The sequence below is a fragment of the Rhodothermales bacterium genome, from assembly GCA_040221055.1.
Classification (GTDB): domain Bacteria; phylum Bacteroidota; class Rhodothermia; order Rhodothermales; family UBA10348; genus 1-14-0-65-60-17.
Genome location: JAVJVN010000012.1, coordinates 169,492 through 227,162 on the forward strand (window position 1 = coordinate 169,492; position 57,671 = coordinate 227,162).

Consider the following 57,671-nt stretch of genomic DNA (forward strand, 5'->3'; position numbering starts at 1 on the left):
AGCCGAACTCGGACAGGGCGGCATGGGAGTGGTGTACAAAGCCCGCGATACCATGCTCGAGCGCACCGTCGCGCTGAAATTCCTGCCGCCCATGTTCAGCAAGGACGAGCAGGCGAAGGCCCGGTTCACGCATGAAGCCCGCGCGGTCTCCGCGCTGGACCACCCGAATGTGGCCGTGGTTCATGAAATCGGCTCGACCGAGAAGGGCGAGATGTTCATTGTCATGGCCTTCTACAATGGCCGGACGCTCGAAGACATCATTGCCGAAGGGCCCGTTTCCCTCGACGACACCGTATCCTGGTGCCTGGACATCGCTCGCGGCCTGGCCGCCGCCCACGACAAGGGCATCATCCACCGGGACATCAAGCCCGGGAATATCATGGTCACCGAGGCCGGATTCCTGAAAATCCTGGACTTCGGCCTGGCCAAGGTGCAGGACGTGACCATGACCATGGGAGCCATGTCGCTCGGGACCCTGGCCTACATGAGCCCGGAGCAGGCGCAGGGCGTGCCCGTGGACAACCGGACGGATCTGTGGGCGCTCGGCGTGGTCATGTATGAGATGCTTGCCGGCAAACGCCCGTTTGATGGTCCGTATGATGCGGCCATACTGTACGCCGCGGCCAATACCGATCATGAGCGGGTGTCCGTGTGGCGGGCCGATGCGCCCGCTCATCTGGCGGCCATCGTGGACAAATTGCTCCAGAAGATGCCGGAACAGCGGTATCAGGATGCCCACGAATTGATTGCCGATCTCGAACAGATGCGGGCGCCCATGCCCAGCGTCATGACGGCTGCTCCCGCTTCCGCCATTTCTGCCCCTGCCCACCTCTCAGCCGGTCCTGCTGGGCCGAGCGCTGTTTCAGGCTCGGGCCCAGCGTCTGTTGGGCCAGGGTTTTCTCCGTCCGCTCCCACCATTCCTTTATGGAAACGGCCGGTTGTCATTGGCGGTGCCGTGGTGCTGGGACTCGTGGGGGCCGGTGGTGTGTACTGGGCCGCGGTGGGAGGGGGCTCTGACGGGGGGAACACCGAAGTGGCGCAGCTGTCACCCCGGGTCATGGCCCAGTCCCGTTACGACAACGGAATTGAAAAATGGCGGCAGGGCGACCGGGCCATGGCTCTCCGGGACATCGAACGGGCCACGCAGGAGGATCCTACATTCGCTCCGGCCTGGATGTCGCTGTCGGCGTTCTATTACCAGACGGGTGACTACGGGAATTCCGTCCGAACGGCCCGCAGAGCCATAGAACTGAATCCCGCGGAATCAGAAACGGCATTTTACAATCTTGGACTCTCGCTGGCCGAGCAGAACGATAGCGCAGGCGCCATTGAGGCCCTGGAATCTGCCATCCGTGCAGATACGCTGATGGGTGCCGCCTACAGCGCACTGGGTGACATCCTGACGGAGAATGGGCAAGCTGAAGATGCGTTGATGGTGCTTCGCCAGGGCTCGGCGGTGGCATCGTCGGAAGTGTTGCCATTCATCTACAAGAATGAAGGCAAAGCACTGTTGGCCCTTGGCCGAACGGAGGACGCCATTACGCGACTCCGCGGATCGCTGAACCTCAACCCCGGCCTCGCCGAATCGGCCTTGCTGCTGGCGCGCGCGTACGATTCCATCGGTCAGCGCCGCCTGGCCCGCGAACAGTGGGAGACCTTCCTCCAACTGGAGCGCACGGACCTGGACGCCATCAGCGAGGCCGAAGCCCGCCTGCTCCAGAACCCCTGACCCGCCGCCGCATTCCAGAGGCCTCAGCAAGTCCTTGCCCAAAGAAAGAGGGGGGCGCGTGAAACGCGCCCCCCTCTATGCTTTCGTCCGGATTCCCGGGTTCAAGACCCGGATCCCGTTCGCGGTCCCGGGCCTTACTTCAGGATGGTCATCTGCTTGACCTGGATGAAGTTGCCGGCCTGGATCCGGTAGAGGTACATGCCGCTGGCCAGTCGACTGGCATCGAACCGGTACTGGTGCGTGCCGACGTCCAATGGTCCGTTTACCAGCGTCTGCACGTGGCGACCCAGGAGGTCGAACACCTCCAGACGTACGTTGACGGCCTCCTTGAGTCCGAATTCAATCGTGGTAGTCGGATTGAACGGGTTCGGGTAGTTCTGTGAGAGTGAGAACTCCACAGGAACGAGGTCCTCATCCGTATCCAATCCACCCTTGCCGTACGAACCGGTCGTCGCTTTGACGACGTCCACAGCGGATTGCCATGCTTTCCGGAGATCATCGACCGCCTTGTCCTGGTCGGACCGGTCGCGATCCGCCAGTTCATCGGCAGAGTCGATATCGAGCTCATCCAGCGCATCTTCCAGTGACGCATCGGCTTTCTGCAGATTCTTCCGGCATTTCTTGTCGGCCGAGCACGATGCCCGGGTTGCATCATCCAGCAACTCCGTTACGATCGCGAAGTCGTACGTCAGGATGCGGGTTGCCAGTTCATCGAGATCCTCGTCTGCACCCGTTGTCAGGTCGATGAGTTTCCCGATGGCCTTCAGGGCATTCTTGTCGTTGTTGAACACGACATTGCCGCGCTTCGCCGACGGGAACGTGGTATTCTCTTCCCACAGCTTGGCATCGAGGTTCGCTTCGATTTTCTCCACGAGGGTTTCGATGATGTCTTCAACGGAGTCTTCGTCCTCCTTCTCCGACTTGTTGGATTTGGATGATTTGCCACCCTTGTTGAAGGCGACGTCCGGTATGACCCGGCCCAGCATGGCGTTCAGATCAGCCAGGATGGTCTGCCGGATGTCCGGCCCATTCTTGCCGTCCGCATCGGGGTCCAGGTTGTCATCAAGGCCGTCACCGTCTGTGTCTGCCGACATCGGGTCCGTGTAAGGGCTTTGAACTTCTTCGAGGTCGGACAGGCCGTCACCGTCGGAGTCCCAAAAGAATGGGTCCGTGCCCAGCGCGATCTCCTCGATATCCGTTAAACCGTCGCCGTCAGAATCGAGATCGGTACCAGCAAGTGGTTCACCGAACGCAAGAATCGTAAGGTCGTCCGATCCGGAGTTGACCACGATGGCAACCTGCGCCGCAGCCGAGAACACCACGGCTTCCGGGTTGTCACCTACAGTCAACTGCTGTACCGGTGTAAGCGTCAGGGCAAATACGGTACCCGTTGCCGACGATGAGCTCGGCACGATCTGCGACGAGATGGCATAGACCTGTACGATGCCCAGATCAAAGCTGGTCACGTACAGCAGGCCGCCGTCCGGGCTGACTTCGACTTCACGGGAGTTCGACTCAACACCAATCCGCGCGACAGCCTGGTACGAGCCGTCCACCTCCAGCGGTACGCGGTAGCCTTCCAGTGCACCCGCCATGGTGGTCACCCACACGACGCCGCCATCCGGGGAGACTTCCACGTCACGCGTGGAGGATTCCTTGGTGATGCGAACGGTGCCCGCGTTCTCGTCGGCCGAGCCGTTCTCATCGAGTACGAGGTAGCGCAGGCCGAGATCTTCGGTCGTGAAGAACAGCGTACCGCCGTCCGGCGAGACTTCCACATCCCGCGGGCTGGACTCTGCAACAATCCGCGTGCCACCGTCCGGAGCGACTTCCGAGTCCCGTTCATTGCTTTCCACCCCGATCCGGGCGATGGCCCGGTCGGCCGTCCCGCTGTCCGGATCGAGGTCAATGATGGAGATCTTCTGGCTGGTGTATTCGGCTACGTAGAGTCGTCGACCATCGGGTGAGATGGCCATTCCGAACGGGTTGAGCCCCACCGGGATGGTCTTCTCGACGGTCAGCGTGGAGGTCAGGATAACCGAGACCGAATGCGACCCGAAGTTCGAAACGTACAGGCGTGCGCCATCGGGTGACATGACGACCTTGAGCGGTGAATCACCCACGTCAATGCTTTTCAGCACATCACCCGTCTCGACGTCAATCACACTGACCGATCCTGCGCCGGTATTCGTGACGTATGCCGTTCCACCGTCGGGCGTTACTTCCACGTCGCGAGGTGCGCTCTCGGTGGTGTACCGTGAAACGGCCGGGTCAACGAGGGGCAGGACGTCATAGAGCTCGATGTCGATGGAGGCGGACGAACCGCCCACCGTCACAGTCACCGGTCCGGCCACGGCGCCTTCCGGCACGATGACGGAGAGGGAGGTCAACGTGGAAGAATCGACAATTCCCTGAACCGTGCCACCGCCAGCTGCCGTGAAGGCAACCAGATTATTCGTCTTGGTCGTGCTGAACCCATCGCCCGACAGGGTAATGAGTGCACCCGGAATGGCAAACAACGGGGAGACCGATTCGAGTCGAACAACCGTTGGCGCATTTGCCGTCGTGAACGCGAAGGAAAACGGCCCAATTGGCAACGCCGGATTCGAGGCATCGGTCAGGCTCGAATGGAACGATGCAGTGTACGTGGTCATGTACGCAAGTGGCGCATCGGGACGGAACACCACGCGCTTTCCATCCTCCAGGAGTTCGGCCGTGCCGGCAACGTCCCCGCCGGGACCACTCAGCGTGACCGCTGCGGTCCCCGTCGGCAACGTCATCCGCTCATTGAAGTCGGCATAGACGGACGTGCGGACCGATATGCCCGTTCCGGTCGGGCCAGAGGCTACCACCTCAGGCGACACATTGGCCTGCGTGGTGTACGTGTAGGTGGCTGTCGTACCGAACGAGTTGCCGGTCAGGTCTGCAACTCCGGTGCCAACCGTCAACCGGTACGTCGCTCCCTCCAACAGGGTCGATGTCGGTTTGAACACGGCAACCCAACCCGGAAGGCCCTCAATCTGGCTTGATGTCGGGAAGGAGAACTCGCCAGCGACGGCGGCCGTCGTCGGGCATACTGTGGGAGCCGCATCCACGCAGGTCAGCGCGATATTCGCAGGAATGGACGTCTTGTCCATCGGCTCATCAAATGTAACCGCGAAGGTTACATTTGTCCCGATGCCTTCAGACCCGTTCGCTGGCGAGACCGAGACGATGACCGGAGCGATGTTGTCGGCTGGGCGGACGGTGAAGGCCTGCGTAAATGGCAGGGTCTGCACAACGCCTTTCTTGTCCGTAGCCCCTGAAATCCGGATTTCGTACGTCGTTTCGAACGCGAGGTCAACTCCGGTGTCCAGCGTGAACGTGGCAATCACACCGGTACCGCCGGGGACTTCAACGCGCCCAGGTACCGCGGTGCCAGTCGACTGTTCAACGACCTGGAAGTCGAGGTTGGCCGTGGTAATCGGCTCGGAGAACGACGCCGTGATTTCCGGTCGCGTGCGGACGCGGTCGCCACGGGGCGATGCTCCGTTCACGGTCGGCGGCGTGGTATCCAGGTTGGTCGTGAAGTCGATGCCTGCCGTGTTCTGTCCGGCCAGCACGAGGATGGCTTCAGCAACGTCTTCCGCTTCGTTTCCGGACTCGCCCGTGCCCGACCACGTCTCCGGGGTGAACGTGGCGTTGTTTGCGATGGAGCGGAGGTAGGGGCTGACCGTACCCGGCGTCATGCCCGGAACATTGTCTACGAGTCCGGCCAGCGGCTGAATGCGCAATGTGTAGGTAGCCGGGGGAAGGCCTGGGATGGTGAACGTGCCGTCCGCGTCGGAATACGCATGAACGCGGGCGCCATCGGCGTTACGAGCGACGACGAGCGCGCCGGCGACGGGCGTGGGCGAGAGAGACTCGCCATCCATAATCGTACCCGACATGCTGCCGAATGTCCCGGCGGCGGAAGGAGAGGGGTAACGATGCGACACCCAAGCCACGTCGTCCACCTCCAGCGACCGGTACGATGTGCCGGACGGGATGGAGAAGAACATGGTGGCAGTCGATACGCCCGAGTGGCGAAGACCCAGCGCGTGTCCGAACTCGTGCGTGGCTACCGCCTGCGCATCCCAGATTTCCTTCTGGAGATCGGTACCAATTCCACCCGGTTGACCGATCAAGTCGGCGTTGAAGATGATGTCGGCCTCAATGATCTCGGCTTCCTGTCCGTTCTGTGGGGCAGCGAGCAACTTCGAGGCCACGGCCAACGTGTTGCTGGACAGCGGAAACTGGGGTGTGGACTTGGTGACCACATTCTGCAGGTCATTGATGGTCGGGGGGAGCACAGACGTGCTCGCGCCCCCGAAGGCAATCTTGGCCGTCGTATTGGCCGTCGGAACGTCGTTCCATGCCTGGATGGCGGCTGCAATCGCGTCAGTCATGCCCGGAATGGCGGCCAGATCGCTGCTGAGCAGGAATGAGAGTTGCGCATCGGCATCCACGATCTGGTCGGGAATGAACTGCAGTTCGGAACCCAGTGCAACCGACTGCGCCAGCGAGAACTCCGAGGTACCCTCGGGCCCGGTGACGGTCGCCGTAATCAGATCCGTCGCTTGAACGCTGCCCGCCGGAACGGTCATCAACAAGCGGTTGCTGGCCGTGGCCGTCGCCGTGCCCAGGTACGTCTGTCCTTCCGCACCATCGGCGTCGGCCGCGAAGACCTCGACCGTGGCCGGCAGGGCAGTATCCAGGAAGACCTCCAGATCGATGTTCGTGCCGTTGAGCGTCGCCCAGTTGAATACCGGCGCGTTGGTCAGGCCGTTCGGTCCGGAGTCGGCGTCGCCCGCATCGTTGTCGTTGCGGCCGTCACCTTGATCATCGTCTGCGGTATCCGGATCGTCAAGCAGCAGGTCAATGCCCAGGCCGCCGTTGGAGAATATGCTGTTCTGGGTGATCACTGCAGCCGGCGCCGCATCGCCCGGGGAATCCTCCTTCACGAACACCCCGTTGTATCCGTTATGGGCGATGATGTTGTTTTCAATGAGGGTTTCGCCATAGCCACCCGTCAGGATTCCGTGCCCGACGTTGCCGAAGGCGCCAGTGCCCGCAGGACCCGTGCCAATGAAGTTGCCACGCAGCACGTTGTCGTTACCCGAAGCCCATAGCACAACGCCGTCGAGCATGTTGCCCGAGAGAATATTGCCCTCAGCCCGGTTGCCCCACGCGTTGTCGGTGATGGCGAGGCCCTGACGCACGTTGCCAATGGCGGCCGTCTTCGGCACATTGAGGCCCACGTTGTTGTCCGTGACAACGTTCAGGTTGGCACCGGAGGTGAGCACAATACCCGTGTCCACGTTGCCCGACACTACGTTGTCTGAAATGGTGTTGGCGGACGAACCGCGTTCCACCCAGATTCCGGCATACCCATTCGCGAGGGCCGCCGTGCCATTGAGATTCAGGCCAATCACATTGTGGGATACAGTGTTGCGCTCATTGACGAGTGATGTCGTGATCTGGTTTTCGGCCGCGATGGCGACGCCGTGCGTACCGTTGCCGGAGATGTAATTCCGTCCGTCAAGCGAGCCACCGACCACGTTGTCGGTAGCGCCGAACGTGATCCGGACGCCGTCAGAGCCGTTGCCCACGCTGTTGAAGCCTGACACGTCCGTTCCGATCAGGTTGCCCTGGATCGTGTTGCCCGTCGAGCCGGTGCCTTCCAGCACGATGCCTGCATCGACGTTTCCGGAGATCACGTTGGGGTCATTTCCGTTTACGCCAATCCGATTGTCCACGGACTCCAAAATGAGCACGCCGTGGATGCCGTTCGCGGCTGCTGCATCGCCGGACTGCGTAAGACCGATGGTGTTGCCCCACAACTGGACGAGATCGGATCCGTCCCGGATTTCCACTCCCATATCGGTATTGCCCGAAATGGTGTTCTGGGAGACGGTGATGTCGCCCGAATTCGAGATGGAGATGCCGCTGCGTCCGTTTTCTACGGCGACATCGCCGGTGGCGTCTACACCTATGCGGTTACCCGAAATGGTGATGAAACGCGCCACATCCTGCAGGCGGATACCATGACCGCCATTGCCCGAAATGGTGTTCAACCGGTACGTACCCGAGTCGGCGTTACTCACAAGAATGCCGTCGCCGGAGTTGTCGGAAATAGTGTTCAGCTCAACCAGGGCCGCATTGCCATATAACGCGAACTGGAGGCCGGTGCCGTTGCTGGAGATATCGTTGGAGCGGATAATGCTGTTCTTTGCATCCGTCATTTGCAGGCCAATACCATTGAACCGGATGGTATTTCCGTCCACGAGCTCCGTCCCGATGCCAGCACCGAACAGGGACACGCCGCTGTTGTTTGCCAGGTTCGTTGTACCATCGCGAGCCACGCCAATATGGTTGGCAAGAAGCTGGTTTGTGCCGCCCCAATTCCGGTTGCCATCATTCTGGCTGACCAGCTGGATACCTTCGTTGAATCCACCGACCACGTTCTCGCGGATGATATTGCTGGCTCCCTGGTTGTTTCCAATGCCGACTGCGTTGGAAAAATTGTCCAGGTCCGGCGTGCTGAAATAACCGCCCGGCGCCTGGAGCACGGACGTGCCGGTGGATTCGGTTCCAATCAGGTTGTGCTGGACGGTATTTGCGTCTGCGCCAGGCTCGAAATGGATTTCATCGCCCGCATTGGCGGTAATGAGGTTGCCATCCGTGGCGTTCGGACCACCGATCATGTTGCCCGATGAAACGGCACTGTAACCAACCACGAAGACGCCGGAACCGAAATTGCCCTTCGCTACCGTACCGGTCTCGTCCGTACCGATATAGTTGCATCGGATGACGCTGTCGGCATTGCCTTCATCGATCCGGATACCACCACCAGGGAAGGAGTGAATGACCAAGCCCTGAATGGTTACGTCGTTTGTGTTCGGAGCAATATCGAGACCGAACGGATTGATGAACGTCTGGTCGTCGTACGCCAGGTTCGATCCGTCGAGCACGATCTTAAGCGCCCGGTCCGTGAAGTCGGTCGTGCCACACGTGGCGTTTGCCTGGCTGAGGCCGTTGATGACGAGCGGCGACGTAATGGTCGGCAGCCCACTCAGCGGCGCGATGGTATACACATCCGTTGTGCCACCCGAAAGGTCGAAGGTGATGGTTGGGGTTCCACCGGCACCATTCGCCGCAATGATGGCGTTGCGCAGCGAGCCAACGCCGGAATCGTCCGTGTTGGTGACGATCAACGGATCCGCAAATTCGGTCGTAACCGTTGCCGCCGGCGAAAATTCTGATGTATTGCCATCGGCATCGATCGCGATAGCCACGATTTTGTCGCCATCGGCAACACCCAGGTTCACGGCGAAGTCCATGAAGAGCGTCGTACTGGCAAAAGGTCCGATTTGCGACGTAGCGACAAACCGATCTCCTTCCTGACCGTCCGCGTCGGCTTCATAGAATTCGAGCGTGATGGGGCCGTTGGCCGCCATCTCGGTCGAATAATCGAATTCCAGGTTACCGGACGGACTAATGCGCGCGACCAGGCCGTCGGGATAATTCAGGAGGTTGTTGGGGCCGGAATCGACATCCGCAGCGTCGTTGCCCGTGAATCCGTCGCCCGCGAGGTCCACGCCCAGGCCGCCGTTATTACGGATCGCATTGTCCGTGATCTTGACGCGCTGAGCCGACCCGATGACGTTGATACCATTGCCGAGGTTGTTGGCAATGACGTTGTTTGAGACCTCAGAGTTGACGGTTCCATCGAGGGAAATCCCGTGCGTGCCGTTCGGCGCAGCCGTGCCGTTGCCAAGCAGACCAATCCGGTTGTTCGAAATCGTAGCGCCTGTCGTGGCATTCGCACGCGCCGTAATGCCTTCATTTACCGAATTGACGACGACGTTTCCGTCGACAATCGCCCCGCTGGAGACGTTCGTGGCACCATTGTACGACAGCTGAATGCCGGAACGGTTCGGAACGGCAGTAGTCCCATCCGCACCCGCACCAATGATGTTGTTGCGGACCTCATTCTCAAAGCCGCCCACATTGATGGCCGGACCGCTCAGCACACCGGACGCGACGTTGTTCCGGAAAATATTGCCGGTTGTCGTCGCGTCCATACTGATCGCGGCTCCGGCATTTCCTCCGACAACAGAGGTCGTCGGGGCAATGGAGGTCACGCCGTCCGCATCGACACCGATGTAGTTGTACTCAATGATGTTACCGGTCAGGTTCGATCCCTGAATGGTAATCTGGTTGCCACTGTATCCGCCAATCACGTTGAGGTCGGCTGCAGCCGGCGAGCCGATCCTGTTGTTGGACGAACTCATCCAGATACCCCAGCTATCGGCGCTGGATGCGGGGGTGACGATGTAGTTGCCCATGACCTGGTGTCCGCCATTGCCACGTAGATTCACGGTGCGGGTCAAGAATCCGGTGATGCTCAAGCCACGGATGGTTGATGGCGTCGCCGTTGACACGTCAAAGCCGTTGTTCACCGCATGCTGTCCGTTGACAACAACCGCATGCACGGCATTCGATCCCTGATCGAACGTGCTCGTGTTCGGCGACGAGCCTTCCTGCGTGAAACCGTCAATGATAACGGGTTGAGAAATGGTGGGCAGATCCCCACTTGTTACCAGGATCTCATGAGGGCCGGTTCCCGGGATTGCGAACGTGATCGTGTTCACATCCGCGTTTGCGTTGGCGTTCAGGATGGCCTGACGCAGCGAGCCGGGACCACTGTCGTTGGCGTTGTTGACCGTATAGGGACCAATGACCGTGAACACAGGCGAGAATTCCGATGTGTTGCCGTCCGGGAATATTTCCGAGTGGCTGGCCACCAGTCTGTCGCCCACAGCAATGCCTTGTGCGGCCGCCGACGCATAGGTCCTGGAAGGTGTAGCCGTCGACTGTCCAGAGTCGTTCAGAATCCGGGTCTGGGCTCCCGTTCCGTTATTATCCACAAAGAAGAACTCTGTCGCATAGGGGCCATTGACCGGGGTTCCTGGCGTCCATTGCGTTTCAAGCTGACCACTCACACCAACCTGGAAAACGATGTTTTCAGGGTGGTTGAGCAGGCTGTTGGGACCCGAGTCAACATCTCCGGCATCGTTCGGGGTCACTCCGTCGGCGCCAAGGTCTATGGCGAGCCCACCATTCAAATAAATACTGTTGTTCATCAGGTTGTTGCGCACCGAGGCAGTGCCGACAACCTCAATCGCGTTCCCGGTGCTGCCGGTGACGTCGTTGAGCAGGATGGTTGCGTCGGTGGTACCTATCGGGGGATTGACCGTGTCATTGATCTCGACCAGGCGGATTCCCGTACCGTTTGGATACGTCCCGCTCCGGTTGACATTTGTGCCGATGAAATTGAAGCTGATGTTCGGCGAAGCACTACCCTCCGCCTGAACCGCCACACCTGTGAACCCGCCGATCTCGTTACTCACGATCGAGGTGTTCGGGCTTTGAACAATGTTGATACCGGTCGCGCCGCCGTTGTTGGGGGGAAGTGCAGCCGTGGCCGTCTTGTTCAGACCAATGATGTTGTGCTCGACAGTCGTGCCGGAACCCCCTGAAATCCAGAGTGCGGCGTCGACAGCGCCCGTTATCACGTTGCCATCGGCATTGGATACGCCACCGATCATGTTGCCGGTTGCAGCCGAAATCTGAAGCCCGACATCGCGGATTTCGGCCAGCGTCGTGCCATTGGCCTCCGTTCCGATGAAGTTACAGGCTACCGTCGTGCTGCCGGCGCCGTCCAGGATGAGCCCGAATCCAAGTGACCGTCCGAAGACCAGTCCACGAATCGTGGAACCGCTCGCTGTCGGCATCAGCCGCATGGTTGACGTTCCATTCGGAGCAGCCGGTGCGGATTCCAGCACGATGCGCAACACGCGATCCGCCGGACTGGTGCCACAGGTCGCATCGCCTTGAGTAATGCCGTCCAGGACCACAGGATCGGAGATGGTGAGTTCGGTCAGGAGAGCGATCGTGTGGGGTCCGTTTCCGGGAATGTCAAAGACGATGGTCTCTGGTTCAATTCCGTTTGAGGAAGCGTTGGCGTATTCAATCGCTGCACGCAGCGAACCTTGACCGCTGTCGGCCACATTGGTCACAAGCAACGGATTGACGACTTCGAGAGGAGCCGAGAATTCTGAGGTATTGTTGTTTCCGTCCGTGATGGTCCCCACCACAAAATCACCGATGGACATGGACAAGCCAGCAGCATTTCCCAATACCGTGGACATTGTTCCAGGAGCCGTGTAGTTGACAGCACCGGCGATCTCCACCTGCCCCTCACCACTGGCCCCTGAATCGGCCTTGTGGAACGTGACCGTACCGGATGCCGGGGCTGAAAAGGACACGGCGAGGTTTCCACTGGCGTCGATCACGGCCGAGGTGAATGTTGGTGCAACGACACCGTCGTTTGCTCCCGGCTCAAGTAAAATGCCCTTGGCTCCGTTTCCGAAAATGCTGTTTCCGAAAATACTGTTGCCCGAATTGGCCGTTTGGATGTAGATCCCCGTACCGTTGTTGCTGATGGTGTTGTTTTGTCCGATCTGCGTGTCGTTTCCAAAGGAGTACAGACCATACGTATTGGGTATGGACTGCGCCGATGGGCCAATGCCGACCAGATTGTCCCGGATGATGTTCGAGGACCCGAACGCAATGCCCTGAAAAAAGCCACCGATAACATTCCCCGACACACCATCATTGGTGCCGGTCGTGATCCCGATGCGTTCGCGGTTACCTGGATTGATTGCAGTGTCTGTGGACGGCAGGAGGTCAGCGTTGCGATTGATGCCGACGAAGTTGTCCGTAACCTGATTGAATCCGCCCGATTCGGTCCGGATTTCATCGTATGTGTTTGCAGCGACCACGTTGGACGTGACCGTCGTGGATCCAGCCTGGATAAAAACGCCAGCACCCGTAGCCAAACGGCCGTTGCCGGCTGCAGTCAACCCGTCCGCATCCGTACCGATATAGTTGCAACGAATCGTGTTGCCGTTGGACGTCACGTTGATGGCGTGCTGCGGCATGCGCTGAATCACAAAGCCCTGGATCGTCGAATTTCCGTCAGCCAGAGTGAATCCGACGTCCGACGGGGTTGTCATGAGACTGCCATCGAGGACGATACGCAGGAGCCTGTCGTTGAATCCTGGGCTTCCACACGTGGCGTCACCCTGCGTCGTGGCATCAAGAATGACGGGATCGCTCAGGGACGGAAGGGCTGAAAGCAGCTGGATGGTATGAACGTCCGACGGTTGCCCCGGAATATCGAATACTATGGTATCGGAGCCCGGAGTGGCATTGGCGTATTCAACGGCAGCCCTCAAGGACCCAGCACCAGAGTCGTTGGTGTTTATCACATCGAGGGGGCCAACATATTGATTCTCGAGGACCCGTCCGTTGAGCGAATAGATAATATCCAGGTCGGAATCGCCATCCATATCAGCAAATTCGATGGCAAATTGTGATCCTGAAAGTGGCTCGATCGAAAACAGTCCATCACCGTTCCCTGTATACAGATAGGTGAAGGGAGGGACGCCAGAACTGGAATAACCGGCTACGCCAATATCGAGGAAGCCGTCCTTGTTGACATCTCCAATTGCCGTGTCAAAACGGATGTCATCGGGAGTCGAGACCGCGGCAGTGGCGGTAAACGCACCTGTACCATCGTTGAGGAACGACTGCAAATTGCCCCTGTTCGAGATGAAAACGATGTCCTGGTAGGTGTCGTTGTTCAAGTCTCCGCTTTCAATGTTGCCATTTCCACCAGCCAGAACAGTCGTCGAGCGAACAAATCCTGGAGTAAAACCAGGCCCGGGGCCGGGATTTGAAAAGATGATATCGCCAGATTCAAATGCGATATCGTCAATGGCATCGTCATTGAATTTGCCGACCGTTACGCCATCTGTTCGGATATGCGAAATAAGCGGGTTGGCGGAAGGCAACAGGTAGGCGGTAAAACTGACTGATCCTTCAGGCAAGCCGTCATTGATAAATACTTTGGCCCCACCTGGATTATCGTTTGCGACTACAAAGTCAATCCAGCCGTCACCGTTGAAATCGCCAACAGCGACATCAATGCTTCCATCGGCCAACCCGTCGCTCCAACTTGCTGTAGCGGCAAAGTCGGTACCACTGTCTGTAGCCAGGAACACCTGATTGGGATCACAAACAACCGTTCCGCAACTATCATTATTCGGGTAAGCATTGGCAAAAACGACATCCAGATAGCCATCTTTATCAAAGTCAGCGAGCGCAGCGTCCATGGTTGCGTGATTATACGCGGGCCACGAACCGCCAAAGGACAGATTCCCATTCCCGTCGTTGGTATACCACGTGTTTACTCCTTCCGCTCCACTATCTGTCCGTCGACTTGAATAAATCAGGTCATTATCTCCGTCCTTGTCAAAGTCACCGGCTACCATGCCGTAACTGACGGCAGTGCTGAAATCGCTACCCAATTGGGTGAACTGTGCGTGAGCCACCACCGGCAACAGCGAGAAAGAAAGAATGAATGCGAAAAAAGTAAAGCGCTTCATAACTGGGTGCGGACTGAGAGAGAGGAAGAGGAGGGGTAGGGTGGCCACAAAGGGGCCGGGGCGGCCGTCAGGGGAGTTGGGCGTCGAAACCTATCGCTGCAACAGGCGCCGTTTGAACTCGTCCAGCGACAGGGACTTGGCGGACCGGACCGGTCCTTCGACGTGCGTATCGGCTTCTGAGGCGTCCGTCTCGCTGGCTTCGAGTTGATCGAACAGCGCGGCTCCACCGACAACCTCCCGGGCGCGGGACACGGCATCGGTTTTGACCTCCAGTTTGCCGCGTGCGCCACCGTTCACGACGGTCAGGCCACTCGAGTGCCGTTCCAGGAATACAACGGCATCTTCTCCCGTCACGAATTCCGGCATGTCCGATACTTCGTGGATGTACGGCCCGATCTGTCCGCCCGGCACGATGACCACCGTTTCTCCGGCGGCACTTCCCGACAGGGATTCCTCAACCTGCAGGGTGACGCGGGTCAGGATGGCCGATCGGTCATCATTCCAGAAGGATTCCGTTTTCACGGTCCGGGCCAGGACGACCGATTCGGATGTGTCCTTGAGTTGCTTGACGGATAGTCGGATGTCGCTCGACTGCGCCTGTGCGTCCAGAGGGAGCAACACGACCAGGCAAAGGCCGAGGGCCCGGAAGAGGTTGCGGTACATGTGCTTGCTTGAGAGGTGGTACAAGAAATAATACGTGAAAAAAGCCGGATATGTCGTTGTGTGAAGCGTTATTCGTGCGCACCGAAGTGCACGAATGGCGCCCAGTAGAAGGGGTGGGCCGTGGTCTCGTCGGCCAACATGGTACGTTTCGATGCACGAAGCGCGTCGGCCACAGGCTCGCCGTCCGTGATCATGCCCGCATAAAGATGCGTCATGAGCTCGGCGGTGGTGGCATCGGCCACACTCCAGAGACTGGCGACGACCGATGCGGCACCGGCGTACATGAACGCCCGCGTCAAGCCCACCATGCCTTCGCCCTGGATGAGTTGTCCGAGGCCCGTCTCGCACGCCGACAGGACGACCACGTCGGATGGAATCCGCAGATTGAATATTTCGGATGCCTGCAGCAGGCCCTCGCCCCTCGATGCGCCGCGGGTAAGCGCGAGCGCCGAGAAATCCGGGCGGTCATCATCTATCAGCCCGTGCGTGGCAAAATGGACGAATCGGTAGGAATCGCCGGCCACGCGCTCCCGGACGGCGGCTTCCGTAGCGTCATCGCCCGTCAGGACATCCACGCTGCCGACATCGAATACGCCGGAAATGGCACGCACTTCATCGCCCGTGAAGGGCAGGGGCGCCAGGGATGCCCCACGCAGCGCGGCGAACGTATTCGTACCGCCGAAATCAGGGTTTCCGATGGCCAGCAACTGTTTGGAAGGGGCTCGGGCCACGCGCCCGGAAAGCTGCTGAAGCACACTGGCCGACTGCACGTACGACACGGCTGCGTCATTCACGAGGTAGCGGTGCGTCGCCCAGGACGTTCCGGGTTCCACCACGAGCGCATCGAACGGCACATAGTGCAGTGCATCATCCGCAATGATCGTGACGTGGGAAGCCGCCGCGACCAGGTCGGAAGCCGGACCGATCAGGATGTCATGAAGCTGGCCGGCGGTCTCTGCGTACTGGGCGGGACTGACGCGGGCCGGATCCTGCAGCGCGAACCGCAGCACGTCAATCCGGGTGGAGAGGTCGCTGCGGACGGGCAGCAGGTGGATGTCCGCCTGGTCCGGGGAGATGGCCCACAGTGTGGAGCTTGAGTCGCCGACCGCATAGGCAAGCACGACTTGTCCGGGACGGAGCGTGCCCTGCAGACCCGCGAGGTCGATCGGATCCGGGTAGCGCAGATCTGCATAAGCCGGATTCTGTTCACGGAGGGCCCGTTCCACGCGGTCGAATTCCTGTTCCTGTTCCCGGATCTGGGCCTTCAACGCGGCACGCGCAGCGGCATCGGGCGCGTCCAGCAGCTCCTGGCGCAAGTACACCAGATTGTCGGTCAGGATCTGCTGATCGGAGAGCAGTTCGGCGTCGACGCCTACGTCAATCCGGGCAATGGACTCGGCCAGTTGATCCGAGAAGGCCCGCGCGCGCGCCATCTCCGATACGTTGAAGGCCGCTTCGGTCCAACGGGAATCGCCCGTGTGAATGGCTTCCTGGGTCAGGAAGTCCACGACGTCCTCAAACAAGTAGCGACTCTGGGCCAACCAGCCCGCCTTGTCCTCGGAAGCCCGTAGCAACCCCCGGGTGGATTCCATGGCGCCAAAGCCCTGCTCGTACCAGGCGTAGGCCTGGTCGGCCTGTCCGGACTGTTCGGCCACATCGCCCAACCCGAACAACGCTCCGATTTCCAACTCGGGAAGAGACCACTCGCGGGCAATATCCAGTGCCTCCATGTACTGTTCGGTGGCCGCGTCCGGGCGGCCCGAACGGAGGAGGGCGTTTCCGAGACCGGTATGGATGGTGCCCAGGGTCGGGACGCTGGAGAGCGTATCGGCCAGGGTCCGGGCCTGGTCCAGGAAGTCCAGGGATTGCTGGTATTCACGCGACTCGAAGTGAGCGCTGCCCAGATTGACCATGGCGTTCAATTCGCCCTCCGGATCGTCCTGCTCCCGGGACAACCCCAGCGAGCGCTCGAACCACGGCACCGCCCGATCCGGCCGGCCGGTCCAGATGAAGACCACGCCGATGTTGTTCTGGGCACTGGCCAGAAGGTCGGGCAGGTCATGCTCCTCGGCCAGGCGGATGACCTCCTGGTAGTGCTGGATGGCGGATTCGAAGTCCCCGAGGCGCCGGTAGACAATACCCATGGAGTTGGACACGAGGGCTTCTGCACGTGCATCGTTGATGGCGCGCAGATCGGACTTCAGTCGGAGCAGCTCCACGAGCGCGTCCGAATGCATCTCCATGTAATCGGTCAGCAGTCCGATGGCATTGTTGCGCTGGCCGATGGACCGGGCCGTGTCACCCACGGCAATGTAGAGTTCGGCACCTTTCTGGAAGTATGTCGTCGCCGCATCGTAATCGCCGAGGGCCTCATAGGAGAGGGCAATGTTCGGGATCATCCGGCTCTGGGCAAGGGAATCGCCTATGTTCCACCGGATGCCCTCGGCCTCGAGGTAGTACGCCAGAGCCCGTTCCGGCTCACGTGAAATGACGCGATGGTACACCCCAAGGTCATTCAGGCTGTTGCCGACGAGTTGCAGGTCGCCAAGTTCGCGCCGCTTTTCAAGCGCCTGTTCGTTCCATGACCGGTATAGTGCCCGCTCGGGGTCCAGCCACCAGTTCACGTATCCGAGCTGACCGAGGGTCTCGGCTTCGCCAGCCAGGTCGCCGATTCCGCGGTAGAGTTCCAGCGCCTGGAGGTACAGGGCGTGCGCTTCTCCCCGGGTTTCGGCGTCGCTCCGACGGGCAAACGCCTCGTCATACAGGCTGTCGGCGTGCAGTTTAACGGCCCGCTGCTCCGCGGACCAGGTTCGTGCCGCCTCCACCCGCACCATGAGGGAGGACTCGCCATAGGTATCCTGGAAGGCGCGGGCCAGGGCCCCGGCTCGGATCGTCCATGCGTCCCGCTCGGACGCAGTGCTCGCCCGCATGGCCTGTTCCAACCATGCTTCCACGACCGGCTTCACCGTCAATCGCTGCTCCAGATTCACCGAGTCCGGCAGCGCGGCAGCGTCTTGCGGCGCATCCTGTGCTCGGGCCACCCCGGGAATCAACATGGACAGGAGGATGAGGGTATGGAGGAGGCGCATGGTAATCAGGTCCAGGTCAGGTCAACGCAGGTGGTCGACCAATGTCGGGTCAATACAAAACAGAACGGGCCGGCCGTCAGTCTTTCTGCGAAAGACTTACGGCTTTCTGGAGAGCCTGGATTGCGGCGTCTTTCTGGCCCGTCTGGCTGTACAGACGGCCGAGGATCCGGTGAACGGAAGCAGACTGGGGATGCTGCGTGGCGATCCGGTTGAACGCGATGACGGCATCGCCGAGGAGGTCCTGTCCCGCGTAATACGTCCCGAGCACGTACCAGAATTCGCTGGACTCGGTCTGTCCGTGAAACATGGACTGGATGCGGGCCCGGTTGGCCTCGACAGACGCGGCCGTTTCGTCATCCGCCACTTCAAACGAGTAGAGTGGAGAAGAGACCACGTCGAGCATGTCCTCGGCTTCGACCTGCCAGTAGTAGCTCACGCCGGAAACCAGCGCAGGGGCCGTGGCAGGGTACTGGAGTTCCGAGGCATCCGTTGCTCCGGACCAGATGGTGGTACCTGCGGATTGCACCTTGATGGTGTACAGGTCGAAACCGTCCACGGCCGTCCATGAAAACGTGGGTACCGCGTTCGGTATGAGCGTATTCACGGGGTAGGCTGCTTGCAAGGCCTCCGAAGAGGGCGCGTTCCTGAGGCCGCCCAGGACGGCAATCTCACCTTCCCCGGCCCGGTGCAACATGACGTCGGACGCTACGGCCAGCAGCTCGCCATCGAGTTCGCGGACGGGTCCCGACAAGGCCGGGGATGCTATGGAAGATGCGCTGACCGTCATGCTGGCATTCCCCTCGAGGGACAGCATGTTGCCGTTGGCGAAGAGGAGGGCGGTCCGGGCGTTCTCGGCCGTGCGGATTCGATCGCCTTCGAAGAGTTGGGTGCCCCATTCGGCAGGAGCGAAGGATTGCGAGCCCGCGCGGGCCACTTCGACGGTACCGTTGATGTCCGTCAGGAGGGCGACACGGTTCTGGGCACTGGAGGACGCAGGTAATGCGAGGAGGACCACCAGAAAGGTGGCAAAGAGGAAGTGTCGCATGGAGGTAGTGGGTTGTAAAAGGACAATTTACCCCAACTACTCCCGGATGCAAACGGGGTTGGAAAAGGTTACAGGAAACCGAGTTCCAATTTGGCTTCGTCGGACATCATGTCCGGCGTGAACGGGGGATCGAACGTGATTTCGACACGGGCATCCCGGACGTGCCGCAAGTGCCGCACGCGCTGCTCCACCTGACCTGGAAGGAACCCGGCAGCCGGGCAGTTCGGGGTGGTCAGCGTCATGGTGATCAGCACCGTCCGGTCGGGATTGATGTCGACCCCGTAAATGAGGCCCAGATCGTATACGTTGACCGGGATCTCGGGGTCATACACCGTCTTGATGGCCTCGACGATCTTGGCCTCGAGCTCCTCATCGGTGGGCTCGTCCGAGAGATCGATTTCGACCGATGCGTCATCGCTCTTCGGCGCATTCAATGCGGAACTGGCATCCACGACATGTCCCGAAGGCGTCTTGCCGTCTTTGGTCGTTTCGGGCTTGGGATCGGTCATTCGGATTGGGAGGCTGCAATCGCGGCTGCATAGAGCCGGATCTGTTTGATCATGCTGTCGAGTCCGTTCTTCCGCGTCGGCGAAAGGTGCTCCTTCATTCCGATCTCATCCAGGAAGGACAGGTCGGCCGCAGCAACGGATTCTGCGGGCTGGTCATTGAGGACGCGGAGCAGGGCGGCAATGAGGCCGCGGGTAATCTGGGCGTCGGAATCGGCTGTGAAATGGATGCGTTGGCCGTGGGGCTCGGCGTGCAACCACACCTGGGCCTGACATCCCTGGATCCGGTAGGTGTCTGTCCGGAAGGCGTCTTCGATGGCCGGTACTGACGCCCCCAGGTCTATCAGGTACTGGTATTTGTCCATCCAGTCATCAAACATCGCAAATTCGTCCACGAGCGCACGTGCACGGTCCTGGATCTCGGTCATGACAGCATCTTGTGGGCCTTGCGGAGGCCATCGACCAATCGGTCGATTTCGTCCGTCGTATTGTAGAACGCGAAGGATGCTCGGACCGTCCCGGGAATGCCGAAGCGCTTCATGAGGGGTTGGGTGCAGTGGTGGCCCGTACGGACCGCAATGCCCAGCCGGTCCAGGATGGTGCCGACATCATACGGATGGGCATCACCCAGAAGGAATGAGACCACCGACACTTTGTCGCGGGCTGTTCCCACAATCCTGAGTCCCGGCAACTCGGTCAGAGCGCGGGTGGCCCGGGCCAGGAGATCCTGTTCCTGGGTCCGGATCCAGGCATGACCCACGGATTCCACGTAGTCCAGGGCGGCGGCGAATCCGATGGCGCCTGCAATATGGGGCGTGCCCGCCTCGAACTTGTGGGGCAGTTCATTGAACGTCGTCCCGCTGAAATCCACCTCTTCGATCATGTCACCGCCACCTTGGTACGGGGGCATGTCGTCCAGCAGGGCCTCCTTGCCGTACAGTACGCCGAAGCCGGTGGGTCCGAACGCCTTGTGGCTGGAGAAGCAGTAGAAATCGCAGTCCAGGTCCTGGACGTTGACGGGACCATGCGGCAGGGCCTGGGCACCGTCCAGGAGTACCGGTACCCCGAAGGCGTGTGCATCCGCAATCATCCGCTTCACGGGATTCACGGTACCCAACGTGTTCGATGCGTGCACCACACCTACGATGGCGACATCGTCTTCCATGAGTGCGCGCTGGTAGTCTTCGTAATCCAACTCCCCGTTCTCCAGTACGTGCACGGCGCGGACGCGGGCGCCGGTTTCGGCACAGATGAGTTGCCAGGGGACAATGTTGGAGTGGTGCTCCATGGCCGTGAGCAGCACCGTCTTTCCGGGACCCAGATTCGTGCGACCCCACGATGATGCCACCAGGTTGATGGCGTCCGTCGTCCCCCGGGTGAATACGATTTCCGAACGGTTGGCGGCCCCGATGTACGACTGGATGCGATCCCGGGCGGCTTCGAACGCCGTCGTGGCCAACTGACTGAGGGTATGCACACCCCGGTGTACGTTGGCATTCTCCTCCCGGTAATAGTGCGCCATCCGGTCCAGGACGGCCTGGGGCTTCTGGGCCGTCGCCGCATTGTCCAGGTAGGCCACGGGGTAGCCGTGAACGTGGGTGGCGAGTGCTGGAAAGTCCCGGCGGATATCGGGAGGGGATGCGATCACAAGGACAGCTGTTCTGTTATGCGTGTGTTCAGGTAGTCGCGCAAGGGCTCGATGGTGACGAGTTCAATCACGTCACGGGCAAAGGCTTCAATGAGCATGGTGCGGGCGCGCTTCGCCGGAATTCCGCGGCTTTGCAGGTAAAAGAGGGCTTCTTTGTCCAGTTCGCCCGTGGTCGCTCCGTGACTGCACTTCACATCGTCCGCGTAGATTTCCAATTCCGGCTTCGCGAAAATCCGGGCGGACCGGTCCAGGAGGATGCTCTTGGAAGACTGGTAGGCATTGATCTTCTGGGCATCCTGTCGAACCAGGACCTTGCCGTTGAAAACACCGGTGGAGCCGTCGGCAATGATGCCCTTGAACAACTCGTTCGAGAAGCAATTGGGCTTGGCGTGATCCACCATCGTGTGATTGTCGATATGGGAACCGTTCCGCGCAATGTAGAGACCGTTCAAATGGGTCTCGCAGTGCTCGGCGTCCGGAAGGAAATGCAGGTTGTGCCGGACGAGATCGCCACCGAGCGTAATGTGATTGGTGGAGAATACGCTGGACTCGGCCTGATGCACATGCAACGTGTTGACGAAACGGGCTTGCGGCTCCCGTTCGAAAATGACCAGGTGCCGGACATTGGCTTCTGCACCCACGAACATCTCCACGACGCGATTTTCGAACGACGTACCGGCACCGGCCGGACCGAAGTGCTCAACCACGTGGGCATGCGCGTTGCGGGCGGCCACCAGCAGCACGCGTGGCTGGATGAACCCGTTGGTCGATAGCCGGGAGTGGTGTATGTACAGCGGTTTGTCCAGGTGCACGCCTTCGGCAACATGGATGAACACGCCATCGTCCGCAAAAGCCGTGGCAAGCGATGCGAATGGATCGGCATTCCCGGCTACTGCCTTCGACAGGTACTCCTGGACGAGGGCGGTGTGCGTTTCATACGCCTCCCGGAGGCTCGAGACCGTGACCCCGTCGGGCAGCCCTTGGAGGTTCGCGTTCATCGGGCGCCCATCCAGCGTGTGGATGTGCCATCCTTCGAAATCCTGAAGGGGGGACGTCGGAGACGTTTCCGGACGATTCAGTTCGAGGGATGACCCATCGCCGAGCCACTTGGAGACGGGTGTGTACTTGTACGCTTCCGACTTGGCCGCGGGGAAACCGGCCTCGGCGAACTGCTTGATGGCGCGTCGCCGGTCTACCAGCCAAGGGTCGGTCGTACCGTTTCCGAGCAGTCCGACTTTCTGATCGAAGGACTCGATCAGCGTCGTTTCCAATGATTTTTCCGTGGTCATGATTATTGAGCGATCATTCCGGTTTCTTCACGGATCCAGTCGTAGCCCCGTTCTTCGAGCTCCAGTGCCAATTCCTTGCCACCCGAGCGCACAATGCGGCCACCCACCAGGACGTGGACATGGTCGGGTACGATGTAGTCGAGCAGGCGCTGGTAGTGGGTAATGACCACGAACGAGCGGTTGGCATTGCGCAACGAGTTGACGCCATCGGCAACGACACGCAGGGCGTCGATGTCCAGTCCCGAATCCGTTTCATCCAGCACGGCCAACGAGGGATCCAGCATGGCCAACTGGAAGATCTCGTTGCGCTTCTTTTCACCGCCCGAGAACCCTTCGTTGACTGCACGGGCCTTGAGGGACGGATCCAAGTTGACCAATGCGGCCTTTTCACGCATGAGCGCGAGGAACTCGCTGGCCGACAGATCGGGCAGACCACGGTATTCGCGGACCGAAGAAACGGCCTGTTTCAGGAAGTTGGACATCGAGACACCCGGCAGTTCAACCGGATACTGGAACGCCAGGAAAAGCCCCTTGCGCGCCCGCTCGTCCGCTTCCAACTCCAGGAGGTCGTCCCCCTGGAATGAAATGGTACCCTCTGTGACTTCGTAGCCGTCACGGCCGGCAAGCACCGATGCGAGCGTACTCTTGCCCGATCCGTTCGGGCCCATGATGGCATGTACTTCACCGGGGCCCACCTTCAGGTCCAGGCCTTTCAGGATTTCCGTACCGTCTTCCTCTATGGAGACGTGGAGGTTTTTGATATCCAGCATCGTCAACTGATTTGGTTCGAATGGGGGGGGGGACAGGTCAGGGCAGGGCAGGGCAGGCTCAGCCTACACTGCCTTCGAGTTCAATGGCCAACAGATTGCGCGCTTCGACAGCAAATTCCATGGGCAACTTGGCCAGGATTTCCTTGCAGAATCCGTTCACGATGAGCTTTATGGCATCCGTCTCCGAGATGCCGCGCTGCTGGCAGTAGAAAATCTGGTCTTCTCCGACCTTCGACGTCGTGGCCTCGTGTTCGACCTTGGCCGTAGGGTTGTTGATTTCCAGATACGGGAAGGTGTGTGCGCCACAACGGTCGCCCAGCAACATCGAGTCGCACTGGGAGAAGTTGCGGGCATTCTCGGCACCCCGGTTGATCTTGACCAGTCCCCGGTAGGAGTTCTGGCTCTGTCCGCCTGAGATGCCCTTTGAAATGATGGTGGACGTGGTGTTCTTGCCGATGTGGATCATCTTGGTCCCCGTATCGGCCTGTTGATGTCCCTTCGTGAAGGCCACGCTGTAGAATTCGCCCACGGAGTTGTCACCCTTCAGGATGACCGACGGATACTTCCACGTGATGGCGCTGCCGGTTTCGAGCTGGGTCCAGGAAATCTTCGACCCGCTGCCTTCGCAGATGCCGCGCTTGGTCACGAAGTTGTATACACCACCTTTGCCCTCCTTGCTGCCGGGATACCAGTTCTGGATGGTCGAGTACTTCACTTCGGCGTCCTTGTGGGCAATGATCTCCACAACCGCGGCATGCAACTGGTTTTCGTCCCGGGACGGTGCCGTGCACCCCTCCAGATAACTCACATAGGAACCTTCGTCGGCCACGATGAGCGTGCGCTCGAATTGTCCCGTTCCCGCCTCATTTATCCGGAAGTACGTGGACAATTCCATGGGGCAACGGACGCCCTTCGGGATATAGCAGAACGATCCGTCGGAGAATACCGCGGAGTTGAGGGCGGCATACAGGTTGTCGGTTCGGGGAACGACGCTTCCCAGGTACTTGCGGACGAGTTCGGGATGCTCCTGGACGGCTTCGCCGAATGAGCAGAAAATGACACCTTTCTCCGCCAGTTCCTTCTTGAAGGTCGTCGTCACGGATACGGAGTCCATGACCACGTCAACCGCGACCCCGGCCAAACGCTTCTGCTCCATCAACGGAATGCCCAGCCGATTGAAGGTGTCAATGAGCTGTGGATCAACCTCGTCCAGGCTGGAGAGGGTGGGCTTCTTCTTCGGAGACGACCAGTAGGAAATGGACTGGAAGTCGATTTCAGCGATCTTGAGGTGCGCCCAGGTCGGAATCTTGTTGTCCTCGAGCAGGGACATGAAATGGTCCAACGCCTTGAGCCGCCATTCCAGCAACCACTCCGGTTCGTTTTTCCGGGCGGAGATGTACCGGACCGTTTCTTCGCTCAGCCCATTGGCGGCCTTGTCCGACTCGATGTCGGTTACGAATCCGTATTTGTACTCGGAATCTGCAACTTCTTGAAGGAACTCTGTGCTCATCTGCTGATTGATATGGTGGACGGCGCACTTTGGAACGGGTCTAAATAAACAGTGCAGCCGGCTTTAGTTTCCCCGCAGGGGAGAACTTTCGCACTCTTCACAGGATGTAAACGTCATGACGCACACAGAAACGATCATTGAACTGAGTGGTCCGGCAAAAGCCAAGATCCTGCAGACCGCGGCGGCGGAAAATGTGGATATGGATGCGTCTCGGTTGCGGATTGCCGTCGTCCCCGGCGGATGTTCCGGCCTGACCTACGACCTGGGATGGGATACCACCGTGACGGAGAAAGACACGACGGATGTGATCGACGGAATCCCCGTGGTGATCGATGCCCGCAGCGCAGCGTACCTCAACGGATCCCGTCTCGATTTCTCGGATGGCCTGGAGGGCAAGGGGTTCCATTTCCACAACCCACAGGCGGTCCGGAACTGTGCCTGCGGCGAGAGCTTCGGTCTTTGAGAGCCTTTTAAAGCCATTTGAGCCAGGGCCTGCCCTGGATCAGGGGTTGCGCTCCCAGCGCAGACGGTCTCCTTCAATCACGCCGATGGTATCGCTGTAACCAGCCGGGACTTCGAGCACGAACCGGGCCGGTCCGTTCGATGTCACGGGGTCGGGCGACATGGGCTGAACGTACTTCGCAATCCGCAGCACGGTTGAATCGGCGCGGATGAAGATGAGGTCGAGGGCCAGTGGCGTGTTGGCCATCCAGAAGGATTGCTCTTCCTCCCGGTCGAACAGGAACAACATGCCCGAATCGGTCGGGAGGGAGGTCCGCTGCATGAGACCGCGGGTCCGCGTGGAGTCGGTATCGGCAATCTCAATCCGGATATCCTTGAAGACCTCTCCGTCGCGAATGAACGAGAGCGACCCGTCATCCCGGAACGGGATGGACACGGTGGATTCTGCGGAGGGCTTGTTATCGGAGCCGGAATCCGAATCCGGGGAGCCACATGCGGCCAGGGATGCGGAAAGCGAAAAGGAAACGGCCAGTATCAGGACAAATCGCATAGTTGACGTGGGTCGATTCAGGGATTCGCGGTACTGAAGTCCCGCCGCTCCCAGGTGACGTAGGCCGTGCTGTCGACGCCCCATCGGTCACTCATGCCGGCGCGGACCTCCAGTACGTATTGGGCTGGCGCCGTGGACAGAATGTGTTCTTCCGAATAGGGGGTCGTTCGTTTGACGATGTTGACGACACGAAGCGAATCGTCAAGGAAAATGATGTCGAGAGGCAGGGGCGTATTTCGCATCCAGAAGGACCGCATGGACGGTTCGGGGCTGACGAACAACATCCCGCCGCGTTCCGGAAGGGACCGCCGGTACATCAATCCCTGGGCCTGCTCCTGATCGCTCTCCGCCAGCTCGATCACCAGACGCGTCACCAGCGAACTGTCCGCCCGCCAGATGTCCAGGACGCCTTCGGGCGTGAACGGGATTTCGCGATTCACGTCGGACGCTTCGTCGGCCTTGCCGCCACATCCGCTGGTCACCAGCGCGGCCGCGAAAAGGATGTTCAGGAATCGGGCAGCAACGTGGCCGTCACGGAGTCGCATACGGTTTTGCCAAGATCAGTAAGACGGACGCGGTTGTTTCGGATGGGCAGGATGAGACCCGATCCTTCAAGATCGGCAAGCTCCTGTACTTTTTCGACGAGCAGATCAACGCCATACCGGGATTCGAGTTCGCCGAGGTCCAGACCGTCGCCCGTTCGCAGCCGGAGCATGACGTGTTCGTCCGCGAGGGCGTCGAGGCCGAGCTGTTCCCTCTGGTCGAGCGGGGCGACATGTTGCATGAGCAGGGCTTCATATTGCTTCACGTTCCGCACATTCGACCACCGCAGGGCCGGTAACCCTTTCCACCAGAAGGAGTGGGCAGAGGGGCCGCACCCTATGTAATTGGCGTGATCCCAATAGCGGTGGTTGTGGACGGCCCGATGGCCGTCCCGGGCGAAGGACGATATCTCATAGTGTTCATATCCACGATCCTTGAGGAATTCCATCGCGAACAGGTACCGGTCGTTGTATACCGCTTCCGGACTTTCACTCACCAGTCCACGGGCCATCTGTTTGTGGAGGGGCGTGCCCTTCTCGATCGTAAGACTGTACGTGGACAGGTGGGGGATGTCCAGGCCGGCAGCGATCTCGAGGTTGGCTGACCAGTATTCCACCGGCTGATCCGGCAGTCCGAATATCAGATCGGCGCTGAAGGTGCCGAATCCCGCTTTTTGGACGCTGTGGATGACCTCCTTGGCGGCCGCGGCATTGTGCGCACGGTTCATGAACGTGAGATCCGCATCGAAAAAGGATTGGACCCCGATGGACAACCGGTTGACCCCCGCCGAAAGGATGCCCTCCAGGTACTCCGGGGTGCCATCTTCCGGGTTCAGTTCGAGCGTGATTTCCTGAACGTTGGACGTGTCGAATGACGCATGGATGGTCTTGAGGATCCGCACGATATCGTCCACCGGGAGCAACGATGGCGTGCCGCCCCCGAAATAGATGGTTTCAAGGGGTTCCTGGTCGGCATACTGGTGGCCATACAGCCGGATCTCCTGCTCAAGTGCGCGGACGAACGGTGCGGTCGATCGCGCCGTGGTGACGAAATAGAAATCGCAGTACACGCATCGTTGCGTGCAGAATGGGATATGCAGGTAGAGTCCGGCCAATCAGAAAATGATTCCGATCCGGAACGGGATGGACACCGACACACTGCTTTCACCGACGACGAGGGCCGGGATGATCTCGTAGAACAGGGTGCTTTCGCGAAGCAGTTTCACCCAACCGACCCCGGCGTGGATAGCGGGACCGCCTTCGGTTCCGTTGTCTTCACCGACTGGAATGTAGCCGCCAACACCCGTCAGCAGGTACGGTGCTTTTTCCTGGCCTTCGAGCGTGACGATCAGCGAAACCTGGGGGTCGATGATCCACGTGGCATTGCGTCGACCGTCGAACACGAATCCGGTCAGGCCGGCATCGAAGGCGAAAGACAAGTCCGAATTGATGGGCGCCGCCATCCGTCCGCGAAACCCTATCCCCAATCCATCATCGCTGCTGAGCATGGTGTTCAAGCCGATGCCCAGGCGGGCGTTGGCCAGTTGGGCATGGGTCGGGTCGAGCACGACCAGTCCCCAGATCAAGCAGGATAGCAACAGCAACGCGGGCGGGCGCAGCGGATGTGCCGCCTGCTTGAAGACGCGTCGGAAAGAAGCGTGAAGGGTCATTCGGGCAGGTTCGAAGGTTGGTTGGCCGTTGGTCGTGTTGTACCTTTCAGTATAGCAAAAAAGTCGCTCGCTACATGAAATTTTGTGTTTGCATCAAACAGGTCCCGGACGTGCAGGCGAACGTCCAGACCGGCCGGATGGTCCTGAATGCGTATGACGCATCGGCGGTCGAAGCGGCCCTCGTCCTGACGGAAAAATACGGAGGCGAGGTGGACGTGGTGCTCATAGGGCCGGACAGTGCGAAGGAAACCATCCGCAAGGCGTTGGCCATGGGCGCAGCGTCCGCCACGCACTATGTCACGTCAGAGAACCTGGACTCCTGGGCGCTGTCTGCTCTGTTGGCCGACCACGTCCGGTCCGGCAGCTGGGATGTGGTTCTTGCAGGAAAGCAGTCCCAGGACACGGACTCCGGGTTGACGGGTTCCATGCTGGCCGAACGGCTCGGTTGGGTGTATGCCACCAACGCCGTTGGACTGGACATGGAGGACACCCATCTTCTGGTCACCCGGCAGGGGGATTCAGGCCAGGAAATCCTGTCCATGCCCAGCCCGTGCCTGGTTACGTGCTCGAACGACATGAACAACCCGCGGATACCTTCACTCAAAGGGATCATGGCGGCCAAGAAGAAAAGCATTCACGAGCGTGTGCCCGCGTCCCTTCCGGAGTCCCGCGTCAAGACGGGCGCGGTCCGTCCGCCGGAACCCCGGGAACCCGGACGCCTGTTGGAAGGGGAACCCGCCGACATGGTCGCGGAACTGGTGACGCGTCTGCGGAACGAAGCCGGTGTGCTGCAATAATCTCAACGAGTAGGATCCATGAACGGTATTCTGGTGGTGGCCGCGGTGCAGGACGGCCGAATCAAACGGTCCAGTCTGGAAGTCCTGTCGCGAGCCCGTGTGGTGGCCGCTGACTTGGGCGTAGCCTGCGACGCGGTCGTGTTGCATCCGGATGCAGCCGGTTTTGCCGCTGAATTGCACGAGTATGGTGCGTCCACGGTATTTGCCGTGTCGAACCCGATATTCTCGACCCATGTCAATACGCCCGTATTGGCGGGACTTGAGGCCGCAATTGCCCGGGTATCCCCTCGTGTCGTGGCCGCAGCCAGTACAGAGGCGGTGAAAGATGTCCTGGGGGCGCTCGCCGTCCGTGTGGACGCCGCGGTCCTGCCCGACGTGGCGTCCTTCTCCGCTTCGGCCGACGCTGTCACGGGCGAGCGCCCCGTAATGGCCGCAAAGATGATGGCAGAAACGTCCACTACGCATCCGCGGGTCCTCGTGACCGTGCGATCCGGATCGTACGAGGCCACCAAGGCCCCCGTGCAAGGCACCGTGCAGGAGGTGGACTTCGCGTTCAATGACGACAGTCTGGTCCAGACGCTGAAGGAGGTGGTTCGCTCGGCGACCGATACGGTCGACCTGTCGGAGGCCTCCGTCGTGGTGGCCGCCGGACGGGGCGTGCGTGACGAGACCGGTCGGCAGTTGGTCCAGGATCTGGCATCTACGCTGGGTGCCGCCATCGGCGCATCGCGTGCCGTGGTGGAGACCGGGCTGTTCCCGGCGACGGCACAGATCGGTCAAACGGGCAAAGTCGTATCTCCCGATCTGTATTTTGCCATCGGAATATCCGGCGCCATCCAGCACGCGGCCGGCATGCTGAACAGCCGGGTGATCGTGGCCGTCAACAAGGATCCCGATGCCGCCATCTTCCAGTATGCCGCGTACGGTCTGGTGGGAGACCTGTTCAAGATCCTGCCGCTGCTTGATGCCGAGCTCAAGTCCGTCGTGGGATCGTGATGGACGAGAAATTCGACTGCATCATTGTTGGAGGAGGTATTGCGGGCCTCAGCGCCGCCATGACCCTGGCTCGGGGCGGGGCCAAATTCCTGCTCATCGAGCGGGGGGCATTCTGTGGCTCAAAGAACGTATCCGGGGGCGTACTATGGGGGACGGACCTCGCACGGCTGGTCCCTGATTACTGGGAAGAGGAAGATGCCGGATTCGAGCGGTTCGTGAATCACCGCCGACTGTCCTTCCTTGACCAGACGTCGGCGTTCAGCCTGGATTTCAAGTCGACCGCCTTCAACGCCGCGCCCTATGGCGGGGTGACCGTCCTCCGTGCGGTGTTCGATGCGTGGCTCGCCGGCAAGGTCCAGGAGGCCATTGACGCCGGGCCGCATCCGGATGAGTGCATCCTGGCCACGGACGTATTGGTGGAGGAGGTGATCATGGAGGAGGGGAGAGCGGTGGGCATCCGGGCTGGCGGCGAAGCCTTCCATGCGGATTGTGTCATCCTGGCCGAAGGCGTCAACAACCTGTTGACACGGCAGATCGGGTTGGATGCGGAATACGTTCCGGCCGACTACATGGCCGTGGGGGTCAAGGAAGTATTGAAGCTGGACGAGAAGCGCTTGGCGGACCGGTTCCAGCTGGACGGGAGAAGCGGCCTCACGAACGAATTCGTGGGTGCCGGGACGGACGGCGTGGAAGGCGGGGGTTTCCTGTACACGAACAGGGATTCCCTGTCGGTCGGTTTGGTGGTCGGTATGAAGGATCTCCGGGAGAAGAAGCGTACGCCGTACGACCTCCTGAACCACTTCAAGGCGCATCCAGCGGTCGCCGACATGATCCGCGATGCCGAGCCTGTGGAATATTCAGCCCATGTGGTATCGACCGGCGACATCCGGGCGTTGCCCCGTGAGGTATACGCAGACGGCGTACTCATTGCTGGCGAAGCGGCGCATTTGCTCCTGAATGCCGGCAAGGCCATCCAGGGCATGGACTATGCCATGCGCAGCGGCATGCTGGCGGCGGAGACCGTGCTCGAGGCCCGTGCGGCCGGCGATTGGTCGAGTGCCATGATGTCCAATTACCGGAAAGCACTGGATGCCAGTTACATCATGCAGGACATGAAGTCGTTCCAGGACGCCGTGCACTTGCTGCACGGCGAACAGATGTTCACGGACGTTCCCAATCTGGTCTGTGATTTCGGGCGGCAGTTCTTCAGCGTGACCAATGACACGACACCGAAGGCTTCGGCCATGCTGCGGGCCGCCATCAAGCGGCATTCGTCCTATTGGGATCTCGTAAAACTCGGATTGAAAGCAGGGAGGGCGTTGTGATATGAGTGCTTCAAACGACGCGAACGGCAAGCCCAAGGGGACACCTGCCGGTCTGTCCGTAGCGCAACGGCTGGGTCTGGTGGCCTACCGGAACCAGGGACGGACGGAGGCGCGGGCCCACATCGATGTGGACACGTCCATCTGCAACACGACGTGTCCACACAAGTGCACGACCTATGTCTGCCCGGCCAAGTGTTACACGCTGGACGAAATCGGCGACGTGCACTTCCAGTTCGAGGACTGCATTGAGTGCGGCACGTGCATGTATGCCTGCGACCAGGGCGCGGTCACGTGGCGATACCCGGACCCGGAAGAGGGTCGCGGCGTGGACTGGGTACTCGGCTAGGGCCTCAGCCTCAGGTCCTAATTGCCTTTCGCGTCGGCTCCGGTTTCTTCCTTTGGTGCGTCTGGCGTAGCATCGTCGTCCGGCGGCGTATCCGCTTCTTCCGCGTCTTTTGCCTTGGCCTTCGCCGCCTTTTTCTTTTTGGTCGCTTTCTTGCGGAAGCTCAGTTCGCCGGTGTCTTTCTTCTCGTCGTAGGTAATGACAAGCGTATCGTCCTCGCCCAGGTCGTGTCCCAGGATGGCCTCGGCCATCGGATCTTCCACGTACTTCTGGATGGCACGCCGGAGCGGACGGGCGCCGAACTTCGGATCGTAGCCCTTTTCCACGAGGAATGCCTTGGCCGACTCCTCGAGTTCCACGGAAATACCCACTTCGAACGCGCGGCCAAAGAGCTCGGCCGCCATCAGTTCGATGATGTCGTGGATGTGCTTCTTCTCGAGCGGATGGAACACGATGACGTCGTCAATCCGGTTCAGGAATTCCGGGTTGAAGACGCGCTTGAGCGCATCCTCGACCGTGGACTTCATGGTCTGGTAATTGAAATCCTGTTCGGACTGCGAGAAACCGATACCCTTTCCGAGGTTCTTGATGTCCCGGGCACCGATGTTGGAGGTCATGATGATGATGGTGTTCCGGAAATCCACACGCCGGCCCAGACCGTCGGTCAACAAGCCGTCATCAAGGACCTGCAGCAGGATGTTGAACACGTCCGGATGCGCCTTCTCGATCTCGTCCAGCAATACGACCGAATAGGGCTTGCGACGAACCTTCTCGGTCAGCTGGCCACCCTCTTCGTATCCCACATAGCCGGGAGGTGCACCCACCAACCGGGACACGGAGAACTTCTCCATGTACTCGCTCATGTCAATGCGGATGAGCGCATCCTGTGAGTCGAACAGGTACTGGGTGAGGCGCTTGGCCAACTCGGTCTTGCCGACGCCCGTCGGACCCAGGAAAATGAACGATCCGATGGGACGCTTCGGATCCTTGAGTCCCGCGCGCGTGCGCCGGATGCTCTTCGAAAGCTTCTTGATGGCCTCTTCCTGGCCAATCACGGAGCCCTGCAGTTCCTCCTCCATATGGAGCAGACGACGCGTTTCGGGCTCGGAAATCTTGTCGACCGGCACGCCGGTCATCATGGCTACGACTTCTGAAATGTCGTCCACGGTGACGTCGTAGACCTCGGACTCGGCCTTTTCTTCCCACTGGGACTTCGCTTCCTCGAGCTCGTCCTGGAGCTTTTTCTCGGAATCCCGCAGCCGGGCGGCTTCCTCGAATTTCTGGCTCTTCACGACGCGCGTTTTTTCCTCACGTACGTCTTCAATGGCCTTCTCGAGCTTCAGGATGTTCTCGGGTACCTTGATGTTCTTCAGGTGGACGCGGGCACCGGCCTCGTCCAGGACATCAATGGCCTTGTCGGGCAGGAATCGGTCGGTGATGTACCGCTCCGACAATTTGACCGTCAGGTCTATGGCCTCATCGGAGTACAGGACATTGTGATGGTCCTCGTACCGGTCCTTTATGTTCTTGAGGATTTCGCGGGTTTCCTCCGGCGTCGCCGGGTCGACCATGATCTTCTGGAAACGACGGTCGAGTGCGCCGTCCTTCTCGATATGCTGACGATACTCGTCGAGGGTGGTCGCGCCAATGCACTGGATTTCACCCCGGGCGAGGGCCGGCTTGAACATGTTCGATGCGTCGAGCGAACCCGATGCGCCCCCGGCGCCCACAATGGTGTGCAGCTCGTCGATGAACAGGATGACATCCGGGCTCTTTTCGAGCTCGTTCATGACGGCCTTCATGCGCTCCTCGAACTGGCCCCGGTACTTGGTGCCGGCCACGAGGGCGGCAAGGTCGAGCGTAACGACACGCTTGTCGAACAGCACCCGGCTGACCTTGCGCTGGATGATGCGCATGGCCAAACCTTCGGCAATGGCCGTCTTGCCTACACCGGGTTCGCCGATCAATACCGGATTGTTCTTCTTGCGGCGGGAAAGGACCTGGGCTACGCGTTCTATTTCGGATTCCCGACCGACCACCGGGTCAAGCTTGTCTTCTTCGGCGAGGGTCGTCAGGTCCCGGCCGAAATTGTCCAGAACAGGGGTTTTGCTCTTTTCCATTTTTCCTCGCTCTTTCGGACTCTGGCTCCGGCTCCCGCTCGGGCCCTTGGCCGAACCGACCATTCCGGTCGACGGGCTGCTGGATCGTTCCGATGGGGGTTTGCCGGAAATAATGGTATCCAATTCAGCGCGTACGGAGTCATAGGTGATCGAGAAGCCCTGCTGCAGGATCTGGGCAGCCAGGTTCTCATCATCCCGGAGCAGGCTCAACAGCAGGTGTTCGGTCCCGATGACATCGCTCTTGTAGAGCTTGGCTTCGAGATAGGTGATCTTGAGCACCTTTTCGGCCTGCTTCGTCAGCGGAATGTTTCCGACGGTGAGTGTGCCCCCGGTACTGCGGACCGTATCCTCGATGGACTTCTTGAGCTTGAACAGATCACAGCCCAGGTTGCGGAGGATTTTAACCGCTATGCCTTCGCCCTCGCGGATGATGCCGAGGAGCAGATGCTCGGTTCCGATGTAGTCGTGGCCCAGCCGGATGGCTTCCTCACGACTGTAGGAGATGACGTCGCGAACGCGATTTGAAAAATTTCCTTCCATGATGGGGAGGTCGTGGCCGGTTCAGGCCGAGAAACTGGAACCGCAGCCGCAGGTGGCGGAGGCGTTGGGATTGTCGAACGTGAATCCACGGGCGCTCAGCCCGTCCTGGTAATCGACCCGGGTACCCATGAGGTACAAGCCGTGTCGTTTGTCCATGAATACCTTGATGCCGTCGACTTCGAATTCGATATCGTGATCGCGCATGCGATCGAAGCCCAGGATATAGCTCATTCCCGAACAGCCGCCCCCTTTGACACCCACACGGAGGCTGTAGCCCTCCGGGATGTTCTTGGTCTCCATGATCGTGCGGATTTCGGTCGATGCACGTTCCGTCAGGACGATGGGCGCGGTCAACGTTTCTGTGGACATGGCTCGTTTCGGGCTTCAAAATTGATGTGCCTTCTGCAACGATGCGCCATGGGGGCTGTTCCGTGCTGCCGTCAGCGGCGAAGAACCGCGACTGGCAATGGCTGACGCCACGTGGGGGCGTCCAAGAGGCTGACGAGAACGAAGTGGATGCCCGCCGGGACGATGGTCCCCCGGTCGTCCAGGCCATCCCATCGGATGGCTGTGGTTCCGGACAGGGGGCGGGCCGCCGTGACGTGCCGAACCGGGTGCCCGTACGCATTGTAAACCGTGATTGTGGCCATTCTCGGGCCCATGTCCTCGGGGATCCGGACCACGATGTGCGTGGATGCACCCAGGTCAGGATGATCAGGATAGAACGACCGGGGCTCCAGGTGGGCGCTTATGCCACCGTCGGGCACCGCCGGGGCGGCTCCAGTCGGAGGGAGCCCCGCCACACGGCCGGGTGTGGCGCCGTCCACGTGGGTGCTGGTCTCCAGCTGGCTCCATCCGGATTGCAGGCGGCGCCGTTCGAGGGACCGCCCCAGCGTGACCGCCACCATCGGGTGGTGGTCTTCCGGTCCATAACGGTCGCTGGACAGAACACGACCGTCCCTGTCCACCAGGATCAATGCCCGACCGTCATTCCGGAGACCCAGGGATGCACGGACCGGAACGAGGAAGTCCGTGGCCGGCGTTTCCGGCCAGATCCGCGCCAGATAATCACGGACGTTCCCGTGGTTGACGATCTCTTGGTCGGTCACGTGTCCGGGGATTCCGACAATGAGCAGGGTGCTGTCCGGAGGCAACCGGAGGGGTTGGTACCCGAGCCGCACCGAATCCCGATCGCCCCGTTCGTCGGGGGCATCCAGCAGCACCATGCCGAGTATATCCACCGGCTCCCGGCTTTGGTTGACCCACTCCAGGAAGGCGGTCTGATCCGTCCGGTTGTCATGGGCGTCAATGAGGGGGTGGTACATCACTTCGGTCAGCACCAACGGGGGCGGGTCGGTGCTTGGCGTGGGGGGCGCGGCGCGGCGTCTCAGGTCCCGGTCCGCATCCGTGCCGGGCGTGGCGGGTGGCACCAGCGAGGAGGCCCAGTCCCGCGCCGCGCCCCCCACGCGTCGGAGCGAACGGTCGGTGTGGCTCCGGAAACGCCCATCTTCCAGATCGGGATGGATCACCACGGAGTCGATGACGATCGTGGCATCCCGGAGCACCAGGGTTTCCCCGGTTGCCAGCAGATCCACATCCACAACGTGCACCGCTCCCGGCGGAAGCAGGAGGGGGGCCTCTTCCGATGCCAGCCGCGTGTCCGATCGTACCGTCGACAATGCGGTCTGTCGCAATGTGAGGGGCCATTCCGCATCCACGACCAACTCCACGAACTCCACCGCTCCCCTGGACTGGACCTCGGAGATCATGAGGTCACCCGGCGAGGGAGGAATGTGCATTGGGGCGCGGACGGTGCCGGCACGGTTTCCGGACAGGTCCACCAAGCCGGTGATGTCCACCTGGTCTGGCGCCCGGTTGGGTGCGGGTTGTTGTCCCGGCCACCATCCGGATGGAGCCAGGGCCACCAGCGTGGAGCAGACGGTCTCATCGGGCACCGCGCAGGACAGCGGCAAAGGGTCCACTGCCGGGATGTCCGGAACGGGGGTGAGGGCGGGGGGCTCCGGGGCCGACGGGGCAATCGGCTCATCCACGTGGACCAGGATGCGATCGGGCGGCACCCACTCCACACCCAGGATGCGGGGAGCCGTACGGTCGTCAACATAGGTCGCATTGCGAAGGCCGGGCGTACCCGGCGGAGCGGTGGATGTGGCCCAGGAAGATGCGAGCGTTCCCGGCAGGACCGGGGAAATCCGCTCCCGACTCGTACCCCGTACGACATCGGCTGCCGTCCATCCGGCGCGATCCACGACATGGCCGTCGACCGCGACGAACAGGGAGTCTCCTCCATTGTTGAGTGTCGGCCACGGCCGGAGTTGAATCAACAGCGCCTGGGCAGGCAGGGGACCGTGGCGTCGCACGAAGGCCAGCGTATCGGGCGTCACCACGACATATTGCCCCGGTATCATGTAGCCCGCTTCGTCCGGAAACACGCGCCAGGCGGCGGTCCCGTCGCGGATGGCCAACCGGTTTCCAACCAGCGGGGCCGATCCCCCCACGAGCAGTTCAATGAATTCCACGCCGTCCGTATCCGGAATGGCCAGGTATTCATTCAGCGTGACGCGAGCGACGGGTGGAGAAGCTGGATGGAGCGCCGTCAGCCACCCGCCGATATGCACGGCGAGCACGATCGCCAGCAGGGTGGGCATGATCGACAGGGACGGGAGCAGCGACATGGCAGGGCAGCGCCCGGTGATGTCCGGACGCGTTTACCCTAAGGAGTCACTCAGGCGCCAACTGCAACCCGTTCCAGTACGGTTTTCAGTGTCCCTGCCAACATGTCGGCGGCCAGCGGCAGGGCCGCCTCATCCAGGTCGAATGCCGAATCATGCAACGGACGCGCCGTTGCCGGACCATTGCAGGTACCGACGCGGAGCAGCATGCAGGGTGCATGCTGCACATAATGGGCAAAATCCTCGCCACCCATGCTGGGTCGGGGAATCTCGAAAATGGCGTCGGGCCCGAACCGGTCCAGGATGACAGTTCGGATGATGGAAACCAGGGCCGGATCGTTGATGACGGGCGGGGAGCCCATGTCGAAATCCACATCCACGCGGGCCCCGTACGTTTCACCGATCGCGTGGGATATCTGCTCCATCCGTTCCCGGATGAGCGCCCGCTCCTCGTTCGAAATGCATCGGACCGTCCCACCCATTTCGACCGATGCCGGGATGACATTGAAGGCCTCACCGCCGTGGATCCGACAGATAGAGATGACGGCTGTGTTGCGCGCATCGGAAAGGCGGCCAACAAGTTGGTATAACGTGCTCATAATCTGCGTGAGGACCCATACCGTATCAACTGACTGATGCGGGCGAGCCGAGTGCCCCGTCGAACTGCCGCTGACCGTTATACGGAAGCGATCGGCCGATGCCGTAGCCGGTCCCGTGATGAGGCCGAAGACGCCGGTGGACAAGGTCGGGTCCACGTGGCTGGCAAAGACCGCCCGCACGCCGTCCATGATGCCGTCCCGGATCATCATGGGGGCGCCACTTGGAATGCCTTCCTCGTTGGGCTGGAAGAACACGCGAACGGTTCCGTGGAGTTCTTCCCGACACTCGTTCAGGAGCAGGATGAGACCGATGGCAATGGCTGTATGGCCGTCATGTCCGCAAAGATGGGCAACGCCATCCACCTGACTGCGGTAGGGGGCGGATTTGTCATCGGTGGTGGGTAGCGCATCGATATCGGCCCTGTACGCGACGATGGGACCGTCGGGTTGACCCACGATGTCAACGTAGAGTCCCGTCCCGGCCACCGGACCCTTCACCTCGAGGCCGTGGGATTCCAGGACATTCCGGATGTAGGCGGACGTCTCGAACTCCTGGAGTCCGATTTCAGGATGCTGGTGGAGATGCCGGCGGATGCCGGTAAGGAGCGTGGCCAGATCTTCTTTTATGACGACCGTGCCGTTCGTTGACGTGTTCTGTTGGGACATCCAGTTAGTACCTTACACCAATCCAAATCGTTTCCTGAAAAACCACTCCACGGTAAGCAGCAGCACAACGAGAATCAAAAACGGAATGCGTTGCCAGAGTCGGATCTGCGCCGTTTGCACGCGCTCGCTGAGCTGCCACGATGCCAATTCCGAAAGGACCGATCCAATGGATGCCGTCTGGTCCGACGTCAGGAATTGTCCGCCCGACCGTGCGGCCACTTGCCGCATGAGCGTATGGTCGGCACGAGTCTGCCGGAACTCGATCGACCGGTCACCCACCACGAACTCGCCCTCATCCGAACCCATGAGAGCGCCGTTGAATTCGGCCTCCGCGGAATACGTATAGCTTCCGGCAGGCAGGACACCGAAGTCCCCCTCATACCGGCCATTGCCGAGGGGCCGCATCCCTACCGGCAGCTCCGTTCCGTCCGGGGCGCGCAAGCGGACGGTTACGCGCGCATCGTCAAGGGGAGCCAGTGTTTCATCATAGACTTCGCCCCGCAACTGGACCGGCTCATCCTCCGAGAACACCATCCGCGACGGTTCCACACGGACCAGGCGCTGATCGTCGGCCGTGTACAGCCACTGGAGCAGGTTGGAGCGAACCTCGCTCCAGGCCGATGCCTCGTCGGCCAGGTCTTCGGGCACATTCTTCCATCGCCAGAACCCATGGGCCAGGAGTACAGCCGCACGAGCCCTTCCCGTGCGACCGGTAACGAACAGGGGATCCTCCAGGACGACCGATCGGATACGGCTGCTTGCCAGGAGATCGGCTCCTGGACGCGTGGCCCATGTGGTCGCGCTCGTCCGCAATGGGGGCAATCGCTGCCATATTCCGGCATCCCGCGTGCTTCCGGTCTCGAAAATGGCATGACTCAGCGCCAGCGGAGTCGGAGCGAATGCCACCTGTTGCCAGGTGGACCGGATGGTTTCGGGAACGGCTGGAAGGATGTTTGCCCAGTCCCGTTGCAGCATCCGGAAATCCGTCGCATGATCCAGGGCAAAAAGTACGGGCAGTCCGTCCTGCACGGCATCCACCAGGGTGCGGGAGTCGACCGGATCCGTTGCCGTGCCCGGGAAGCCGACCAGGATGAGCAAGTCGAACGCGTTGACCGTATCCGGAAGCGCACCGCCGAAATACCGCCCGGGGCCGGACTGCACCCGGACTACCAGATCCACGTCGGGGTCGGCATCCAGGACCTGGGTCCAGGCAGACACGTCCGGGGAGGGCGCGCTGGCCACGAGCAGGACCTGCTTCCGCTGATCGAGCACCTGGACGGCCATGGATTCCGTGTTGTTTCTCCAGGTGGCCTCGCCGTCCAATCGGGTGATATCCACCTGGAGCCGCGCCAATCCGGGAGTGTCCGCACGGAAACGCAAGTCTACCACGACTTCTCCCGAACCCTCAGGGATCCGGACCGATGTGCGGTCCACGCTCGCGCCGCCTGTACTCAGTGAGATTTCCACCGTCTGTTCGGAAAAGCCGTCATTCCGCAACCGGACCCGGACGGGCACTTCCGTTCCTGCATACGCCAATTCGTTGGTCACGAGTTGGACAATCCGGAGGTCCCGCCGGATGGTGGAATCGCCGTGGGCCACGGCAATGATGGGCACGCGATACCGTTCCGCGACCCGGGCGGGGTTGGCCCCGGCATTGTGGATGCCGTCGGACAGCAACACGATGGCTCCCAGCGGCTCACCATCAAGCGCATCCTCCATTTCCTGAAGGGCATCGGCCAGGTTGGATGCACGGCCCTCGAAGGAGACCGCATCCAGTGAATCGGTGGCGGCAATTTGCTCATCGAACACGAACACCCGGCGTTGTCGTCCCTGCGTGTCGGCATCGAGGGCACGGAGCGCATCTGAAGCAGAAAGGTGACCGTCCAGGGAGTCGGCAAACGTCATGCTCTGCGAGCGGTCCACCAGGAGGCCCAGGACCGGTTCTTCAACCACGCTCGATTCAGACGTGAACAGGGGCTCGAACAGCAGGAACAGCACCAGTGCAAGTGCGAGGAAGCGGAGCGAACCGAGGCTGGTCCGACGGGCCACGGACAGGGCGGGCGTGGTTGTCCGGTAGGTCCACCATCCAAACGCACCGGCCAGCAGGACGCAGGCCAGCAGCAACCACGGGGACGAACTGAAGGACAAGTGCATATTCACTGGATGTAGGGATGAATCAGGTAGCCCATGTAGGCCAGGAAGGCTGTCAGCAGCAGAACGCCGCCGGCCCGTGACAACACGTACCCGGAACGGGCAAGAGGATACAGCAGCAGGCTGACCCCCAACATGACCGGGAAGTGGATCCGGACCGACGACGATTCAACCTCGACCGGTTGGACCAGGCTGACGACGCCCACTACGAACAGGATGTTCAGCATGTTGCTTCCCACGATGTTGCCCACCGACATCTCGGACTCCTTCTTGAAGGCACAGACCATGGATGCCGCCAGCTCAGGGAGACTTGTTCCAATGGCCACGATGGTCAATCCGATCACGACGGGTTGGATTTCCAGGAGATGCGCAATGGACACGGCCGCGTCGACCATGAGCCGGGCGCCTACAGCCAGGGCCGCGATTCCACCGGTCAACAGGAGGATGCGCGCTGCAGGGCCCGTGCGTGCAGGGGCATCGGCCGAAGGCACATCCACGCCGGGGGTGTCCGACGATCCCCGGGCGCTGCGGATCATCCAGAAGAAGAACAGGATCAATCCCGCAACCAGGACGAGCCCGTCCACGCGGCTCATCCGACCGTCGGCCGCCATGGCCCAGAACAGGAACGAGACGGCAATCATGACCGGATATTCCCGTCTCAGCACACCCCGGGAAACCGCAATAGGCAGGACGATCGCGCTCAGCCCCAGGATGAGTGCGATGTTCGAGATGTTCGATCCAATGATATTGCCGATGGCCAGGGCGTCCTCGCCATCCATGAGGGCGAATGCGTTCAGCAGGAATTCGGGCATGGACGTACCCAGCGCCACGATGGTCAGTCCGACGACGAGCGGACGGATTCCGAAGCGGATGGCCACGGACGTGGCACCCCGGACAAGCCACTCTGCACCCAGGGCCAGCACTCCGAGCCCCGACACGAAAAGGAGGACATTCAGGAGCATGCCAGGCTGGAACCGGTAAAGAAATTCGGAAGCAGGGAGGCCGCGGTAACACGCTCTGCGGGGCGATTTCCGCGGTCCATCCAAACCGAGGCTTCGGGGGCAAGTTCCGCCAGGACCTGGCGGCATGCACCGCACGGCGTGGCATCCTCCTCCTTCGGACACGACAGGGCCAGGATGGCCGGCACGGGGCGTCCGTAGGAAACGAGCGTCCCGAGTACATTGCGCTCGGCGCACAGGATGCGCCCCCAATCCGGGTGTTCCACATTCACGCCGGGTACGACGCCCTCATCCGGAGAGGGTACGACACACCCCACGGGGAATCGGGATTCCGGGATCCAGGCCCGAGCTGAGATCTTCCGGGCCGCATGGACAAGGTCCTCCTCGCTGTTGCCCGACAATGGGATGAACGGAGACAGTTCATGCAGATGTTCTGGCAGGGCACCCGCGTGGGCCGTCAACAGGGCAGGCGTCCGGGATTCCAGCACGTGCCCGTCCGGCACCGCGTGCCGGACGTAGAGGACGTCGTGGTCCATGAGGGGTTGGCTGGAAACGATGCCTACCACATCCGTCCGGTCCAACGCGTAGGAGGTCGTGATGGCATTCAGGACGGCACCGATGGTCAAGCCGAACGATGCACTTTCCACACGGACACCGGGTACGAAGGCCCCGTCCGAAAGCACGGCGAGTACGGCGTGCGGCTGTCGGGAATACGGCGCCGGGGAGCGGGCCACGTACGGGGTCAATAAGGAGAGAGCCGCGTCGTCATGCATGCCGGCGAGGGACCTGGCCTGAGTTGGGGCGTTGGGAACATTGTTTGGCACGCTACGACTCGGTAGTTTCTACGTTCCAAGCCGGGATGGCGAAACAGGTAGACGCAACGGACTTAAAATCCGTTGAACCGCAAGGTTCGTGCGGGTTCGAATCCCGCTCCCGGTACCATCAGCCACCATTTCACGTACCCCGCTCCATGCCCAATCTCAAGTCCGGAGATCGTCTGAGCAAGGAACTGGGCCTCTTCGACGTGTTCTCCGTGAGTACCGGGGCCATGTTCAGCTCAGGCTTTTTCCTCCTGCCCGGGCTGGCTGCGGCCAAGGCGGGACCCTCGGTCTTCCTCGCGTACCTGTTTGCCGGCATCTTCATCCTGCCGGCATTGTTCTCCACGGCGGAACTGAGTACGGCGCTGCCGAGGGCGGGGGGCGCGTATTTCTTCCTGGATCGCAGCCTGGGTCCCATGATCGGGACCATCGGGGGGCTTGGGACCTTCCTCGCGCTTTCGCTGAAAACCTCTTTTGCCTTGATCGGCATTGGCGCGTATGCCTCATTCTTCGTGGAATTGCCCATAAAATGGGTGGCGATTGCGCTCACGGTGGTTTTCATGGTCATCAATGTTGTCGGGGCGAAGGAGACCACCCGCCTGCAGCGAATCCTGGTCACCGTCCTTATCGTCGTACTCACGCTGTTCGTGGTTCAGGGGCTCATGTTCATCGGAACCGACATGACCATGGAGCAAACCCGTGACCAGATGACTCCGTTCATGCCGTTCGGGGTCTCCGGCCTGATGACCACCATAGGATTCGTGTTCGTGTCCTACGCGGGGCTCACGAAAGTGGCCAGCATTGCCGAGGAGGTCAAGAATCCCGACCGCAATATCCCGTTGGGAATGATCCTGTCACTCGTGGTGGCCACGTTCGTTTACGTCGTGGGCGTGTTCATCATGGTGGCCGTACTCGACTCGGTGGAGCTGCAGTCCGACCTGACACCGGTCGCCACGGCCGCGGCGTCCTTTTTCGACTGGCTTCCCGGACGATGGGGGCTCCTGCTGATCGTCCTGGCGGCGTTCGCCGCCTTTGCGTCCACCGGAAATGCAGGACTCATGTCCGCCTCACGGTATCCCCTGGCCATGGCCAGGGACCGGCTCATGCCCGCGTGGTTCGCAACCCTCGGCCGCTTCAAGACCCCCATCTGGTCCATTCTGGTGTCGGGGGGTGTCATGATCCTTTTCATCGTGGCCCTGAACGCCGAAGGGATTGCCAAACTGGCCAGTGCCTTCCAGCTGCTCATTTTCATCATGATCAATTTCGCCGTGATCGTCATGCGCGAAAGCCGGATACCGTCCTACGATCCGGGCTACAAATCGCCGTTTTATCCGTGGATGCAGGTGTTCGGTATCCTGTCGAGCTTCGTCCTCATCATCTACATCGGGTGGATGTCCATTTTCTTCACTGCCGGAATCGTGGTCCTGTGCCTGCTTTGGTTCAATTACTACGTGAAGGGAAACGTGGAACGCGATGGAGCCATTTATCATTGGTTCCGTCGGCTGGGAGAACATCAGTTCGACGGCCTGGATACGGAATTCCGCAACATCATGAAGGAAAAAGGACTGCGCGGAGAAGATCCGTTCGAGGAAATCGTGGTTCGCAGTTTCGTGGTGGATGTGAAGGAGCAGATGACGTTCGACGAAGTCGTTACCCGGGCATCCCGGTTGCTGGCACAGCGGTTGCCCAAGTCGGCTGACGAGATTGCGAGTCGGTTCATGGACAGCACGAAGACGGGCGCGATCACGGTCACGCGCGGCGTGGCCTTGCCCCATTTCCGTACGGAGCTGGTCAACCAGGGGGAAATGGTGCTGGTCCGTTCCAGTCAGGATATCCTTGTGCCGTCGGACGACCCGCTGACCGGTTCCATCGAGCCGGAGAAAGGAGTGCGCACCATGTTCTTCCTGGTCAGTCCGGAACAGGATCCGGCCCAGCACCTCCGGATGCTGGCACAGATTGCCGGTCGCGTGGATGAGCCCCGTTTCGCCGATACCTGGCGGGAGGCCCGGGACGAGCAGGAACTCAGGGATGTCCTGTTGCGCAATGAACGCTCGCTCACACTCACCGTTCGGCAGGATGGTCCGACAGCCCGCCTGGCCGGAGTTGCATTGAAAGACCTTGTACTGCCCGGCGACACGCTCATCGCCCTCATTCGCAGGGACGGAGAAGTCATTGTGCCCCATGGTCGTACCGTACTTGAACCATCCGATCGACTGACCATAATCGGAACGCCGAAACACATCGACGCGCTTCGCGAAGCCTACCAGAAATGAACCCCATGACCCGAATGATCGTCCCCACCGCCGCGAATACGTTTCCGCGCAATTCCCACCTGAATCTGGCACCGGTCCTTGTTGCCCTGATGGTGCTGATCGGTGCCTGTGCACCGGCAGACGATCGATTTGCACCCGAGGAGGTAGCCGCGTGGCAAGCGCGGGCAGAAACGGTGACCATCCAACGCGATACCTGGGGTATTCCCCACGTCCATGGTCGAACCGACGCCGATGCCGTATTCGGCATGATCTACGCCCAGGCGGAAGATGATTTCAACCGGATTGAAGTCAATTTCCTGACGTCGCTGGGCCGTTCGGCCGAAGCCGAAGGGGAGGAGGCCCTCTGGCAGGATCTGCGGATGCGTCTCTTCATTGATGAAGCCGAACTCAAACAGTTGTACGCGGACAGTCCGGCCTGGCTACGCGACCTGATGGATGCGTGGGCCGATGGTTTGAACTGGTATCTCCATACACATCCAGAGGTCGAACCCCGCGTGCTGGATCGGTTTGAGCCCTGGATGGCCCTTTCGTTCAGCGAGGGAAGTATTGGCGGCGATATCGAGCGGGTGTCGTTGGGTAACCTTGAGCGTTTCTACGGTCAGGCTCCCCTCGAGACCCTGGCCACGACCGCATCCGCATCCGATGGCGAACCGGCGTTCCACGGAGAGCCCGCCTGGTTCCAGGCTGAACCCACGGGTTCGAACGGTTTCGCCATTGCGCCTTCCAATACGGCCAACGGGAACGCCTTGCTGCTTATCAATCCGCACACTTCATTCTACTTCCGGGCAGAAGTCCATGTGACGAGCGATGAGGGCCTGAATGCCTACGGTGCGGTTACCTGGGGACAGTTCTTCATCTACCAGGGATTCAATGAACGGGTCGGATGGATGCATACATCCAGTCGGGCCGACAACATCGATGAGTATCTGCTGACCGTCGTGGAGCGGGGCGATTCCCTGTTCTACCGGTTCGACGGGGAGGACCGACACCTCCGGCAGAAGGAGGTCACCCTCAGGGTCAAGACCGACACGGGAATGACGGAGCGCACGTTCACCACGTGGCGGAGTCACCATGGGCCGGTCATCCGGGAAGAGGACGGCAAATGGGTGGCCTTCCGCATCATGGAGGAGCCCCTCAAAGCCCTGCAGCAGTCCTACTTGCGTACGAAGGCGGCGAGTTACGACGAATTCCGGGAAACCATGGAGTTCCACACCAACTCGTCCAACAATACCGTCTATGCCGACGCGGACGGCACGATTGCCTATTTCCACTCCAACTTCATTCCGGTCCGGGACACCGCATTCGACTTCACGCAGCCTGTGGATGGCTCCACCTCGGCCACCGATTGGAAAGGTGTGCATTCCATTGACGAATCCATCCACATCGTGAACCCGCCGAATGGATGGATCCAGAACACCAACAACTGGCCGTTCTCCGCCACCGGAGCGAACAGTCCGAAGAAGGCGGATTTCCCGACGTACATGTCGCAGAACACCGAGAACGCCCGCGGCCTGCACGCCCTCATGGTGCTCGACGGGGTCACGGACTTCACGCTTGAATCGCTGCGCGCGGCGGCCTACGATTCCTACTTGACCGCCTTCGATGAGCTGCTGCCTGACTTGTTCGCGGCGTATGATGCGGCGCCGGCCGACGACCCGGTGAAGATGGAGGTGGCCGAACAGGTGGAGCTCCTCCGGAACTGGGACCGCCGATTCGGGGTGGACTCCGTCCCGACGTCCGTCGCCATTTTCTGGGGCACGGAATACATGCGGCGGGCCCGGTCGGCCGACGGGGAGGACGTGAGTCTGGAGAGCCTGGCCGCGGCGAAGCAGAAGCTCGTGGATGATTTCGGCCAATGGGATACGCCGTGGGGAGAAATCAACCGATTCCAGCGGTTGACGGGTGATATCGTCCAGCCGTTCGACGACACCCAGCCCAGCATTCCGGTCGGCTTCACGTCCGCCACCTGGGGTTCGTTGGCGGCCTACGGCCAACGAACGTTCAACGACACCAAGCGGATTTACGGTACCCGTGGCAATTCATTCGTGGCCGTGGTGGAATTCGGGGACTCCCTGAAGGCCATCGCCATCACGGCGGGTGGGCAGAGCGGTGACCCGGCCAGCCCGCATTTCAATGACCAGGCGGAACTGTACGCGGCGGGTCAACTCCGGACCGTGTATTTCTATCCGGATGACATCGAGTCCGCCCTGGAACGGAGTTATCGGCCTGGTCTCTGATTACGGCCTATTCCCACCCGGTATCGCTGATGGTTTTTCCTTGGGCGGGTGTTCCTGAATCCGTGTGTCCGCCCATGGTGCGGACTTCGAGTTGGTGCACGGCTTCCTCAACCTGGTCCAGCCGCTTCAGGATGTAGCGCCCCCCGAAGAGCACGAAGAACGCCAGCAGGATGTTGACGACGGACAGCAGGAAGACAATAATTTCCACGGCTCAGTACCCCACGGCGCGGCTGTCGAATGAACGGCTGTCGGCGGATCCCCAGCGGATACCGGTCTCCCAGTCAATCCAGATCCCCATGGCCTGTCCCTGCACATTCCGGTCATAGACGGAATGCCCTTTCTGCTCGTACAGGCGCCGCGTATCGAGCGAGATTCCGGGTTCGAACGACGTGCGGTCCGGGAGCCACTGATGATGGATCCGGGGTGCTTCCACAGCCTCCGCAATGTTCATGTCGTGGTCAATCACATTCAGGATGACCTGGAGTGTCGTGTTGATGATGGTTCGCCCTCCAGGACTCCCAATGGCCATGACGGGTCGCCCGTCCTTGGCGACGATGGTCGGCGTCATGGAGGAGATCATCCGCTTCTGCGGTGCCACGAGGTTGGCGTCCGTGCCGATGTTGCCGCGCGAGTCCGTCAGGCCGGGAACGGGGTTGAAATCGCCCATCTCATTGTTCAGCAGGAATCCGGCACCTTCCACCACGATCCGCGCTCCGTAGCTGTACTCCAGCGTGTACGTGAGGGAAACCGTATTGCCCTCCGCATCCACCACGGAGAAATGCGTGGTCTCGTCGCTTTCGTACCACTGGATCCCGTTGAAATTGGCGGAGTCGCTGACGGAAGCCGATATCGGATCGATGGTTGATCGCAAGTCGCTGGCGTGCTCCTTGCTGATGAGCCGGTCCACGGGCATGTCCGGATTGAACTTGGGATCGCCCACGAACAAGGCTCGATCGGCATAGGCGCGGCGCATGGCCTCGGTCAGCAGGTGGAGGTACTGAGCGGTGTTGTGTCCCAGAGACTTGAGGTCATATCCCTCCAGGATGTTGAGCATGGTGACGGTTGCAATGCCACCCGACGAGGGAGGTGACATGCCGTAGATGTCATACCCGCGGTAGGTGCCGTGGATGGGCTCCTGCTCATCGGCTTCGTAGAGGGCAAGGTCTTCCTCGGTGATGAGGCCGCCGTTCTTCCGCATGAACTCGGCCATGAGACGTGCAGTCTCGCCCTTGTAGAACCCGTCCGGGCCCTGATCACGGATGCGTTTCAAGGTCTCGGCCAGATCGGGTTGGCGCATGATTTCACCGACGGCATAGTCGCCGGCATCGCCTTTGGTGAACGCCCGGACGCTGCTTTCGTAGATCGGGTCATCCGCTGCCATGTCCCGGAACCAGGTGCCCAGGTTCCGGAGATCCCAGGACCACGGAAACCCGTCTTCTGCGAGGCGGACGGCGGGTTCCACAAGATCACGCCACGGCATGCTGCCGAACCGCTCATGCGCGAGCGCCAGCCCGGCAACCGTTCCGGGTACACCCACGGACGTAAGCGCGTGGTGGTGGGCGTGGTTGTCCGGCTGTCCATCGGGGCCCATGAACATGTCCACGGTCGCTGCGAGCGGGGCCTTCTCCCGGAAGTTGAACGCGGTAATGTCCTCGCCATCCGCACTATGGTACACCAGGAAGCCACCACCACCGATATTTCCGGCGGACGGATGCACGACCGCCAAGGCAAAGGCCGTGGCGATGGCTGCATCCACCGCGTTACCACCGGCCATCAGGATGTCACGTCCGACCTCGCTCCCCAGGTACTGGGACGACGTGACCATGCCGTTCAGTGCGGGTACCGGTTCACGGCCATGTTGGGCCTCGGCGGGCCAGACGAAGAGAATGACAAGCAGGAACGCGACCGCCGCCCGGACGACGGCTCGGAATGGGGAACGGATCATGGACGATCAACTGCAAGGGTGAAAAAGAACCCCTCAAGGTAGCACGCAGCAGCCGCCTGCGGCAACCCGTCTTCAACAGCCTTCTAGCGGGGCCAGGAGCCCAGGACCTTCATGTAGTTGGCCCGCTCCCAGCGCTCGGTGTCGGCAACCTTCAACTGGCTCATGCTGCCCTGCATCTGTTCCACGGATTCATACTCATTTTCCGTCATCCAGATGCGCATGGCTGTCAAAACTTCTTCGATGCGGATGAGTCCTTGGGCCAGCAATTCCGAGGCCATCATGGTGATGGAGGCCCCGGCCATGAGTCCCTTGAGCACATCCTGATGGGTATGGATACCGGTCGTAATGGCCAGATCGGCGGGAATCCTTCCATACAGGAGCGCGATCCACCGCAGGGGCAAACGCGACTCCCACGAAGAAGACAAGGTGAGCGTGGTACGGGTTTCCAGGCTGTCGATGTCGATGTCGGGTTGATAGAACCGGTTGAACAGGACGATCCCGGAGGCGCCCGCCTTGCACAGCTCCTGCGCAAAATGAGCCGTGGAGGTCAGGTACGGGGAGATCTTTACCGCCACCGGTATGGAAACCGCGCTTCGAACCAACCGGACGACCGCCAGGTAGCGCTCCTCCACGACATTCGACGGTGTATCCATGTCGGTTGGCAGATGGTACAGGTTCAATTCGATGGCCGACGCGCCGGCTTGCTGCAACAGGCGGGCATGGTCGGTCCACCCGCCCGGCGTGGCGCCGTTCAGGCTGGCGATCACGGGCATGTCGACGGATCGGGCTGCGGCCGATACATGCTCCAGATACGTCTCGGCCGTGCTCCGGAAATCATGCGTTGCGGGAAGGTAGTCCAACGATTCGGCGAAGCTCTCCGTCCCCAATTCGAGATAATGATGCAGTTGCCGACTTTCGGCTTCAATTTGCTCCTCGAACAGCGAATGCAGGACGACGGCACCGGCCCCATGATCCTCCATGGTCCGGATGGCATCCAGCGATTCCGAGAGTGGGGATGCGGAGGGGACGATCGGGGAGCGCAAGTCCAGCCCGAGCCAACTGGTGTTCATCTTCATGGTGTGCGTCCGGGTTTGGGTGGGAGGGTGGCAGTGGGCGGGAGGCCGGGTTTGGACGGTGGGCCGGCCGCAGGAGGGAGGCCGGTTTTGCCGGGTTCTTCGGGCGACATCTCCGCGCGCTTGGCCAGCGATTCATAGCGCTTCCACTTTTCGTTCACATTCGTCTGGGCGTGCCGGGCAAACCGGGCCGCCTGATCCGGATTGATCTTGGTCAGGATGCGGTAACGGTTTTCGTTGTACAGGTACTCCGTGAGCGGGATGGACGGCTTCTTCGAGTCGAGCTGGAATGGATTTCGTCTCTCTTCCTGCAACCGGGGGTCGAAGCGGTAGAGCGGCCAGTGGCCCGACCGTGTGGCCAGGTCCTGTTGCTCAAGCCCCTTCGTCATGTCTATGCCATGTGCAATGCAATGGCTGTAGGCTATGATCAGGGAAGGCCCGTCGTAGGCTTCGGCTTCCCGGAACGCCTTGATGGTCTGGTTGTCATTGGCGCCCATGGCGACTTGGGCCACATAGACATACCCGTAGTTCACGGCAATCAGGCCGAGGTCTTTCTTGGGCATGGCCTTGCCTCCGGCGGCAAACTTGGCCACGGCCCCGAGTCCGGTCGCCTTCGAGGCTTGTCCACCCGTGTTGGAATAGACCTCGGTATCCAGCACGAGTACGTTCACATTCCGTCCGCTGGCCAGCACGTGATCCAGCCCGCCGAAACCGATGTCATACGCCCAGCCGTCCCCGCCGATAATCCACACACTGCGGGGTACGAGCGCATCGGCCACCGACATCAGATCCCGAGCCGCGGCGGTGCCGATCGGGCTCAACCGGGTTTTCAGGTCCCGGATCCGATCCCGTTGGGCGGCAATCTCTTCCTCTGAGATCGGCTGGGCGTCCAGGAGCGCCTGGACTACGCCCGAACCCAACGGCTCGCGCAACCGCCCCAGCAGCTCCCGGGCATATTCGGCCTGTTTGTCGAGGGAAATCCGCATGCCCAGACCGAACTCCGCGTTGTCTTCGAACAGAGAGTTGTTCCACGCCGGACCCCGGCCATCCCGGTTCCTGGCCCATGGGGTCGTCGGCAGGTTGCCGCCATAAATGGAGGAGCAGCCCGTGGCGTTGGCTACGACCATGCGGTCCCCGAACAACTGGGTGGCCAGTTTCAGGTACGGGGTTTCGCCGCATCCGGAGCATGCGCTCGAGAACTCGAACAGGGGCTCCATGAGTTGCACATCCTTCACCTTCGAGAACGACAGCGGGGACGTCCGGGAAATCGGGTCGAGGGTGGTGAAGAACTCCCAGTGCTCCGTGGATTGGTCGGTATTCGGAATCATGTTCAGGGCTTTGCGGCCCGCGTGGGATTTGTCCTTGGCCGGACAGACCTCGACGCACAGCTGGCATCCGGTACAATCCTCGGATGACACCTGCAGCGTATACGCATGGTCTTCGAGGCCGCGCCAGGAGGCCTCCAGGGACTGGAATCCCTCCGGAGAACCGGCCAACAATGCGTTCGGGACCACATTGGCCCGTATGACCGCATGCGGACAGACCAGGACACACTTTCCGCATTGGATGCACAGATCCGGATCCCACTCCGGGATTTCCATTGCGATGTTCCGTTTCTCCCACTGGGTGGTCCCGCTGGGATACGTTCCGTCCACCGGCAAGGTGCTGACCGGGAGGTCGTCTCCACGACCCGCAATCATCTCGGCCGTGACGGATTGCACAAAAGAGGGAGCACGGCTCGGCACCGGGGGGCGTAGTCCGGCCATCGACGTGGCGGTTCCGGGAACGGTCACTTCGAACAGGTGGCTGATGGCGGCATCCACGGCCTCGTTGTTCTGGCGGACAATGGCTTCTCCGCGCTTGCCGTAGGTCTTGCGGATGTAGGCCTTGATCTGGGCGATGGCCTCGTCGGGTGGGAGAATGCCGGCAAGGTGGAAGAAGGCCGCCTGCATGATGGTATTTATCCGGACGCCGAGGTTCAACTCCGCAGCCAATGCATAGGCATCCACCACGAAGAAGCGGAGTCGACGCTGGATGATCTGTTCCTGCACGGGACGGGGCAGGTGACTCCAGACCGTTTCGGGACCATGCGGACTGTTCAGTAGGAACGTACCACCCTCAGCCGCCATTTCCAGCGTGTTGTACCGCTCCAGGAAGCCGAACTGGTGAACCGCCACGAACTGGGCCCGGTCAATCAACCATGGGGCATTGATGGGATCCGGTCCGAACCGGAGGTGGGAGATGGTACGGGCGCCTGCCTTTTTCGAGTCATAGACGAAGTATCCCTGGGCATGGAACGGGGTCTGTTCACCGATGATCTTGATGGAGTTCTTGTTCGCACCCACCGTGCCGTCCGACCCGAGTCCCCAGAACACCGCCTGCGTGACCGAAGCGCCCAGGATGTCAAACGACGGATCCCATGAAAGACTGTTGTTCGATACGTCGTCGTGGATGCCGACGACGAATGGATGTGGGGGTTTTTCCTCCCGGAGGGCTTCGAACACGGCTTTCACCATGGCCGGCGTGAATTCCTTGGAGGACAGGCCATACCGACCGCCGATCATCCGGGGCATGGGCGTGCCTCGGGAGGCCAGCGCCGTGACGATGTCCTGGAACAGCGGTTCGCCGTTGGAGCCGGGCTCCTTGGTGCGGTCCAGAACCGCCATATCCGTGACTGATTCCGGCAGGACGTCCAGGAAGTGGGAGGTCGAGAAGGGACGGTACAGCCGGACGGTCACAACGCCCACGTCTTCACCGTGCGCATGCAGCCAGGTGGCCGTCTCCCGGGCCGTTTCCGCCCCAGAACCCATGATGACCACCACGCGCGTGGCGGTCGGCGAACCGGTGTATTCGAAGGGCCGATAAGTCCGACCCGTAAGTGCGGCAAACCGGTCCATCTGTTCACAGACAGCGGAAATGCACTGGGTATAGAACGGGTTCACGGATTCCCGCGCCTGGAAATAGACGTCCGGGTTCTGTGCGGTTCCACGGATGAAGGGATTGTCCGGCGACATGCCTCGGCTGCGATGGGCCTCCACCCATTCCGGTCGGATCATCTCCCGGATGACGTCATCCGGGAACACATCGATCTTCTTCAGTTCGTGGGATGTCCGGAATCCGTCGAAGATGTGCAGGAACGGAATCCGCGACTGGAGGGTGGCGGCTTGGGAGATCAGCGCCAGGTCCAGGACTTCCTGGACATTCCCCGAGAACAACATGGCCCACCCTGCACCCCGTGCGGCCATCACATCGCTGTGGTCCCCGAAAATGGACAAGGCCTGCGCCGCCAGGCTGCGGGCCGCGATGTGGAAGACCGTCCCCGTCAGCTCGCCGGCAATTTTGTACATGTTGGGAATCATGAGCAGCAGCCCCTGACTCGCCGTGAACGTGGTAGTCAATGCGCCCGATTGCAGGGCACCATGGACGGCACCCGCAGCTCCGCCTTCCGCCTGCATTTCAATGACCCGAGGGGTGGTACCCCAGATATTCGCCTGGTCCTGCGAACTCCACAAGTCCGACCATTCACCCATGGGGGAGGCCGGTGTAATGGGGTAAATGGCAATGACTTCATTGGTGCGGTAGGCTACGTGGGCCGCCGCCTCGTTGCCATCCATCGTGACGAAATGCTCGGACATGCTGTCTACCTCTCTGTTGAAACCGCGGAATTGATCCTGCGGGGTGGAATTCGGGACAGCATGAAAATGCACTGTCAGCGGCATCCTGCTTGCGGGTAATCATCCAAACCGCGTGTAGGACAGGTCCCTACACACGGTCCAACCCTCATGGGCGTCCCCATCGACACGCGTGAAACGATTCCGAAAACGCTGCCCCGGCATGGATGTGCGCCAGGCGAAGCCGTACTTTGATGATTCGGCCATCCTTCGCAAGCCGCCACACCGTTCCAGCCATGTCCACCATGTCCTCTTCGTCCTCTGGACTCCCCGCTGTCATCCACCCGTCCGAACATCCCAACGCAGAAGGCACCCAGCTCGAAAAAATCCCGGTCCTCATCTACGACGAACCGGCTCAGCTGTCGCTGCAGGTGGCGAAACGAGTGGCCAATCTCATTGAGGAACGTTCGGCCGCAGGCAAGAAAGTAGTCCTGGGCCTGCCGACCGGTTCAACGCCCATTGGCGCGTATCAGCATCTCATCCGGATGCACCGTGAAAACGGACTGGACTTCTCGAACGTCGTCACGTTCAACCTGGACGAATACTATCCCATGCAGCCGGACAGCCTCCAGAGCTATCACCGGTTCATGTTTGAGAACTTCTTTGATCACGTCAACATCCCGCGCGAGAACATCCACATTCCGCGGGGCGATCTGAAGCCCGAAGAAGTCGAGACCTATTGCCTGGCCTACGAGCACGCCATCCGCAAAGCCGGCGGCATAGACCTTATCCTGCTCGGCATCGGTCGAAGTGGCCACATCGGGTTCAACGAACCCGGTTCGGGCATCGATACGCGCACCCGGGCCATCATCCTGGACGAGATCACGCGGAAAGATGCGGCATCGGACTTTTTCGGCGATGACAACGTTCCGCGCGAGGCCATCACCATGGGGGTCGGCACCATATTGGATGCGCGCGAAATCATCCTCATGGCCACGGGAGAGCACAAGGCACCCATCGTTCGCCGGGCCGTCGAGGAGCCGCCCAACCGGGCCGTCACCGCCTCGTTCCTGCAGCATCATCGCGATGCCACCATCTACGTGGATGAGGCTGCTTCCCAGGAACTGACCCGCATAAAGACACCGTGGGTGGTCAAGCCGGTCACCTGGACAGAAGAGTTGTCCGTACGTGCCGTCATCTGGCTCAGCGAGCAAGTTGGCAAGGCCATTCTTCGCCTGGAATCCAGTGATTTCCACACACATCACCTCCATGGCCTGGCGTACCGGTATGCCAACACCGACGACCTGTGTCGTCGCGTGTTCGAATTGCTGCGCCGCAAGATCGTGTACTCCGAGCAGTTGATCTCCGAGAAACGGGTGGTGCTGTTCTCACCGCATCCCGATGATGATGTAATTTCAATGGGGGGGATGCTCGGCAAGCTCGTCTCCAACGGCAACGATGTCACCGTATCGTACATGACGAACGGATCGGTCGCGGTGTTCGATGCGGATGTGCGGCGTTACATCCGGTTCATGGAAATGGCATCTGACGTCTTCAAGACCGCTCCCGGATTCCTGGACCAATTGGCTGCGTTCCGACAGGCCATGGACGACAAGAAACCCGGGACGGTGGATTCCGCCGACGTGCAGCGTGTGAAGGCGTACATCCGGTATGCCGAAGCCATTGCCGGAATCGAGGTCATGGGACTGCGCCGCGAGCACGCCCGCTTCCTGGACATGCCGTTCTACAAGACCGGTCGCGTTCGCAAGGACCCCATCGGACCGCAGGACGTGCAGATTGTCCTCGATCTGCTGGAGGAGTTGAATCCGGAACACATCTTCGTGGCGGGCGACCTGTCCGATCCCCACGGCACGCACCGCATGTGCTATTTCGCCATCCGTCAGGCGCTCGAGCGCTACAATGAGGGCAAGTCGGAAGATGAAATGCCAACGGTCTGGTTGTATCGCGGAGCCTGGCAGGAGTGGGAAATCCATCGTGCCGACGTGTTCATTCCCATGACGAAGAACGATCTGAACCGAAAGATCGAAGCCATTTTCAAGCACGAGAGCCAGAAAGACCGGGCCATGTACCCGGGCGCGTACGATGTGCGCGAGTTCTGGGAGCGGGCCCGGGACCGGAATGCGGAAACGGCAGCGCGGTTGAACAACCTGGGCCTGCCGGAATTCGATGCCGCCGAAGCGTTCGTGTGTTCGAAGGAGATGTAGCGTTCGGCTATTGGCCGGAAAGCACCTGCCCCAATACCTCCAGGGCCGTCTCGATCTCGGCGGCGCTGACATCCTTGTGTGTCGTGGCGCGGATGGTATGGGGCCCGAACGGTGACAAGGCAACGCCGCGTGCCCTGCAGGCCGTCACCAGCGCGACGGCGTCCTGGACCACATCGAACATGATGATGTTCGTCTCCACGCTGCCCAGGTCGAGCGAGACCCCGGGCAGTCCGGCCAGGCCCTCGGCCAGCCGGCGTGCGTTGGCATGATCCTGGCCCAAACGGTCCCGGTTGTGGGTCAGGGCATGGATACCGGCCGCTGCCAGGATACCCACTTGGCGCATGCCTCCACCGAACATCTTCCGGTAGCGATGGGCGCGCCCGATACGCTCTGCATCTCCAACCAGAAGGCTGCCGACCGGCGCCCCGAGCCCTTTTGACAGGCACACCGAAACGGTGTCGAACGGAGCCGCCCAATCGGCCTCGCTGATTCCACTGGCCACGGCCGCATTCCACAGGCGGGCGCCGTCCAGGTGACAGGTGAAGCCGGCTTCGCGTGCGGCCCCGACGGCGTCCTTCAGGCGATCCATGGGGTAGATGGTACCGCCGGCCTTGTTGTGGGTGTTTTCCAGGCAGAGCACCCGTTGCCGGGGCTCCCAGTAATAGTGGGAACGCACCGCAGTGCGGATATCATCGCCGGTCAGGACGCCCCGCCGACCCGGCAGGGTACGCAAGTTGGCTCCGGAAAGGGCGGCTGTCGCACCCGATTCGTAATTCACGATGTGGCATGCCGCTTCGCACACCACCTCGTCGCCCGGTTCCGTGTGGATCCGGACTGCCAACTGGTTCGACATGGTGCCCGACGGCACGAACAGTGCGGCCTCCTTGCCCAGGCGCTCGGCTACCATGTCCTGCAACCGATTGACCGTAGGGTCCTCACCAAAAACATCATCCCCGACCTCGGCCGCCGCCATGGCGTTGCGCATGGCGGCATCGGGACGCGTAACCGTATCGCTACGGAGATCAATCATCCGCGGGAGATGTCGAGGATTTCCAGGGTCACGGTACCGGCAGGCACGGTGATGTCCGCCGTTTCGCCGACCGACTTGCCCAGAAGTCCCGCGCCGATGGGGCTCTTGATGGAAATGCGACCGGCCGACAAGTCAGCCTCTTCCGGCGCGACGAGCGTGTAGGTCTGCTCGGCACCATTGGCCCGGTTCTTCACCGTAACGGTGGACAGGATGAACGCCTTGCTGCTGTCAATCTGGCTTTCATCCACCACACGGGCGTTCGAAATGGTGGTTTCGAGCTTGGCGATCTTGGTTTCCAGGTGTCCCTGCTCTTCCTTCGCCGCATCGTATTCCGCGTTCTCAGACAGGTCACCTTGCGCCCGCGCATCCGCAATGGCTTCCGCAATCCGGGCACGTTCCTTGGTTCGGAGGAATTGCAATTCGTCCTTGAGTTTTGCGAGGCCCTCTTTCGTCAAGTAGGTAATCTGGGGCGTTTCCATGGGGGAATCCTGTTACTGAAATTCTAAAATGCAAAAACGCTGCCGCACGGGGCGACAGCGCATGCTCGCAACCGGATGGACCGGTACGTGCTCGACTTGAACCGCATGAAACGCGCCCGTGGCCGGTCAGTTTCCGGAGGAATCGGCCAAACGCTCCAGGGGACTCCATCGGTCGTCCACGACACGACGTCCGGTATGGTACCACTGTCGCCAATAGGGCTCGTCCAGATGCGAAATCATGACGCCCTGACTGGTCGATGCGTGCAGGAATTCCCGATCCGAAAGAACGATGCCGGCATGTCGGCCGCGCCCGTCCGGACGGAAGAAGACCAGGTCGCCGACATCCAGCTGGTTGCGCCGCACCCGCGATCCCAATCGGATTTGCTCTTCGGTCGTCCGCGGCAGACCCAACTGGAGTGCCGAAGCGAAAATGGTCTGTATGAGCGCACTGCAGTCAATGCCGGACGAGGAAAGACCACCGAACAGATACGGGGTACCGATCCATGTGGTGGCGGCTTCCCGTAGCAGGTTGTCCAACAGGGCCAGTGGCTCCGATCCGAGCGACATCAGGGAATCGGCCGTCGGGGACGATTCTGTCGCATCGGTTTCACCGGGATATGGAGTCTCTGTCACAGCCACAGGCTTCGACGCCGACGCCGGCTCGGCGTATCGGCTCGTCTTGAGCGCGGAGCATCCACTCAGCATCAATACTGTCATTGCGAACAGGATCGGACGGATCATGGGACAGGAAAGGGGGATTCAGTGGGCAATATTCAACCGGCCAT

At 60.8% G+C, this 57,671-nt stretch carries 37 protein-coding genes and 1 tRNA gene (1 of these 38 running past the window's edge); 10 read left to right on the forward strand and 28 right to left on the reverse strand.

What is annotated here, in order from left to right:
- Positions 1-1,729, forward strand: partial view of a serine/threonine-protein kinase gene (locus tag RIE53_06505; protein MEQ9104333.1) — the 3' portion only. The gene continues 50 nt to the left of window position 1, outside the view; only the last 1,729 of its 1,779 coding nucleotides appear in the window; its start codon lies beyond the left edge, outside the window; it ends in the stop codon at positions 1,727-1,729.
- A 134-nt stretch (positions 1,730-1,863) separates the two neighbouring features.
- Here the strand turns inward: RIE53_06505 and RIE53_06510 are convergent, their stop codons facing one another.
- The 10 genes from RIE53_06510 to sufB all read right to left on the reverse strand — a co-directional run bounded on the left by RIE53_06510 (position 1,864) and on the right by sufB (position 24,785).
- Positions 1,864-13,053 (reverse strand): right-handed parallel beta-helix repeat-containing protein, encoded by an 11,190-nt coding sequence (locus RIE53_06510; protein ID MEQ9104334.1) that lies wholly within the window; start codon positions 13,051-13,053, stop codon positions 1,864-1,866.
- Between the two features lie 1,302 nt (positions 13,054-14,355).
- Complete coding sequence (locus RIE53_06515) at positions 14,356-14,928, reverse strand: hypothetical protein (protein ID MEQ9104335.1); 573 nt, start codon at positions 14,926-14,928, stop codon at positions 14,356-14,358.
- 68 nt (positions 14,929-14,996) lie between these two features.
- Positions 14,997-18,017: a CHAT domain-containing tetratricopeptide repeat protein gene (locus tag RIE53_06520; GenBank protein ID MEQ9104336.1), complete on the reverse strand. Its 3,021-nt coding sequence runs from the start codon at positions 18,015-18,017 to the stop codon at positions 14,997-14,999.
- A gap of 76 nt (positions 18,018-18,093) precedes the next feature.
- Entirely contained in the window at positions 18,094-19,062 is a 969-nt protein-coding gene (locus RIE53_06525; protein ID MEQ9104337.1) for a tetratricopeptide repeat protein, read from the reverse strand.
- Between the two features lie 68 nt (positions 19,063-19,130).
- Positions 19,131-19,571, reverse strand: coding sequence for a DUF59 domain-containing protein (locus RIE53_06530; GenBank protein MEQ9104338.1), 441 nt, complete (start codon positions 19,569-19,571; stop codon positions 19,131-19,133).
- Positions 19,568-19,996: a SufE family protein gene (locus RIE53_06535; protein ID MEQ9104339.1), complete on the reverse strand. Its 429-nt coding sequence runs from the start codon at positions 19,994-19,996 to the stop codon at positions 19,568-19,570. The genes RIE53_06530 and RIE53_06535 overlap by 4 nt, the downstream gene beginning before the upstream one ends.
- The gene (locus tag RIE53_06540) at positions 19,993-21,216 is read right to left on the reverse strand and encodes a SufS family cysteine desulfurase (protein MEQ9104340.1); all 1,224 of its coding nucleotides are present in this window, start codon (positions 21,214-21,216) and stop codon (positions 19,993-19,995) included. The genes RIE53_06535 and RIE53_06540 overlap by 4 nt, the downstream gene beginning before the upstream one ends.
- Complete coding sequence (gene sufD, locus RIE53_06545; GenBank protein ID MEQ9104341.1) at positions 21,213-22,505, reverse strand: Fe-S cluster assembly protein SufD; 1,293 nt, start codon at positions 22,503-22,505, stop codon at positions 21,213-21,215. The genes RIE53_06540 and sufD overlap by 4 nt, the downstream gene beginning before the upstream one ends.
- Before the next feature lie 2 nt (positions 22,506-22,507).
- Positions 22,508-23,275, reverse strand: coding sequence for a Fe-S cluster assembly ATPase SufC (gene sufC / locus RIE53_06550; GenBank protein MEQ9104342.1), 768 nt, complete (start codon positions 23,273-23,275; stop codon positions 22,508-22,510).
- A gap of 58 nt (positions 23,276-23,333) precedes the next feature.
- On the reverse strand, positions 23,334-24,785 hold the full coding sequence (sufB, locus tag RIE53_06555; GenBank protein MEQ9104343.1) for a Fe-S cluster assembly protein SufB: 1,452 nt from the start codon (positions 24,783-24,785) through the stop codon (positions 23,334-23,336).
- 115 nt (positions 24,786-24,900) lie between these two features.
- Here sufB and RIE53_06560 point away from each other — a divergent pair, with 115 nt between their 5' ends.
- Complete coding sequence (locus tag RIE53_06560; protein MEQ9104344.1) at positions 24,901-25,248, forward strand: iron-sulfur cluster assembly accessory protein; 348 nt, start codon at positions 24,901-24,903, stop codon at positions 25,246-25,248.
- A gap of 39 nt (positions 25,249-25,287) precedes the next feature.
- Here the strand turns inward: RIE53_06560 and RIE53_06565 are convergent, their stop codons facing one another.
- The 4 genes from RIE53_06565 to RIE53_06580 are packed head-to-tail and all read right to left on the reverse strand — an operon-like array spanning position 25,288 to position 28,009.
- Complete coding sequence (locus RIE53_06565) at positions 25,288-25,797, reverse strand: DUF192 domain-containing protein (GenBank protein ID MEQ9104345.1); 510 nt, start codon at positions 25,795-25,797, stop codon at positions 25,288-25,290.
- A 17-nt stretch (positions 25,798-25,814) separates the two neighbouring features.
- Positions 25,815-26,342 carry a DUF192 domain-containing protein gene (locus RIE53_06570; protein MEQ9104346.1) on the reverse strand — a complete coding sequence of 176 codons (528 nt, stop codon included), beginning with the start codon at positions 26,340-26,342 and terminating at the stop codon, positions 25,815-25,817.
- Positions 26,303-27,454, reverse strand: coding sequence for a radical SAM family heme chaperone HemW (gene hemW, locus RIE53_06575; protein ID MEQ9104347.1), 1,152 nt, complete (start codon positions 27,452-27,454; stop codon positions 26,303-26,305). Before hemW ends, RIE53_06570 begins: the two co-directional genes overlap by 40 nt.
- Positions 27,455-28,009, reverse strand: coding sequence for a hypothetical protein (locus RIE53_06580; protein ID MEQ9104348.1), 555 nt, complete (start codon positions 28,007-28,009; stop codon positions 27,455-27,457).
- Positions 28,010-28,083: 74 nt separating this feature from the next.
- On the opposite strand from RIE53_06580, the gene RIE53_06585 reads away from it, so the two are divergent.
- Genes RIE53_06585 through RIE53_06600 form a run of 4 tightly spaced genes read left to right on the forward strand, consistent with a single transcriptional unit; the run spans position 28,084 to position 31,473 of the window.
- Positions 28,084-28,806, forward strand: coding sequence for an electron transfer flavoprotein subunit beta/FixA family protein (locus RIE53_06585; GenBank protein ID MEQ9104349.1), 723 nt, complete (start codon positions 28,084-28,086; stop codon positions 28,804-28,806).
- An 18-nt stretch (positions 28,807-28,824) separates the two neighbouring features.
- Entirely contained in the window at positions 28,825-29,802 is a 978-nt protein-coding gene (locus tag RIE53_06590) for an electron transfer flavoprotein subunit alpha/FixB family protein (protein MEQ9104350.1), read from the forward strand.
- A complete protein-coding gene (locus RIE53_06595) occupies positions 29,802-31,127 on the forward strand; it encodes an FAD-dependent oxidoreductase (GenBank protein MEQ9104351.1) in 1,326 nt (441 codons plus the stop codon). The genes RIE53_06590 and RIE53_06595 overlap by 1 nt, the downstream gene beginning before the upstream one ends.
- Before the next feature lies 1 nt (position 31,128).
- Entirely contained in the window at positions 31,129-31,473 is a 345-nt protein-coding gene (locus RIE53_06600; protein ID MEQ9104352.1) for a 4Fe-4S binding protein, read from the forward strand.
- A 17-nt stretch (positions 31,474-31,490) separates the two neighbouring features.
- Here RIE53_06600 and RIE53_06605 read toward each other — a convergent pair whose 3' ends face one another.
- The 7 genes from RIE53_06605 to RIE53_06635 all read right to left on the reverse strand — a co-directional run bounded on the left by RIE53_06605 (position 31,491) and on the right by RIE53_06635 (position 41,968).
- Complete coding sequence (locus RIE53_06605; protein ID MEQ9104353.1) at positions 31,491-34,130, reverse strand: ATP-dependent Clp protease ATP-binding subunit; 2,640 nt, start codon at positions 34,128-34,130, stop codon at positions 31,491-31,493.
- 21 nt (positions 34,131-34,151) lie between these two features.
- Positions 34,152-34,499, reverse strand: a complete 348-nt coding sequence (locus RIE53_06610) for an iron-sulfur cluster assembly accessory protein (protein ID MEQ9104354.1) — start codon at positions 34,497-34,499, stop codon at positions 34,152-34,154.
- Between the two features lie 71 nt (positions 34,500-34,570).
- Entirely contained in the window at positions 34,571-36,823 is a 2,253-nt protein-coding gene (locus RIE53_06615) for a hypothetical protein (GenBank protein MEQ9104355.1), read from the reverse strand.
- 50 nt (positions 36,824-36,873) lie between these two features.
- Entirely contained in the window at positions 36,874-38,085 is a 1,212-nt protein-coding gene (locus RIE53_06620) for an amidohydrolase (GenBank protein ID MEQ9104356.1), read from the reverse strand.
- A gap of 12 nt (positions 38,086-38,097) precedes the next feature.
- Positions 38,098-40,233 carry a VWA domain-containing protein gene (locus RIE53_06625; GenBank protein MEQ9104357.1) on the reverse strand — a complete coding sequence of 712 codons (2,136 nt, stop codon included), beginning with the start codon at positions 40,231-40,233 and terminating at the stop codon, positions 38,098-38,100.
- A gap of 8 nt (positions 40,234-40,241) precedes the next feature.
- The gene (locus RIE53_06630) at positions 40,242-41,198 is read right to left on the reverse strand and encodes a calcium/sodium antiporter (protein MEQ9104358.1); all 957 of its coding nucleotides are present in this window, start codon (positions 41,196-41,198) and stop codon (positions 40,242-40,244) included.
- Positions 41,189-41,968 (reverse strand): cytidine deaminase, encoded by a 780-nt coding sequence (locus RIE53_06635; protein ID MEQ9104359.1) that lies wholly within the window; start codon positions 41,966-41,968, stop codon positions 41,189-41,191. The genes RIE53_06630 and RIE53_06635 overlap by 10 nt, the downstream gene beginning before the upstream one ends.
- An 80-nt stretch (positions 41,969-42,048) precedes the next feature.
- On the opposite strand from RIE53_06635, the gene RIE53_06640 reads away from it, so the two are divergent.
- From RIE53_06640 to RIE53_06650, 3 genes are all read left to right on the forward strand, one after another.
- Positions 42,049-42,137: transfer RNA gene (locus RIE53_06640), tRNA-Leu, on the forward strand.
- Between the two features lie 28 nt (positions 42,138-42,165).
- A complete protein-coding gene (locus tag RIE53_06645; protein ID MEQ9104360.1) occupies positions 42,166-44,286 on the forward strand; it encodes an amino acid permease in 2,121 nt (706 codons plus the stop codon).
- Positions 44,287-44,291: 5 nt separating this feature from the next.
- Positions 44,292-46,523: an acylase gene (locus tag RIE53_06650; protein MEQ9104361.1), complete on the forward strand. Its 2,232-nt coding sequence runs from the start codon at positions 44,292-44,294 to the stop codon at positions 46,521-46,523.
- Between the two features lie 7 nt (positions 46,524-46,530).
- Here the strand turns inward: RIE53_06650 and RIE53_06655 are convergent, their stop codons facing one another.
- From RIE53_06655 to nifJ, 4 genes are all read right to left on the reverse strand, one after another.
- Positions 46,531-46,731, reverse strand: a complete 201-nt coding sequence (locus RIE53_06655) for a hypothetical protein (protein MEQ9104362.1) — start codon at positions 46,729-46,731, stop codon at positions 46,531-46,533.
- 3 nt (positions 46,732-46,734) lie between these two features.
- Entirely contained in the window at positions 46,735-48,468 is a 1,734-nt protein-coding gene (gene ggt, locus RIE53_06660; GenBank protein ID MEQ9104363.1) for a gamma-glutamyltransferase, read from the reverse strand.
- An 83-nt stretch (positions 48,469-48,551) separates the two neighbouring features.
- Complete coding sequence (locus RIE53_06665; GenBank protein MEQ9104364.1) at positions 48,552-49,544, reverse strand: dihydroorotate dehydrogenase-like protein; 993 nt, start codon at positions 49,542-49,544, stop codon at positions 48,552-48,554.
- On the reverse strand, positions 49,541-53,176 hold the full coding sequence (nifJ, locus tag RIE53_06670) for a pyruvate:ferredoxin (flavodoxin) oxidoreductase (GenBank protein ID MEQ9104365.1): 3,636 nt from the start codon (positions 53,174-53,176) through the stop codon (positions 49,541-49,543). The genes RIE53_06665 and nifJ overlap by 4 nt, the downstream gene beginning before the upstream one ends.
- A 272-nt stretch (positions 53,177-53,448) precedes the next feature.
- Between nifJ and nagB the strand changes: the two genes are divergently transcribed.
- Positions 53,449-55,377 carry a glucosamine-6-phosphate deaminase gene (nagB, locus tag RIE53_06675; GenBank protein ID MEQ9104366.1) on the forward strand — a complete coding sequence of 643 codons (1,929 nt, stop codon included), beginning with the start codon at positions 53,449-53,451 and terminating at the stop codon, positions 55,375-55,377.
- A gap of 7 nt (positions 55,378-55,384) precedes the next feature.
- Here the strand turns inward: nagB and RIE53_06680 are convergent, their stop codons facing one another.
- The 3 genes from RIE53_06680 to RIE53_06690 all read right to left on the reverse strand — a co-directional run bounded on the left by RIE53_06680 (position 55,385) and on the right by RIE53_06690 (position 57,627).
- Positions 55,385-56,407, reverse strand: coding sequence for a GntG family PLP-dependent aldolase (locus tag RIE53_06680; GenBank protein ID MEQ9104367.1), 1,023 nt, complete (start codon positions 56,405-56,407; stop codon positions 55,385-55,387).
- A complete protein-coding gene (gene greA, locus RIE53_06685) occupies positions 56,404-56,886 on the reverse strand; it encodes a transcription elongation factor GreA (GenBank protein MEQ9104368.1) in 483 nt (160 codons plus the stop codon). Before greA ends, RIE53_06680 begins: the two co-directional genes overlap by 4 nt.
- A 126-nt stretch (positions 56,887-57,012) precedes the next feature.
- The gene (locus tag RIE53_06690) at positions 57,013-57,627 is read right to left on the reverse strand and encodes an NlpC/P60 family protein (GenBank protein ID MEQ9104369.1); all 615 of its coding nucleotides are present in this window, start codon (positions 57,625-57,627) and stop codon (positions 57,013-57,015) included.
- Positions 57,628-57,671 lie beyond the last annotated feature (44 nt).

Excerpts from the sequence above, each read along its gene's own strand:
- RIE53_06530 (MEQ9104338.1), bottom strand. The coding sequence starts at position 19,571 with ATGACCGATCCCAAGCCCGAAACGACCAAAGACGGCAAGACGCCTTCG.
- RIE53_06580 (MEQ9104348.1), bottom strand. The coding sequence starts at position 28,009 with ATGACCCTTCACGCTTCTTTCCGACGCGTCTTCAAGCAGGCGGCACAT.
- sufD (MEQ9104341.1), bottom strand. The coding sequence starts at position 22,505 with ATGACCACGGAAAAATCATTGGAAACGACGCTGATCGAGTCCTTCGAT.
- ggt (MEQ9104363.1), bottom strand. The coding sequence starts at position 48,468 with ATGATCCGTTCCCCATTCCGAGCCGTCGTCCGGGCGGCGGTCGCGTTC.
- RIE53_06635 (MEQ9104359.1), bottom strand. The coding sequence starts at position 41,968 with ATGCATGACGACGCGGCTCTCTCCTTATTGACCCCGTACGTGGCCCGC.
- RIE53_06525 (MEQ9104337.1), bottom strand. The coding sequence starts at position 19,062 with ATGCGACACTTCCTCTTTGCCACCTTTCTGGTGGTCCTCCTCGCATTA.
- RIE53_06515 (MEQ9104335.1), bottom strand. The coding sequence starts at position 14,928 with ATGTACCGCAACCTCTTCCGGGCCCTCGGCCTTTGCCTGGTCGTGTTG.
- RIE53_06650 (MEQ9104361.1), top strand. The coding sequence starts at position 44,292 with ATGACCCGAATGATCGTCCCCACCGCCGCGAATACGTTTCCGCGCAAT.
- greA (MEQ9104368.1), bottom strand. The coding sequence starts at position 56,886 with ATGGAAACGCCCCAGATTACCTACTTGACGAAAGAGGGCCTCGCAAAA.
- sufB (MEQ9104343.1), bottom strand. The coding sequence starts at position 24,785 with ATGAGCACAGAGTTCCTTCAAGAAGTTGCAGATTCCGAGTACAAATAC.
- RIE53_06520 (MEQ9104336.1), bottom strand. The coding sequence starts at position 18,017 with ATGCGCCTCCTCCATACCCTCATCCTCCTGTCCATGTTGATTCCCGGG.
- RIE53_06585 (MEQ9104349.1), top strand. The coding sequence starts at position 28,084 with ATGAAATTTTGTGTTTGCATCAAACAGGTCCCGGACGTGCAGGCGAAC.
- RIE53_06605 (MEQ9104353.1), bottom strand. The coding sequence starts at position 34,130 with ATGGAAGGAAATTTTTCAAATCGCGTTCGCGACGTCATCTCCTACAGT.
- RIE53_06590 (MEQ9104350.1), top strand. The coding sequence starts at position 28,825 with ATGAACGGTATTCTGGTGGTGGCCGCGGTGCAGGACGGCCGAATCAAA.
- RIE53_06620 (MEQ9104356.1), bottom strand. The coding sequence starts at position 38,085 with ATGTCCCAACAGAACACGTCAACGAACGGCACGGTCGTCATAAAAGAA.
- RIE53_06535 (MEQ9104339.1), bottom strand. The coding sequence starts at position 19,996 with ATGACCGAGATCCAGGACCGTGCACGTGCGCTCGTGGACGAATTTGCG.
- RIE53_06645 (MEQ9104360.1), top strand. The coding sequence starts at position 42,166 with ATGCCCAATCTCAAGTCCGGAGATCGTCTGAGCAAGGAACTGGGCCTC.
- RIE53_06690 (MEQ9104369.1), bottom strand. The coding sequence starts at position 57,627 with ATGATCCGTCCGATCCTGTTCGCAATGACAGTATTGATGCTGAGTGGA.
- nagB (MEQ9104366.1), top strand. The coding sequence starts at position 53,449 with ATGTCCACCATGTCCTCTTCGTCCTCTGGACTCCCCGCTGTCATCCAC.
- RIE53_06595 (MEQ9104351.1), top strand. The coding sequence starts at position 29,802 with ATGGACGAGAAATTCGACTGCATCATTGTTGGAGGAGGTATTGCGGGC.
- RIE53_06630 (MEQ9104358.1), bottom strand. The coding sequence starts at position 41,198 with ATGCTCCTGAATGTCCTCCTTTTCGTGTCGGGGCTCGGAGTGCTGGCC.
- sufC (MEQ9104342.1), bottom strand. The coding sequence starts at position 23,275 with ATGCTGGATATCAAAAACCTCCACGTCTCCATAGAGGAAGACGGTACG.
- RIE53_06610 (MEQ9104354.1), bottom strand. The coding sequence starts at position 34,499 with ATGTCCACAGAAACGTTGACCGCGCCCATCGTCCTGACGGAACGTGCA.
- nifJ (MEQ9104365.1), bottom strand. The coding sequence starts at position 53,176 with ATGTCCGAGCATTTCGTCACGATGGATGGCAACGAGGCGGCGGCCCAC.
- RIE53_06615 (MEQ9104355.1), bottom strand. The coding sequence starts at position 36,823 with ATGTCGCTGCTCCCGTCCCTGTCGATCATGCCCACCCTGCTGGCGATC.
- RIE53_06680 (MEQ9104367.1), bottom strand. The coding sequence starts at position 56,407 with ATGATTGATCTCCGTAGCGATACGGTTACGCGTCCCGATGCCGCCATG.
- RIE53_06560 (MEQ9104344.1), top strand. The coding sequence starts at position 24,901 with ATGACGCACACAGAAACGATCATTGAACTGAGTGGTCCGGCAAAAGCC.
- RIE53_06665 (MEQ9104364.1), bottom strand. The coding sequence starts at position 49,544 with ATGAAGATGAACACCAGTTGGCTCGGGCTGGACTTGCGCTCCCCGATC.
- RIE53_06570 (MEQ9104346.1), bottom strand. The coding sequence starts at position 26,342 with ATGCGACTCCGTGACGGCCACGTTGCTGCCCGATTCCTGAACATCCTT.
- RIE53_06565 (MEQ9104345.1), bottom strand. The coding sequence starts at position 25,797 with ATGCGATTTGTCCTGATACTGGCCGTTTCCTTTTCGCTTTCCGCATCC.
- RIE53_06600 (MEQ9104352.1), top strand. The coding sequence starts at position 31,129 with ATGAGTGCTTCAAACGACGCGAACGGCAAGCCCAAGGGGACACCTGCC.